Annotated in this window: 55 protein-coding genes (2 of these 55 running past the window's edge); 42 read left to right on the top strand and 13 right to left on the bottom strand. The window is 54.9% G+C overall.

Going from position 1 to position 56,689, the window contains the following annotated elements; all coding sequences use genetic code 11:
• From WB237_RS21260 to psiE, 3 genes are all read left to right on the top strand, one after another.
• Positions 1–489: the 3' portion of a capsule biosynthesis GfcC family protein gene (locus tag WB237_RS21260; protein ID WP_336216159.1), read on the top strand. It extends 249 nt beyond the left edge of the window; only the last 489 of its 738 coding nucleotides appear in the window; its start codon lies beyond the left edge, outside the window; its stop codon occupies positions 487–489.
• Positions 489–2,585 carry a YjbH domain-containing protein gene (locus WB237_RS21255; RefSeq protein WP_108089387.1) on the top strand — a complete coding sequence of 699 codons (2,097 nt, stop codon included), beginning with the start codon at positions 489–491 and terminating at the stop codon, positions 2,583–2,585. The genes WB237_RS21260 and WB237_RS21255 overlap by 1 nt, the downstream gene beginning before the upstream one ends.
• Before the next feature lie 122 nt (positions 2,586–2,707).
• The gene (gene psiE / locus WB237_RS21250) at positions 2,708–3,118 is read left to right on the top strand and encodes a phosphate-starvation-inducible protein PsiE (protein ID WP_000202963.1); all 411 of its coding nucleotides are present in this window, start codon (positions 2,708–2,710) and stop codon (positions 3,116–3,118) included.
• Positions 3,119–3,215: 97 nt separating this feature from the next.
• Here psiE and malG read toward each other — a convergent pair whose 3' ends face one another.
• From malG to malE, 3 genes are all read right to left on the bottom strand, one after another.
• Positions 3,216–4,106: a maltose ABC transporter permease MalG gene (gene malG, locus WB237_RS21245; protein WP_014830272.1), complete on the bottom strand. Its 891-nt coding sequence runs from the start codon at positions 4,104–4,106 to the stop codon at positions 3,216–3,218.
• A 14-nt stretch (positions 4,107–4,120) separates the two neighbouring features.
• A complete protein-coding gene (gene malF / locus WB237_RS21240) occupies positions 4,121–5,665 on the bottom strand; it encodes a maltose ABC transporter permease MalF (protein WP_336216155.1) in 1,545 nt (514 codons plus the stop codon).
• A 121-nt stretch (positions 5,666–5,786) separates the two neighbouring features.
• Positions 5,787–6,977, bottom strand: a complete 1,191-nt coding sequence (gene malE / locus WB237_RS21235; RefSeq protein WP_032666867.1) for a maltose/maltodextrin ABC transporter substrate-binding protein MalE — start codon at positions 6,975–6,977, stop codon at positions 5,787–5,789.
• Positions 6,978–7,349: 372 nt separating this feature from the next.
• Here malE and malK point away from each other — a divergent pair, with 372 nt between their 5' ends.
• The 5 genes from malK (at position 7,350) to ubiA (ending at position 12,474) form a co-directional block, all read left to right on the top strand.
• Positions 7,350–8,459, top strand: a complete 1,110-nt coding sequence (gene malK / locus WB237_RS21230; RefSeq protein WP_028017971.1) for a maltose/maltodextrin ABC transporter ATP-binding protein MalK — start codon at positions 7,350–7,352, stop codon at positions 8,457–8,459.
• A 71-nt stretch (positions 8,460–8,530) separates the two neighbouring features.
• Positions 8,531–9,844: a maltoporin gene (locus WB237_RS21225; protein ID WP_128348333.1), complete on the top strand. Its 1,314-nt coding sequence runs from the start codon at positions 8,531–8,533 to the stop codon at positions 9,842–9,844.
• Positions 9,845–9,957: 113 nt separating this feature from the next.
• On the top strand, positions 9,958–10,914 hold the full coding sequence (gene malM, locus WB237_RS21220) for a maltose operon protein MalM (protein WP_336216150.1): 957 nt from the start codon (positions 9,958–9,960) through the stop codon (positions 10,912–10,914).
• Between the two features lie 180 nt (positions 10,915–11,094).
• A complete protein-coding gene (gene ubiC / locus WB237_RS21215; RefSeq protein ID WP_336216147.1) occupies positions 11,095–11,592 on the top strand; it encodes a chorismate lyase in 498 nt (165 codons plus the stop codon).
• Positions 11,593–11,604: 12 nt separating this feature from the next.
• On the top strand, positions 11,605–12,474 hold the full coding sequence (ubiA, locus tag WB237_RS21210) for a 4-hydroxybenzoate octaprenyltransferase (protein ID WP_336216144.1): 870 nt from the start codon (positions 11,605–11,607) through the stop codon (positions 12,472–12,474).
• 87 nt (positions 12,475–12,561) lie between these two features.
• Here ubiA and zntA read toward each other — a convergent pair whose 3' ends face one another.
• Both zntA and WB237_RS21200 read right to left on the bottom strand, forming a co-directional pair.
• Positions 12,562–14,733, bottom strand: a complete 2,172-nt coding sequence (zntA, locus tag WB237_RS21205) for a Zn(II)/Cd(II)/Pb(II) translocating P-type ATPase ZntA (RefSeq protein ID WP_336216140.1) — start codon at positions 14,731–14,733, stop codon at positions 12,562–12,564.
• Between the two features lie 76 nt (positions 14,734–14,809).
• On the bottom strand, positions 14,810–15,436 hold the full coding sequence (locus WB237_RS21200) for a lysoplasmalogenase (RefSeq protein ID WP_114979566.1): 627 nt from the start codon (positions 15,434–15,436) through the stop codon (positions 14,810–14,812).
• A gap of 129 nt (positions 15,437–15,565) precedes the next feature.
• On the opposite strand from WB237_RS21200, the gene WB237_RS21195 reads away from it, so the two are divergent.
• Positions 15,566–15,922 (top strand): DUF2500 domain-containing protein, encoded by a 357-nt coding sequence (locus tag WB237_RS21195; RefSeq protein WP_049007748.1) that lies wholly within the window; start codon positions 15,566–15,568, stop codon positions 15,920–15,922.
• Between the two features lie 58 nt (positions 15,923–15,980).
• On the opposite strand, the gene WB237_RS21190 is transcribed toward WB237_RS21195, so the two are convergent.
• Positions 15,981–16,262, bottom strand: coding sequence for a DUF1145 family protein (locus tag WB237_RS21190; RefSeq protein ID WP_049007747.1), 282 nt, complete (start codon positions 16,260–16,262; stop codon positions 15,981–15,983).
• On the bottom strand, positions 16,246–16,848 hold the full coding sequence (gene rsmD / locus WB237_RS21185; protein ID WP_336216135.1) for a 16S rRNA (guanine(966)-N(2))-methyltransferase: 603 nt from the start codon (positions 16,846–16,848) through the stop codon (positions 16,246–16,248). The genes WB237_RS21190 and rsmD overlap by 17 nt, the downstream gene beginning before the upstream one ends.
• Before the next feature lie 127 nt (positions 16,849–16,975).
• Here rsmD and ftsY point away from each other — a divergent pair, with 127 nt between their 5' ends.
• From ftsY to livJ, 6 genes are all read left to right on the top strand, one after another.
• Positions 16,976–18,436, top strand: a complete 1,461-nt coding sequence (gene ftsY, locus WB237_RS21180) for a signal recognition particle-docking protein FtsY (protein WP_336216132.1) — start codon at positions 16,976–16,978, stop codon at positions 18,434–18,436.
• A gap of 2 nt (positions 18,437–18,438) precedes the next feature.
• Positions 18,439–19,104, top strand: coding sequence for a cell division ATP-binding protein FtsE (ftsE, locus tag WB237_RS21175; RefSeq protein WP_025758973.1), 666 nt, complete (start codon positions 18,439–18,441; stop codon positions 19,102–19,104).
• Complete coding sequence (ftsX, locus tag WB237_RS21170) at positions 19,097–20,152, top strand: permease-like cell division protein FtsX (protein ID WP_028017960.1); 1,056 nt, start codon at positions 19,097–19,099, stop codon at positions 20,150–20,152. Before ftsE ends, ftsX begins: the two co-directional genes overlap by 8 nt.
• A 251-nt stretch (positions 20,153–20,403) precedes the next feature.
• A complete protein-coding gene (rpoH, locus tag WB237_RS21165) occupies positions 20,404–21,261 on the top strand; it encodes an RNA polymerase sigma factor RpoH (RefSeq protein ID WP_028017959.1) in 858 nt (285 codons plus the stop codon).
• 136 nt (positions 21,262–21,397) lie between these two features.
• The gene (locus tag WB237_RS21160; RefSeq protein ID WP_336216124.1) at positions 21,398–22,663 is read left to right on the top strand and encodes a 4-aminobutyrate--2-oxoglutarate transaminase; all 1,266 of its coding nucleotides are present in this window, start codon (positions 21,398–21,400) and stop codon (positions 22,661–22,663) included.
• Positions 22,664–22,860: 197 nt separating this feature from the next.
• The gene (gene livJ, locus WB237_RS21155; protein WP_139156810.1) at positions 22,861–23,961 is read left to right on the top strand and encodes a branched chain amino acid ABC transporter substrate-binding protein LivJ; all 1,101 of its coding nucleotides are present in this window, start codon (positions 22,861–22,863) and stop codon (positions 23,959–23,961) included.
• Positions 23,962–24,049: 88 nt separating this feature from the next.
• On the opposite strand, the gene panM is transcribed toward livJ, so the two are convergent.
• Positions 24,050–24,439: an aspartate 1-decarboxylase autocleavage activator PanM gene (gene panM, locus WB237_RS21150; RefSeq protein WP_336216119.1), complete on the bottom strand. Its 390-nt coding sequence runs from the start codon at positions 24,437–24,439 to the stop codon at positions 24,050–24,052.
• Between the two features lie 424 nt (positions 24,440–24,863).
• Between panM and livK the strand changes: the two genes are divergently transcribed.
• The 10 genes from livK (at position 24,864) to ugpQ (ending at position 34,916) form a co-directional block, all read left to right on the top strand.
• A complete protein-coding gene (livK, locus tag WB237_RS21145; RefSeq protein ID WP_336216117.1) occupies positions 24,864–25,973 on the top strand; it encodes a high-affinity branched-chain amino acid ABC transporter substrate-binding protein LivK in 1,110 nt (369 codons plus the stop codon).
• A gap of 46 nt (positions 25,974–26,019) precedes the next feature.
• On the top strand, positions 26,020–26,946 hold the full coding sequence (livH, locus tag WB237_RS21140) for a high-affinity branched-chain amino acid ABC transporter permease LivH (protein WP_028017954.1): 927 nt from the start codon (positions 26,020–26,022) through the stop codon (positions 26,944–26,946).
• Entirely contained in the window at positions 26,943–28,220 is a 1,278-nt protein-coding gene (gene livM, locus WB237_RS21135) for a branched chain amino acid ABC transporter permease LivM (protein WP_336216114.1), read from the top strand. Before livH ends, livM begins: the two co-directional genes overlap by 4 nt.
• Positions 28,217–28,984: a high-affinity branched-chain amino acid ABC transporter ATP-binding protein LivG gene (gene livG, locus WB237_RS21130; protein ID WP_008500101.1), complete on the top strand. Its 768-nt coding sequence runs from the start codon at positions 28,217–28,219 to the stop codon at positions 28,982–28,984. The genes livM and livG overlap by 4 nt, the downstream gene beginning before the upstream one ends.
• A gap of 1 nt (position 28,985) precedes the next feature.
• Positions 28,986–29,699 carry a high-affinity branched-chain amino acid ABC transporter ATP-binding protein LivF gene (livF, locus tag WB237_RS21125; protein ID WP_336216110.1) on the top strand — a complete coding sequence of 238 codons (714 nt, stop codon included), beginning with the start codon at positions 28,986–28,988 and terminating at the stop codon, positions 29,697–29,699.
• Between the two features lie 248 nt (positions 29,700–29,947).
• Positions 29,948–31,264 (top strand): sn-glycerol-3-phosphate ABC transporter substrate-binding protein UgpB, encoded by a 1,317-nt coding sequence (gene ugpB / locus WB237_RS21120; RefSeq protein ID WP_336216108.1) that lies wholly within the window; start codon positions 29,948–29,950, stop codon positions 31,262–31,264.
• Between the two features lie 107 nt (positions 31,265–31,371).
• Entirely contained in the window at positions 31,372–32,259 is an 888-nt protein-coding gene (gene ugpA / locus WB237_RS21115; RefSeq protein WP_336216105.1) for a sn-glycerol-3-phosphate ABC transporter permease UgpA, read from the top strand.
• Positions 32,256–33,101 carry a sn-glycerol-3-phosphate ABC transporter permease UgpE gene (gene ugpE, locus WB237_RS21110; protein ID WP_336216102.1) on the top strand — a complete coding sequence of 282 codons (846 nt, stop codon included), beginning with the start codon at positions 32,256–32,258 and terminating at the stop codon, positions 33,099–33,101. The genes ugpA and ugpE overlap by 4 nt, the downstream gene beginning before the upstream one ends.
• Before the next feature lies 1 nt (position 33,102).
• Positions 33,103–34,173, top strand: coding sequence for a sn-glycerol-3-phosphate import ATP-binding protein UgpC (locus WB237_RS21105; protein WP_028017951.1), 1,071 nt, complete (start codon positions 33,103–33,105; stop codon positions 34,171–34,173).
• Positions 34,170–34,916, top strand: coding sequence for a glycerophosphodiester phosphodiesterase (gene ugpQ / locus WB237_RS21100; protein WP_271369649.1), 747 nt, complete (start codon positions 34,170–34,172; stop codon positions 34,914–34,916). Before WB237_RS21105 ends, ugpQ begins: the two co-directional genes overlap by 4 nt.
• On the opposite strand, the gene WB237_RS21095 is transcribed toward ugpQ, so the two are convergent.
• Entirely contained in the window at positions 34,900–35,277 is a 378-nt protein-coding gene (locus WB237_RS21095; protein ID WP_108089399.1) for a DUF2756 family protein, read from the bottom strand. The two genes, ugpQ and WB237_RS21095, sit on opposite strands and share 17 nt — an antisense overlap.
• Positions 35,278–35,400: 123 nt before the next feature.
• Between WB237_RS21095 and ggt the strand changes: the two genes are divergently transcribed.
• Complete coding sequence (gene ggt, locus WB237_RS21090) at positions 35,401–37,146, top strand: gamma-glutamyltransferase (RefSeq protein ID WP_336216098.1); 1,746 nt, start codon at positions 35,401–35,403, stop codon at positions 37,144–37,146.
• A gap of 86 nt (positions 37,147–37,232) precedes the next feature.
• Here the strand turns inward: ggt and yhhY are convergent, their stop codons facing one another.
• Positions 37,233–37,721, bottom strand: a complete 489-nt coding sequence (gene yhhY, locus WB237_RS21085; protein WP_336216096.1) for an N-acetyltransferase — start codon at positions 37,719–37,721, stop codon at positions 37,233–37,235.
• Between the two features lie 254 nt (positions 37,722–37,975).
• Between yhhY and WB237_RS21080 the strand changes: the two genes are divergently transcribed.
• From WB237_RS21080 to gntU, 5 genes are all read left to right on the top strand, one after another.
• A complete protein-coding gene (locus WB237_RS21080; RefSeq protein WP_336216094.1) occupies positions 37,976–39,013 on the top strand; it encodes an oxidoreductase in 1,038 nt (345 codons plus the stop codon).
• A 123-nt stretch (positions 39,014–39,136) separates the two neighbouring features.
• Positions 39,137–39,832: a pirin family protein gene (locus tag WB237_RS21075; RefSeq protein WP_028017945.1), complete on the top strand. Its 696-nt coding sequence runs from the start codon at positions 39,137–39,139 to the stop codon at positions 39,830–39,832.
• A gap of 101 nt (positions 39,833–39,933) precedes the next feature.
• Positions 39,934–40,929: a gluconate operon transcriptional repressor GntR gene (gene gntR, locus WB237_RS21070; protein WP_028017944.1), complete on the top strand. Its 996-nt coding sequence runs from the start codon at positions 39,934–39,936 to the stop codon at positions 40,927–40,929.
• 126 nt (positions 40,930–41,055) lie between these two features.
• Positions 41,056–41,583 (top strand): gluconokinase, encoded by a 528-nt coding sequence (gntK, locus tag WB237_RS21065; protein ID WP_008503362.1) that lies wholly within the window; start codon positions 41,056–41,058, stop codon positions 41,581–41,583.
• Positions 41,584–41,586: 3 nt separating this feature from the next.
• Entirely contained in the window at positions 41,587–42,927 is a 1,341-nt protein-coding gene (gene gntU, locus WB237_RS21060) for a gluconate transporter (protein WP_336216090.1), read from the top strand.
• Positions 42,928–43,044: 117 nt separating this feature from the next.
• Here the strand turns inward: gntU and plsB are convergent, their stop codons facing one another.
• Positions 43,045–45,465: a glycerol-3-phosphate 1-O-acyltransferase PlsB gene (gene plsB / locus WB237_RS21055; protein ID WP_108089402.1), complete on the bottom strand. Its 2,421-nt coding sequence runs from the start codon at positions 45,463–45,465 to the stop codon at positions 43,045–43,047.
• Positions 45,466–45,619: 154 nt separating this feature from the next.
• On the opposite strand from plsB, the gene WB237_RS21050 reads away from it, so the two are divergent.
• The 4 genes from WB237_RS21050 (at position 45,620) to WB237_RS21035 (ending at position 48,434) form a co-directional block, all read left to right on the top strand.
• Entirely contained in the window at positions 45,620–45,988 is a 369-nt protein-coding gene (locus tag WB237_RS21050) for a diacylglycerol kinase (RefSeq protein ID WP_023334158.1), read from the top strand.
• Between the two features lie 108 nt (positions 45,989–46,096).
• Entirely contained in the window at positions 46,097–46,705 is a 609-nt protein-coding gene (gene lexA, locus WB237_RS21045; RefSeq protein WP_025757830.1) for a transcriptional repressor LexA, read from the top strand.
• A 63-nt stretch (positions 46,706–46,768) separates the two neighbouring features.
• Entirely contained in the window at positions 46,769–48,106 is a 1,338-nt protein-coding gene (gene dinF, locus WB237_RS21040) for an MATE family efflux transporter DinF (protein ID WP_336216084.1), read from the top strand.
• A gap of 118 nt (positions 48,107–48,224) precedes the next feature.
• Positions 48,225–48,434, top strand: coding sequence for a CsbD family protein (locus tag WB237_RS21035; protein ID WP_028017939.1), 210 nt, complete (start codon positions 48,225–48,227; stop codon positions 48,432–48,434).
• A 66-nt stretch (positions 48,435–48,500) separates the two neighbouring features.
• Here WB237_RS21035 and zur read toward each other — a convergent pair whose 3' ends face one another.
• Entirely contained in the window at positions 48,501–49,013 is a 513-nt protein-coding gene (zur, locus tag WB237_RS21030; RefSeq protein ID WP_336216081.1) for a zinc uptake transcriptional repressor Zur, read from the bottom strand.
• Between the two features lie 115 nt (positions 49,014–49,128).
• Here zur and WB237_RS21025 point away from each other — a divergent pair, with 115 nt between their 5' ends.
• The 4 genes from WB237_RS21025 to pspG all read left to right on the top strand — a co-directional run bounded on the left by WB237_RS21025 (position 49,129) and on the right by pspG (position 52,491).
• A complete protein-coding gene (locus tag WB237_RS21025; protein WP_336216080.1) occupies positions 49,129–49,617 on the top strand; it encodes a cupin domain-containing protein in 489 nt (162 codons plus the stop codon).
• 170 nt (positions 49,618–49,787) lie between these two features.
• Complete coding sequence (locus WB237_RS21020; RefSeq protein WP_336216078.1) at positions 49,788–51,035, top strand: conjugal transfer protein TraF; 1,248 nt, start codon at positions 49,788–49,790, stop codon at positions 51,033–51,035.
• Between the two features lie 81 nt (positions 51,036–51,116).
• Complete coding sequence (gene dusA / locus WB237_RS21015) at positions 51,117–52,112, top strand: tRNA dihydrouridine(20/20a) synthase DusA (protein WP_336216076.1); 996 nt, start codon at positions 51,117–51,119, stop codon at positions 52,110–52,112.
• A gap of 136 nt (positions 52,113–52,248) precedes the next feature.
• Positions 52,249–52,491: an envelope stress response protein PspG gene (pspG, locus tag WB237_RS21010; RefSeq protein ID WP_028017934.1), complete on the top strand. Its 243-nt coding sequence runs from the start codon at positions 52,249–52,251 to the stop codon at positions 52,489–52,491.
• A 184-nt stretch (positions 52,492–52,675) separates the two neighbouring features.
• Here pspG and WB237_RS21005 read toward each other — a convergent pair whose 3' ends face one another.
• Positions 52,676–53,659 (bottom strand): quinone oxidoreductase, encoded by a 984-nt coding sequence (locus WB237_RS21005; protein WP_114979540.1) that lies wholly within the window; start codon positions 53,657–53,659, stop codon positions 52,676–52,678.
• Positions 53,660–53,725: 66 nt separating this feature from the next.
• On the opposite strand from WB237_RS21005, the gene dnaB reads away from it, so the two are divergent.
• The 3 genes from dnaB to tyrB form a co-directional block, all read left to right on the top strand.
• Entirely contained in the window at positions 53,726–55,138 is a 1,413-nt protein-coding gene (dnaB, locus tag WB237_RS21000; protein ID WP_025757838.1) for a replicative DNA helicase, read from the top strand.
• Between the two features lie 16 nt (positions 55,139–55,154).
• The gene (gene alr / locus WB237_RS20995; RefSeq protein ID WP_336216072.1) at positions 55,155–56,234 is read left to right on the top strand and encodes an alanine racemase; all 1,080 of its coding nucleotides are present in this window, start codon (positions 55,155–55,157) and stop codon (positions 56,232–56,234) included.
• A 119-nt stretch (positions 56,235–56,353) separates the two neighbouring features.
• A protein-coding gene (gene tyrB, locus WB237_RS20990; RefSeq protein ID WP_336216069.1) for an aromatic amino acid transaminase crosses the window boundary here: on the top strand, positions 56,354–56,689 show its beginning. The gene runs 858 nt beyond the window's last position; only the first 336 of its 1,194 coding nucleotides appear in the window; it begins with the start codon at positions 56,354–56,356; its stop codon lies off the right edge, out of view.

The following is a 56,689-nucleotide window of genomic DNA, read 5'->3' as shown; positions in this document are numbered from 1 at the left end:
GGGTTAGCGGAGCAGGAAGAGGGTGACGATGCGGCGGCGATTAACAGCGTTCGCCAGCAGCTTCAGGCACTGAAAATCACCGGTCGGTTACCAGTGAACCTCGATCCGGATGATGTGCGCGTGGCGGAGAACGGTAACCCGGCTCTGGAAGGGGAATATACGCTCTGGCTACCTGCACAACCCTCTACCATCACCGTCTTTGGTCTTATCAGCCACCCCGGTAAAAAACCCTTTACGCCAGGCCGCGATGTGGCGAGCTATCTCGATGAGCAGAGCCTGTTAAGCGGTGCGGATAACAGCTATGCCTGGGTGGTTTACCCTGACGGGCACACACAAAAAGCGCCAGTGGCCTACTGGAACAAACGCCATATCGAACCCGCTCCTGGCAGCATCATTTTTGTCGGTTTTGCCGACCATTTCTGGACGAAAGCGTATGACGGGCTTAACGCCGATATCCTTCGCTCCCTGATCCAGCGGATACCGGAATAATGAAAAGAACCTATCTCTACAGCATGCTGGCACTTTGTGTGAGTGCCGCCTGTCATGCAGAAACGTATCCGGCACCCATTGGTCCGTCTCAGTCAGACTTCGGTGGTGTCGGTTTACTGCAAACACCCACCGCGCGTATGGCGCGTGAGGGTGAGTTGAGCCTTAACTATCGCGATAACGATCAATACCGCTACTACTCGGCGTCGGTGCAACTGTTTCCGTGGCTCGAAACCACGCTGCGCTATACCGACGTGCGTACGAAACAGTACAGCAGCGTCGAGGCGTTCTCCGGCGATCAGACCTACAAAGATAAAGCCTTCGACCTCAAAGTTCGTCTGTGGGAAGAGAGTTACTGGATGCCGCAGGTCTCCGTCGGCGCAAAAGATATCGGCGGTACCGGTCTGTTTGATGCGGAATACATCGTTGCCAGTAAAGCCTGGGGACCATTTGATTTCTCACTCGGTCTGGGCTGGGGTTATCTCGGTACCAGCGGCAACGTCAAAAATCCGTTTTGCTCCTACAGCGATAAATATTGCTACCGCGATAATAGTTACCAGAAAGCGGGTTCGATCAACGGCGACCAGATGTTCCACGGACCGGCGTCGCTGTTTGGTGGCGTCGAATACCAGACACCCTGGCAGCCGTTGCGCCTGAAGCTGGAGTATGAAGGGAATGACTACTCGCAGGATTTCGCTGGCAAGATTGAACAGAAGAGCAAGTTTAACGTCGGCGCCATTTATCGCGTCACCGATTGGGCCGACGTTAACCTCAGCTACGAGCGTGGCAATACCTTCATGTTTGGCTTCACGCTGCGCACCAACTTTAACGACATGCGCCCGCACTACAATGATAACGCACGGCCTGCATACCAGCCGGAGCCGCAGGACGCCATCCTGCAGCACTCGGTGGTGGCAAACCAGCTGACGTTGCTGAAATATAATGCTGGCCTGGCGGATCCGAAAATTCAGGTAAAAGGCGATACGCTGTACGTTACTGGCGAGCAGGTGAAATACCGCGACTCGCGTGAAGGGATCGAACGCGCCAACCGGATCGTCATGAACGATCTCCCGGATGGGATCCGCACGATCCGCGTCACGGAGAACCGTCTCAACCTGCCGCAGGTGACGACGGAAACGGACGTCGCCAGCCTCAAGCGCCATCTGGAAGGTGAGCCGCTCGGGCATGAAACCGAGCTGGTGCAAAAACGCGTAGAGCCGATCGTGCCAGAAACCACCGAACAGGGCTGGTATATCGACAAATCCCGCTTCGATTTCCATATCGATCCGGTGCTGAATCAGTCCGTCGGTGGGCCAGAGAACTTCTACATGTATCAGCTGGGCGCGATGGCGACAGCGGATCTGTGGCTCACCGATCACCTGCTGACCACCGGTAGCCTGTTTGGCAACATTGCTAACAACTACGACAAGTTCAACTACACCAATCCGCCAAATGACTCGACGCTGCCGCGCGTGCGTACCCGCGTGCGTGAGTACGTGCAGAATAATGTCTATGTGAACAACCTGCAGGCCAACTACTTCCAGTACTTTGGCAACGGCTTCTACGGCCAGGTTTACGGTGGGTATCTGGAAACTATGTTCGGCGGGGCGGGGGCGGAAGTGCTGTACCGTCCGGTAGACAGCAACTGGGCATTCGGTATTGATGCCAACTACGTTAAACAGCGTGACTGGCGTAGCGCGCAGGACATGATGAAATTCACCGACTATAGCGTCAAAACGGGCCACCTGACCGCCTACTGGACACCGTCATTTGCCCCTGATGTGTTGGTGAAAGCCAGCGTCGGCCAGTACCTGGCGGGCGATAAGGGCGGCACGCTGGATATCTCTAAACACTTCGACAGTGGCGTCGTGGTGGGCGGTTACGCGACGATCACCAACGTCTCCCCGGACGAGTACGGGGAAGGGGACTTCACCAAAGGCGTATACGTGTCGATTCCGCTGGATCTGTTCTCGTCAGGCCCAACCCGCAGCCGTGCGGCAATTGGCTGGACGCCGCTGACGCGCGACGGGGGTCAGCAGTTGGGTCGTAAGTTCCAGCTGTATGATATGACCAGTGATAAAAACATTAACTTCCGTTGATACCTGGCCTACCCGGTGGCACTTCGCCACCGGGCGAATACGCCAAATATAAACAAAAAATATAGATCTCCGTCACATTTTTGCGTTATACAGGAACCTCGCCCTGGAGAATGAGGTGCTGTATGACATCCCTGACTCGCCCGCGCGTTGAGTTTATCTCAACTATCCTCCAGACCGTGCTGAACCTCGGTCTGTTGAGCCTTGGACTGATACTGGTCGTCTTTTTGGGTAAAGAGACGGTGCATCTGGCGGATGTGCTGTTCGCCCCCGAGCAAACCAGCAAATATGCGCTGGTGGAAGGACTGGTGGTCTACTTTCTCTACTTTGAATTTATCGCCCTGATTGTGAAGTACTTTCAGTCCGGCTTTCACTTCCCGCTGCGTTATTTCGTCTACATTGGGATCACCGCGATAGTGCGGCTGATCATCGTCGATCATAAATCCCCGCTCGACGTGCTGATCTACTCGGCGGCGATCCTGCTGCTGGTGATCACCCTCTGGCTGTGTAACTCGAAGCGGCTGAAACGCGAATAAAAAAATGGCGGCCCGGAGGCCGCCTAACAACAGTCACAAGTTGGGTCAATACAATACGTCTAAAGTTGAGGGTTGCAGTGGCATAACAAAATGAAACTTAACCTTTCACACCGCCCGCCGTCAGGCCATTCACCAGCCAGCGTTGTGCCAGCAGGAATACCACGGTAATCGGGATGGCGGAGAGCACCGCCGCCGCCGCAAAGTCGCCCCACAGGTAGTTTTGCGGGTTGAGGTATTGCTGCATACCGACGGCCAGGGTGTAGCTATTCACATCGCGCAGTAACAGAGAGGCGACGGGTACTTCGGTGATGGCAGCGATAAACGACAGGATAAACACCACTGCCAGGATAGGTACCGACAGCGGCAGCAGAACCAGCCGGAACGCCTGCCACGGAGTTGCACCATCCAGTGCCGCAGCTTCTTCCAGCGAGCCGTCGATGGTTTCGAAATACCCTTTGATAGTCCACACATGCAGTGCGATACCGCCAAGATAGGCGAAGATTACGCCACCGTGGGTGTTCAGGCCGATAAACGGCACATACTGGCCCAGACGGTCAAACAAGGCATACAACGCGACCAGCGACAGTACCGCCGGGAACATCTGGAAAATCAGCATCCCTTTCAGCAGTGAGGCCTTGCCCGGGAACTTCATACGGGCGAAAGCGTACGCACACGTGGTGGAGAGCGTCACGATACCTATCGCAGTGATCCCGGCAATTTTCACCGAGTTCCACAGCCATAACAGTACCGGGAACGGCGGCGGTGTGACGCGACCATCTGCGTGTTCCACGCTGAAGCCCAGCGCGAGCTTCCAGTGCTCCCAGGAGATTTCATCCGGGATCAGGCTCCCGGTGGCGAAGTTACCCGAACGCAGGGAGATGGCGATGACCATCAGCAGCGGGAACATGATCGCCGCAATAAAAATCAGCAGACCTAAATGCGTCGCCAGGAGGCGCAGTTTCTGAGATTTGGGTTGTACCATAGCCATGATCGATGCCCTCCTTAGTCAAATTTCATTCGTGTGGCTTTCAGGTTCACAATCGCCAGGGCGCCAACCAGCAGGAAGATCAGGGTGGCAATCGCCGCCGCCAGACCGAAGTCCTGACCGCCGCCGCCTTCAAAGGCGATACGGTAGGTGTAGCTTACGAGCAGGTCGGTATAGCCCGCTGGCGTGGTGGTGCCAAGACGGTCAGGGCCGCCGTTGGTCAACAGCTGAATCAGCACGAAGTTGTTAAAGTTGAAGGCGAAGCTGGCAATCATCAGCGGCGTAAGCGGCTTAATGAGCAGCGGCAGTGTAATCTTAAAGAAGTTCTGGAACGGACCCGCGCCGTCCATCGCCGAGGCTTCGTACAGATCGTCCGGGATAGCCTTCAGCAGCCCCATGCACAGGATCATCATGTATGGATAACCCAGCCAGGTATTGACGATGATAATCATGGAGCGGGCAGTCGTCGGGTCGCTGAACCAGGCCGGTTTGATACCAAACAGTGCGCTCAGCATCATGTTGATTTCACCGAAGCTCTGGTTAAACAGCCCTTTGAAAATCAGAATCGAGATAAACGATGGCACGGCGTACGGCAGAATCAGCAGCACGCGATAAATCGCTTTGCCTTTCAGGGCTTCCCACTGCACGAGACAGGCCAGAACCATGCCCACAGCCACTGTCAGGATCACGGTCAGAACCGAGAAGACCACCGTCCAGACGAAGATGGCGAAGAACGGTTTCTGAATGCCTTCGTCGGTAAACACGCGGGTAAAGTTGTCCCAGCCAATGGTGACGGTATAGCCAGGGCTGAGCTTATCATCACCCCATTTGCCATCGGCTGTAATGGACTGATAGAAACCAATGTCGTTGTTCGGACGATATTTCACGCCGCTCTGGTTGTTGGTCAGCGTGCCGTCATCCGCCAGCGTGTAGAGTGGCTGCGTGCCGGAGAACTGGCGCAGCGAGCTCATGGTCACTTTGCTTTCGTCTGGCAGTACGGCGGTGAGCTGGGTCAGTGCCTGACGGTTTTGGGTAATGACGCGCAGGTTGGCACGTTCGCCTTCCGGCAGCGCTGCGGCCTCTTTTAAGGCCAGCTTCTGCTCGCCGCCAAATTTGAACGCGTCGGAGACATAGTATTTGTTGCTTGCTTCGTCAGTAAGCGCTAACTTCCACTCGTTTCCCGCAGGATACAAGCCGAAGTTAAAGGTCTTGCCTGCCTGATACGAGCGATCCAGAAGCACCTGCGTTGCGCGTTCTTGCGCCAGCTGGTTGGTACTGCTGTAGTTGGTAAACGCAATGGCGATAGTACAAATCAGTGGGAAGAGAACAAACAGCCCCATCCCGGCGACACCCGGGTAGACATAACGCCAGGCATAGGCTTTACGGTTAGCGAAAATATACAGGCCAGCAGAGCTTAAAATCAGCGTCATGATGGCAAACAGATATTCCCCTTGTACGTACATTAAAACAACAAGGTAACCCACCAGCAGACACAGCAGACCCATCACTGACCATTTCAGCGCGTCGCTTTGCCACCAGTGTTTCTTTTTAATGACATCCATGGGGTTATTCCTCTACAACGGTGGAAACTTATCGTCAGGTGGCGCTGCGCTTACCTGACCTACGGATCGTGCCGTAGTCGTAGGGCGGGTAAGCGCATGCGCCACCCGCCGTTTTTCAGACTTACTTAGTAATACGACCCTGCGCATCTTTCAGCGCGGCATCAACAGTCTGACGACCGCTTGCCGCATTGATGACCGCAGTACGGGTGGCGTACCAGAACGCTGCCATTTGCGGGATGTTCGGCATGATTTCGCCTTTCTGGGCGTTATCCATTGTGGCCGCAATACGTGGGTCTTTTGCCAGATGATCCTGGAAGGATTTCAGCGCAACGGCACCCAGCGGTTTGTCCTTGTTCACTTCATCCAGACCCTGATCGGTCAGCAGGTAGTTTTCCAGGAACTCTTTCGCCAGCTCTTTGTTCGGGCTTGCCGCGTTGATACCCGCGCTCAGCACACCAACGAACGGTTTAGACGGCTTGCCTTTGAAGGTTGGCAGCAGCGTCACACCGTAGTTGATTTTGCTCTTGTCGATGTTGGTCCAGGCCCACGGACCGTTGATGGTCATCGCGGTTTCGCCTTTGTTGAACGCCGCTTCTGCGATGGAGTAATCGGTATCCGCGTTCATATGTTTGTTCTTGATGAGGTCAACCAGGAAGGTCAGACCCGCTTTCGCGCCAGCGTTGTCCACGCCCACGTCTTTCACGTCATATTTGCCGTTTTCAAACTTGAACGCATAACCACCATCGGCGGCAATCAGCGGCCAGGTGAAGTACGGTTCCTGTAGGTTGAACATCAGCGCGCTCTTACCTTTCGCTTTCAGCTCTTTATCCAGTTTCGGGATCTCTTCCCAGGTTTTCGGGGGGTTAGGTACCAGGTCTTTGTTGTAAATCAGAGACAAGGCTTCAACCGCGATTGGGTAAGCGATCAGCTTGCCGTTATAGCGAACGGCGTCCCAGGTGAACGGGAACAGTTTGTCCTGGAAGGCTTTATCCGGCGTGACTTCTGCCAGCAGACCAGACTGCGCGTAACCACCGAAACGGTCATGTGCCCAGAAGATGATGTCCGGGCCGTCACCGGTTGCTGCAACCTGTGGGAATTTCTCTTCCAGCTTATCCGGGTGTTCTACGGTCACTTTGATACCGGTGTCTTTCTCGAATTTTTTACCCACTTCGGCCAGGCCGTTGTAGCCTTTATCGCCGTTAATCCAGATTACCAGCTTACCTTCTTCAATTTTGGCGAGAGCCGGTGCGGAAATCATCATTGCTGCAAGGGCGGACAATGCGAAAACACGTGCGCCAGTCTTGATCTTCATATCTGCCATCCTTTTTTGGTGATGTGCTCGTGGATACAATGAGGTGGTTCAACGTGACTCAGTCTCCTTATTTGACATCCTCTTTCCATCCTCCCAACCCCTACGCCCCACCCCCGGTTTGTGTGATCTTCGTTGCATAAATTTAAGTTATGAGTGCTGGCGCACATAAAAACACACTGAATTTTGCAGGTAGCTTCACGAATTTTGCCTCAGCCCTCCAGCCGCGGTCGCAGAGCCTGCTCCCTCATCCTCCCGCCTCCTCCCCCATAAAAAAGCCGGGGGGTGGAGGATTCGGGAAAGTAATGGATACCCCATAGTGAACTTATCTTGAATGTTTCTGTCGGCGACAGGTTGTAACGAAGGGAGAAGGGTATGGCGAGCGTACAGCTGCGTAATGTAACGAAAGCCTGGGGTGACGTTGTGGTGTCGAAAGACATCAATCTGGACATCCACGAAGGTGAATTCGTGGTATTTGTCGGCCCATCAGGCTGCGGTAAATCTACTCTGCTGCGTATGATTGCCGGTCTTGAAACTATCACCAGTGGCGATTTGTTTATTGGTGACACCCGTATGAACGACATTCCGCCTGCCGAACGTGGCGTAGGCATGGTGTTCCAGTCTTATGCGCTTTATCCCCATCTGTCCGTTGCCGAAAACATGTCCTTTGGCCTGAAGCTAGCGGGTGCGAAGAAAGACGTGATTAACCAGCGCGTCACGCAGGTGGCGGAAGTGTTACAGCTGGCGCACCTGCTTGAGCGTAAACCGAAAGCGCTTTCAGGTGGTCAGCGTCAGCGTGTGGCGATTGGCCGTACCCTGGTGGCGGAACCGCGCGTGTTCCTGCTCGATGAACCCCTTTCTAACCTGGATGCCGCTCTGCGTGTCCAGATGCGTATTGAAATCTCCCGTCTGCACAAACGTCTTGGCCGCACGATGATTTACGTCACCCACGATCAGGTCGAAGCGATGACCCTCGCCGACAAAATTGTGGTGCTGGACGCCGGTCGCGTGGCGCAGGTGGGCAAACCGCTGGAGCTTTATCACTACCCGGCAGACCGCTTTGTTGCGGGCTTCATTGGCTCACCAAAGATGAACTTCCTGCCCGTCAAAGTGACGGCAACTGCGATCGAACAGGTACAGGTGGAGCTGCCAAACCGCCAGCAGGTCTGGCTGCCGGTCGACAGCGCCAACGTACAGGTCGGGGCAAACATGTCTCTCGGTATTCGTCCTGAGCACCTGCTGCCGAGCCACATCGCTGATGTGACGCTGGAAGGTGAAGTTCAGGTTGTCGAACAGCTTGGTCACGAAACACAGATTCATATCCAGATCCCCGCCATCCGTCAAAACCTGGTCTACCGCCAGAATGACGTGGTGTTGGTAGAAGAGGGTGCCACATTCGCTATCGGCTTGCCGCCAGAGCGTTGCCATCTGTTCCGTGAGGATGGCACTGCATGTCGTCGGTTGCACAAAGAGCCAGGCGTTTAAGCAATCCCAAAAGAAGACACGAAACCGACAGGTGAAGTGTTCAAAGAAAAGCAATGATCTCAGGAGATAGAATGATGATTACTCTGCGCAAACAAGTCCCTCTGGCAATCGCCATTGCGGCAGGCATCCTGTCTGCCCAGGCGGGTGCTGTGGACTTTAAAGGTTATGCTCGTTCCGGCATTGGCTGGACAGGGAGTGGCGGTGAGCAACAGTGTTTCCAGGCAACCGGTGCACAAAGTAAATACCGTCTCGGTAACGAATGTGAAACCTATGCGGAATTGAAACTGGGCCAGGAAGTGTGGAAAGAAGGCGATAAGAGCTTCTATTTCGACACCAACGTTGCGTATTCCGTCTCTCAGCAGAACGACTGGGAATCTACCAGCCCGGCCTTCCGTGAAGCTAACGTGCAGGGTAAAAACCTGATTGACGCACTGCCAGGTTCCACCATCTGGGCCGGTAAGCGCTTCTATCAGCGTCATGACGTTCACATGATTGACTTCTACTACTGGGATATTTCTGGTCCTGGTGCGGGTATCGAAAACATCGACCTGGGCTTCGGTAAGCTCTCTCTGGCTGCAACCCGTTCTTCCGAAGCGGGCGGTTCAGCGACCTTTGCCGATCGTGACGCGCTGGGTAACCGTATTTATGACAACCTGGTACCGAACGATGTCTTCGACGTCCGTTTAGCACAGATGCAGGTCAATGAAGGCGGTACGCTGGAGTTCGGTGTTGATTATGGTCACACCAATATTCCAGATGACTACTACCTGCAGCCTGGCGCATCTAAAGACGGTTGGATGTTCACCGCTGAACATACCCAGAGCATGCTGAAGGGCTTCAACAAGTTTGTGCTGCAGTACGCAACTGACTCTATGACCTCTAACGGCAAGGGCCGTCCGGAAGGTGGTAGCATCAACAACAACGGCGACATGTGGCGTGTTCTGGACCACGGTGCGATCTCTCTGGGCGACTCCTGGGATCTGATGTACGTAGGTATGTACCAGGACATCAACCTGGATAACAACAACGGCACCAAATGGTGGACCGTCGGTGTGCGTCCTATGTACAAATGGACGCCAATCATGAGCACCCTGTTAGAAGTGGGCTACGACAACGTTAAGTCTCAGAAAACCGACGACACCAACAGTCAGTACAAAATCACCCTGGCACAACAATGGCAGGCAGGCGACAGCATCTGGTCCCGTCCAGCTATCCGTGTCTTCGCAACTTACGCGAAGTGGGATGAAAAATGGGGCTACGCGAACGGCGACTCCGGTGCAGGCTATGACTCTGGTATTGCGTACAGCGACACGTCCGCAAAAACCTTCAGCCGCGGCGACTCTGATGAGTGGACCTTCGGTGCCCAGATGGAAATCTGGTGGTAATTCGTTAGACCTGACGTAATGACCTAAAAGAGGGGCGCAGGCCCCTCTATCCTTAGGGTGCTGCGCGCTATTGCCTGGCCACCGCAGTGCTCACGCTATCAGAGGTAATAACAATGAAAATGAAGAAAAGTCTCGTCGCGCTGTGCCTCTCTGCGGGGCTGATGGCCTGTGTTCCGGCGGTCTCCTTTGCAGACGTGAATTTCGTACCACAAAATACCAGCGCTGCGCCGGCTATCCCTGCGGCGGCGCTCCAGCAACTGACCTGGACGCCAGTTGATCAATCCAAAACGCAGTCGACACAGCTTTCTACGGGCGGCCAGCAACTGAACGTGCCGGGGATCACCGGGCCGGTTGCCGCCTACAGCGTGCCGGCCAACATTGGTGAGCTAACCCTGACGCTGACCAGCGAAGTGAACAAGCAAACCAGCGTCTTCGCGCCTAACGTACTGATTCTGGATCAGAACCTGACGCCATCTGCTTTCTTCCCAAGCGAATATTTTAGTTACCAGGAACCAGGCGTGATGAGCGCTGACCGTCTGGAAGGCAAAATGCGCCTGACGCCTGCCCTGGGCCAGCAGAAGATTTATGTTCTGGTTTTCACAACCGAAAAAGATCTGCAGCAGACCACTAAGCTTATCGATCCGGCAAAAGCCTATGCGAAAGGTACCGGCAACTCGGTTCCGGATATCCCGGATCCATTAGCGCGTCACGTCACCGACGGTTTGCTTAAGCTGAAAGTCTCAACAAACAATGCATCCAGCGTGCTGGTTGGCCCACTGTTTGGCTCTTCCGGTACTGGCCCTGTCACAGTAGGCAATACAGCCGCGCCTGTGTATGCCGCTCCAGCCGCCACAGCCGCTGCCGCACCGGTAGCCGCCGCTGCACCAGTCCCATCGAAGAAAGCTGAACCGGTACTGAACGACACCGAAGAATACTTCAACAACGCCATTAAGCAGGCGGTGAAGCGCGGCGATGTCGATAAAGCGCTGAAACTGCTTGATGAAGCCGAACGTTTAGGTTCAACCACTGCCCGTTCCACCTTTATCAGCAGTGTAAAAGGCAAGGGGTAACCGTTTCCCCACAGTGCTGATTTGTTAGTAGTTTGGTGCGCCTGAGTGGGCGCACTTTTTTTGGTATTCTCCGGGCTGTTGCGCTCTTGTTGCGATAGTGATCGTTAAATAACGTTTGGCCGCCCTCAATCTGCTTTTCTGCGATACAATGCCATCACGTTATGTATCGGAGAGTCTGGCATGTCACACCCTGCGCTAACGCAACTGCGTGCGCTGCGCTATTTCGACCAAATACCTGCGCTTGAACCGCAGCAACTGGACTGGTTGCTGCTGGAAGATTCCATGACGAAACGTTTTGAACAACAGGGTAAAACGGTCACGGTGACCCTGATTCAGGAAGGGTTTGTCTCTGGCGATGAGATTGCTGCCGAGCTGCCGCTATTGCCGCAAGAGCCACGTTACTGGCTGCGTGAAATTTTACTCTGCGCTGATGGCGAGCCATGGCTTGCCGGGCGGACGGTGGTGCCCGAATCCACCCTTTCCGGGCCCGAGCTGGCGCTGCAACGGCTGGGGAAAACGCCTCTGGGGCGTTACCTTTTCACCTCGTCTGAGCTTACCCGAGATTTTATTGAGATTGGTCGTGATGCCGAACTGTGGGGGCGTCGTTCCCGCCTTCGCCTGAGCGGTAAACCGTTAATACTGACGGAGCTTTTTTTACCGGCATCGCCGTTGTACTAAGAGGAAGAAAAAATGGAGTGGAGCCTGACGCAGAATAAGCTGTTGGCCTATCACCGCTTAATGCGTACCGATAAACCGATTGGCGCGTTACTGTTGCTGTGGCCGACCTTATGGGCGCTGTGGGTCGCGACGCCGGGCGTGCCGCCGCTGTGGATCCTGGGCGTATTCGTTGCCGGCGTCTGGCTGATGCGCGCGGCAGGCTGCGTGGTCAATGACTATGCCGATCGTAAATTCGACGGGCATGTAAAACGTACTGCCGGTCGTCCGTTACCCAGCGGGCAAGTCACCGGGAAAGAAGCCCGCGTGCTGTTCATTGTTCTGGTGCTGTTCTCTTTCCTGCTGGTGTTAACCCTTAACACCATGACCATTCTGCTTTCCGTTGCGGCGCTGGCCCTGGCCTGGGTGTATCCGTTTATGAAACGCTATACCCATCTGCCTCAGGTGGTGCTGGGGGCGGCATTTGGCTGGTCGATTCCGATGGCATTTGCGGCAGTTAGTGAGTCCTTACCACTCAGCTGCTGGCTGATGTTCCTGGCGAATATACTCTGGGCCGTGGCATATGACACGCAATACGCGATGGTAGACCGCGACGATGACCTGAAAATTGGCATCAAATCAACCGCTATCCTCTTTGGTCGTCAGGACAAGCTGATTATCGGTATCCTGCAGGTCGCGGTACTGGCACTGATGGTCGCGATTGGTCGCATGAACGGGCTGAACTGGGAGTTTTACTGGTCCGTGCTGGTGGCGGGCTTGCTGTTTGCGTACCAGCAAAAGCTGATTGCGAAGCGCGAGCGTGAAGCCTGTTTTAAGGCGTTTATGAATAATAACTACGTCGGTCTGGTGCTGTTTTTAGGCCTGGCGATGAGCTATTTCTTATAAAAAAGTCGGGTGGCGGCTTCGCCTTACCCGACCTACGAGTTAGCAGGACATGTAGGCCCGGTAAGCGTTAGCGCCACCGGGCTTTTTTTACCGGCGACGCAGCAGCCGAAGCGCGTTCGCCGTCACCAGCACCGTTGCGCCGGTATCCGCCAGCACCGCCAGCCACAGCCCGGTCATGCCGAGCAGGGTGGTCACCAGGAATATCCCTTTCAGCCCGAGCGCAATACCGATGTTCTGACGGATATTGGCACGCGTCGCTCGCGCAAGATCGATCATCTGCGCCAGCCCGGTCAGGCGGTTGTGGGTCAGCGCCGCGTCGGCCGTTTCCAGCGCCACGTCGGTACCGCTGCCCATCGCAATACCAATGGTGGACGCTTTCATCGCCGGGGCATCGTTAATTCCGTCTCCGACCATCGCCAGCGGGGCATGAGCGTTCAACTCTGTGACTGCGCTGACCTTATCTGCAGGCAACAATCCGGCTTTAAATTCCAGCCCCAGTTCACCGGCAATCGCTGCCGCCGCACGAGGGTTATCGCCTGTAAGAATAACGCCCTGTACGCCCAGTTGATGCAGCGCCGCCACGGCTTCTTTTGCGTCATCACGCAGGGTATCGCGCAATGCCAGCATTCCCCTCGCCACGCCGTCCTGCATGACGACTACGACCGTTTGCCCGGTCTGTTCTAACGCCTCAACCTCTGGAGTAGAAGACTTGCCAGCCGCGACAATCAGCACCTTTTTGCCGTCGACGACGGCCTCAATGCCTGAGCCCATCAGTGCCCGCTGGGCAGTTGCCGCAGGGATGGTGAGTTCACGCGCCTTCGCTTCACGCACAATTGCCTGCGCCAGCGGGTGGGTTGAACCTTGCTCTACGGCAGCGGCCAATGTCAGCAGTTCGTTTTCACTGATTTCCTGCGGATAAACACCGGTCACCTGCGGCTTACCTACGGTCAGCGTACCGGTTTTATCGAAGGCAATGTGCTGAACCTGGCTTAGCTGTTCCAGGGCGGCTCCGCCTTTGATCAGAGCACCTCGACGTGCTGCCGCCGCAAGCCCGGATGTGATGGCCGCCGGGGTGGAGATCACCAGCGCACACGGACAGCCAATCAACAGCAGCGTCAGACCTTTATAAATCCAGCCTTCCCACGGTGCGCCGAAGAACAGGGGTGGAACGACAGTGACCAGCAGAGCCACCAGCATGATGGCGGGGGTGTAAATCCTGCTGAAGCGATCGATAAACCGCTCAACTGGCGCACGACGCTCTTCGGCTTCTTCAATCAGCTTCAGGATACGGTCGATGGCGCTGTCACCGGGTTCGGAAAGCACCGTCAGTTGTACCAGACGATCGACACTGGTGGCACCCGCAGGCACTTTTTCACCGGTTGTGCGTTCAACCGGAATGGATTCTCCGGTGAGGGCGCTTTCGTCGAAGCTTGCTGTTGCGGTGAGTAACTCACCGTCTGCAGGCAGACGCCCGCCTGCAGCGACTTCAATCACATCGCCCGGGCGCAGCGTGTTGATGGCGACGGTTTCCCGGTTGTCGTTGATCACGCGTGTGGCGGTTTCAGGTTTCAGCGCCATTAGCGCGCTGACTCCTTTACGCGCGCGGCTGGCGGCCCAGCCCTCAAGACGTTCACCGATTAAGAACAGCAGCAGCACCATCGCCGCTTCAGCTGTCGCACCAATAAACAGTGCACCAATAGCGGCCACGCTCATCAGCGTTTCGATGGCAAACCAGCTTCCGCTTTTCATCAGCCGCAATGCCTGACGGGCAATCGGGAACAGCCCAACCAGCGTGGTGGCGATGAATGCCAGATTGCCGAACGGATGGTTAATCTGTTCCAGTCCCCAGCTCAGGGCCATCATGATGATGAGGGTAATAAGCGGTAGATTTTCTCGCAGGGAGGAGGTTTTTTCTGCCGGAGCATTTTCGCTATGCAGACTGTAACCTGCCTGATTTACGGCAGCTTCAACCTGTTTGCTAATGTCGTTATCCGCGCTGACCAGCAGCTTTTCAGTGGCAAACAGAACCTGGACATGACTCACACCCGGCACCTGTTTTACCGCGTTTTCAACTTTACGGGCGCAGGCGGCGCAGTCCATACCGTTGACGACCCAACTGTAGCGGTTGCCGTTTTCAGGGAGTATTTCGGTTTGTGTTTCGCACGCACCATCGCAGCAGCAGTCGTCCTTCGGCGGAACCGGACTGAGCTTAAATGCTGAGAATTGTGGGGCTTTTTTTGGTGTTTCTGGAGTCGACATGGCAGTCTCCGGCAATGATAATTTTCTCATTAACCGCAGCATACACTCTGGAGTCGACTCCAGAGTCAAGGCTTATTTAAATATACAGCGAGCGCACAATCAGGAAGTGTCCGGCAAAGTAGCAGGCGGCGGCAATCGCGTTATCCGCCCGGAAACGACGGCGATAGTGGCTGCCCAGCCACACGATATTCCCGAGTAACAACAGTGCTGCACCGAAGAACGCGGACATCGCCGGTGCCGTTGGACGGAAGAACCACAGTTCGCCTGCCAGCCATACCATCACCAGCGTCATGGCGATAAAGGTGCAGACCGGCAAACGCATCTCTTCCAGACGCGACCAGATCACTGCAATTAGCAGTGCGCCAATCACCAGCAGCACCAGCGGCAGCGGCCAGAAGAATGACAGCGTCATCTGGCTGGCAAAATAGATGGTATACAGCAGATGCGACAGGAAAAATGCCCCCACGGCATACAGCAGACGCTGACGTGGCAGCAGGGTTAAGGCATCGCCAATCAGGGAAGCACACAGCCCGGCGAGGACCAGATAGCTTATGGCGTTAAACATCGGCGCTTGCCAGGCCAGCAGCAGAAGCAGCAACAGCGTGACCGGTTTAAACAACCAGCGCTGCCAGGTGGGACCGCGGTACGACGCATCGACATAAAGCCATGCGGAAAAACAGACAGCGATAAATGACCAAAGCATATTAACTCCCTGTATCTGTTAAGGCTGAATAATCAGTTTCTGATCCAGTGTAGTGATGCGGGCGGGCGTTTGGCAATGGCGGGGAAGGCAGGGTATCCTGAATTCCGCATAATCTGATGGGATTTTAGAATGAGCAAGATGCCGCTGTTTTTCATTATCGTGGTGGCGATTATCGTCATTGCCGCCTCGTTCCGTTTCGTACAGCAGCGCCGCGAGAAGGCGGATAACGATGCTGCACCGCTGCTGCAAAAGCGCGTGGTAGTGACGAACAAACGCGAAAAACCGCTTAACGACCGCCGTTCACGCCAGCAGCAGGTGACGCCAGCAGGTACGACAATGCGCTATGAAGCGAGCTTTAAGCCGGAAACCGGCGGGCTGGAGATGACCTTCCGCCTGGAGGCGCAGCAGTACCATCAACTGACGGTGGGGGAGAAAGGGACGCTGAGTTATAAAGGGTCCCGATTCGAAGGTTTTACGCCTGAATAATACTCGATCGGTCCCCTCTCCCTGTGGGAGAGGGTTAGGGTGAGGGCAACCAGGCTGCTTACTTCTTCACCTGCGCCTTAAATTTCTTCATCCACACCAGCAGTTCAAACACGCCGAAAATAAACACGCGCAACTGTTGCCAGCCGGTCATCTGCGGGCCATCTTTTGGCAGACCATTTTTCAGCATCACCATCTGCAGGGCGTGCATAAACGATGTGAAAACCAGCGCGACGTTAACAAAAATATTCATCGGGCGCGGGAACGGGTGCACCAGGTTGAGAATTAAAAACGCCCAGACGCCCAGCATCAACAAACGTCCCAGATTAATCAGTACCGGCATCGGATCCTCCTAGTGACTGACGGTGATACAGACGATAAGCGACCTGACCTGCCACTTTTTCACGGTGCAGATCCCAGTGAGCGGGAACTGGCGGTAAACCGTTTTCCACTTCACTTTCCACGTAAATCAATGCGTCATCTGCCAGCCAGCCGTTTTGCTCCAGCAGGGATAACGTCTCTTCCAGCAGCCCCTTACGGAACGGTGGGTCGACAAACACCACGTTATGTGGCGTACCTTTCTGCTCGAGGAAACTCAGCGTGTTGGTGTTCACGACTTTAGCGTTGGTTGCCTTTAGCGTCGCCAGATTTTGCTGCAGCGTCTGCGCCACGCCGCGTTCCATCTCCAGCAGCGTGGCGCTGGCGGCATAGCGTGACAGCGCTTCCAGTCCGAGTGCGCCGCTTCCGGCGAAACAGTCGAGACAGTGGGCGTCTACCATTGACGGGGCCAGCCAGTTAAACAGCGTCTCGCGTACGCGGTCGGTAGTAGGGCGTAAACCGGGGCTGTCCGGCACCGGTAGTTTCCGGCCTCGCCACTGACCGCCGATAATACGAATTTGACCGGCCGGGGCGCGGTTGGGTTTCTTCATCTCAGGAAAGCTCTGTTAACAATTGGCCTGCGATTGCGGGCGGTGATGTCAATTAAGTAAAGTGTTAGACTATTTCATCATTTTTTTAGCTTCCATGTATATAGCGCCGCGAGGAGTGTAGTCGCAGATGGCAAAACAAAAAAAACGTGGCTTCTTTTCCTGGCTGGGCTTCGGTGAAAAAGAGCAAGAAACAGAACAGAAAACCGAAGAGCAACATGCCGTTGAAGAGCAGTCGCAGCCTGAAACGCCTGTAGAAACCGCCGCGGTTGTCGAAGCGGAAGAGACGGCACACAGCAAAGAAGAGATTGAATCTTTCGCTGAAGAGGTGGTTGAGGTCACTGAACAGGTTCAGGAAAGCGAGAAGCCAGAACCGGTTGTCGCCGAAGAGATTCCCGAAGCACCACAGGCCGTCATCGAACACGAAGAACTGCCGCTGCCGGAAGAGGTGAAAACCGAAGCCGTTTCTGCCGAAGAGTGGCAGGACGAAGCGGAAACCGTTGAAATTGTTGAGGCGGTGGAAGAAGAAGCCGAAAACGAACCTGAACTGACCGACGAAGAGCTGGAAGCGCAGGCGCTGGCAGCAGAAGCGGCTGAAGAAGCGGTTATCGTGGTGCCAGTGGAAGAACAGGCCGAAGAGGAGATCGTTCAGGAACAGGAAAAACCGACCAAAGAAGGTTTCTTCGCCCGCCTGAAACGCAGCCTGCTTAAAACCAAAGAAAACTTAGGTTCCGGATTTATCAGTCTTTTCCGCGGCAAGAAGATCGACGACGATCTGTTTGAAGAGCTGGAAGAGCAACTGCTGATCGCCGACGTCGGTGTGGAAACCACCCGTAAGATCATCACCAACCTGACCGAAGGGGCGAGCCGCAAACAGCTGCGTGACGCCGAAGCGCTGTACGGTCTGCTGAAAGACGAGATGGGTGAAATTCTCGCAAAAGTTGACGAACCGCTTAATATTGAAGGCAAAACGCCATTTGTTATTCTGATGGTTGGCGTGAACGGCGTGGGTAAAACCACCACCATCGGCAAGCTGGCGCGTCAGTTCGAGCAACAGGGTAAATCGGTAATGCTGGCGGCGGGCGATACCTTCCGTGCGGCAGCGGTTGAGCAGCTGCAGGTCTGGGGCCAGCGCAATAACATCCCGGTGATTGCCCAGCATACTGGCGCGGATTCCGCATCCGTTATCTTTGACGCCATCCAGGCGGCGAAGGCGCGCAACGTGGATGTACTGATTGCCGATACCGCAGGGCGTTTGCAGAACAAATCGCACCTGATGGAAGAGTTGAAGAAAATCGTCCGTGTGATGAAAAAACTGGACGAAGAAGCACCGCATGAAATTATGCTGACCATTGATGCCAGCACCGGACAGAATGCCATTAGTCAGGCAAAACTGTTCCATGAAGCGGTAGGACTGACGGGGATCACGCTGACCAAACTGGACGGCACCGCCAAAGGCGGGGTGATCTTCTCCGTGGCCGATCAGTTCGGCATTCCTATCCGTTACATCGGTGTGGGCGAGCGTATTGAAGATTTACGTCCGTTTAAAGCGGACGACTTTATTGAGGCACTATTTGCCCGAGAGGACTAACAATGATTCGCTTTGAACACGTCAGCAAGGCCTATCTCGGTGGGAGACAAGCGTTGCAGGGGGTGACATTCCACCTGCAACCGGGCGAGATGGCATTCCTGACCGGCCATTCCGGCGCGGGGAAAAGTACCCTGCTCAAGCTTATCTGTGGGATCGAACGGCCAAGTGCCGGGAAAATCTTTTTCGGCGGCCATGAGATAAGCCGCCTGAAAAATCGCGAAGTACCGTTTCTGCGTCGTCAGATCGGTATGATTTTCCAGGACCACCACCTGCTGATGGATCGCACCGTTTTCGATAACGTGGCTATTCCGCTGATTATTGCCGGTGCCAGCTATGATGATATCCGCCGTCGCGTCTCTGCGGCGCTGGATAAGGTCGGGCTGCTGGACAAAGCGAAGAACTTCCCGATCCAGCTCTCCGGCGGTGAGCAGCAGCGCGTGGGCATTGCCCGTGCGGTGGTGAACAAGCCTGCGGTGCTGCTGGCGGATGAACCGACCGGTAACCTGGACGACGCCCTGTCAGAAGGGATTTTGCGTCTGTTTGAGGAATTTAACCGCGTAGGGGTGACGGTTTTAATGGCGACGCACGATATCGGGCTTATTTCCCGTCGTTCGTACCGCATGCTGACCCTGAGCGACGGTCATTTGCACGGAGGCCATGGTGAATAAGCGTGATGCAATAAACCAGATTCGACAGTTCGGGAACCGGTTTGACCGTTTCCGTAAGTCGCAGGGCGGTGGTGATGGCAATCGTAATGCGCCAAAGCGCCAGAAAGCCGCGCCAAAGCCTGCCTCCCGCAAAACCAACGTGTTTAACGAGCAGGTGCGTTATGCCTTCCACGGCGCGCTGCAGGACCTGAAAAGCAAACCGCTGGCGACGTTCCTGACGGTGATGGTGATTGCCATCTCCCTGACGCTGCCAAGTGTCTGCTATATGGTCTATAAAAACGTCAACCAGGCGGCCTCGCAGTACTACCCGTCCCCACAGATCACGGTCTACCTGGATAAAGCGCTCGACGATAACGCCGCAGCACAGGTGGTCGGGCAAATTCAGGCCGAGCAGGGTGTGGAGAAGGTTAACTATCTCTCGCGTGAAGACGCGCTGGGTGAGTTTCGCAACTGGTCAGGCTTTGGCGGTGCGCTGGATATGCTCGAAGAGAACCCGCTGCCTGCCGTGGCGGTGGTGATCCCTAAGCTGGATTTCCAGGGGACCGATTCGCTTAACACTCTGCGCGATCGCATCACGCGCATTAAGGGCATTGATGAAGTGCGCATGGATGACAGCTGGTTTGCGCGTCTCTCTGCCCTGACCGGGCTGGTTGGCCGCGTGGCGGCGATGATTGGCGTGCTGATGGTGGCGGCGGTCTTCCTCGTCATCGGTAACAGCGTGCGTCTGAGCATCTTCGCTCGTCGCGATACCATCAACGTGCAGAAACTGATTGGTGCGACGGATGGTTTCATCCTTCGTCCGTTCCTCTATGGCGGCGCACTGCTCGGTTTTTCCGGCGCATTTCTTTCACTGATACTGTCAGAAATTTTGGTGATGCGACTGTCATCGGCAGTCACAGAAGTGGCACAGGTTTTTGGAACGAAGTTTGATATCAGTGGCTTAGGGTTCGATGAGTGCCTGTTGCTACTGCTGGTTTGCTCCATGATCGGCTGGGTTGCTGCATGGCTGGCGACGGTGCAACATTTACGTCACTTTACTCCCGATTAATAAAAGCGTGATATAATCTTTCCCTGCACCGAGATGTTCGCTCTGCAGGGAAAGCGTCCCTGTTGTCTCTTCCCCTGTTACCATCTTCATGTCACATTTTGTGCGTAATTTATTCACCGTTGCACCTGGAACTTGTGGATAAAATCACTGTCTGATACAAGAGTGAATGCTAATCTCGTTGCTCAAACGCTTTGGCATGGTTGTTGCCTGATGGGGATAACCTGGACCAGAAGAAACATTGAGAGGAATGAATGACCAAAGAAATGCAAACTTTAGCTTTAGCCCCTGTTGGTAACCTGGAGTCTTACATCCGGGCTGCGAACACCTGGCCGATGTTAACGGCCGAGGAAGAAAAGGAGCTTGCTGAAAAGCTGCATTACCAGGGCGATCTGGAAGCAGCTAAGACGCTGATCCTGTCTCACCTGCGCTTTGTTGTTCACGTTGCTCGTAATTATGCGGGCTACGGCCTGCCGCAGGCGGACTTGATTCAGGAAGGTAACATCGGTCTGATGAAGGCTGTGCGTCGCTTCAACCCGGAAGTGGGTGTGCGACTGGTCTCCTTCGCCGTGCACTGGATCAAAGCAGAGATTCACGAATACGTTCTGCGTAACTGGCGTATTGTGAAAGTCGCCACGACAAAAGCGCAACGCAAACTGTTCTTTAACCTGCGTAAAACCAAGCAGCGTCTGGGCTGGTTCAATCAGGATGAAGTTGAAATGGTGGCGCGCGAGCTGGGCGTATCCAGCAAAGATGTGCGTGAGATGGAATCCCGTATGGCCGCGCAGGACATGACCTTTGATATGTCCTCTGACGACGACGCATCTGACAGCCAGCCGATGGCACCGGTACTTTATCTGCAGGATAAAACCTCTAACTTTGCTGACGGCATTGAAGAGGATAACTGGGAAGATCAGGCCGCGAACAAGCTGACCCATGCGATGGAAGGCCTCGACGAACGTAGCCAGGATATTATCCGCGCCCGCTGGCTGGACGAAGACAACAAGTCCACGCTGCAAGAACTGGCCGACCGCTACGGCGTTTCCGCTGAACGTGTTCGTCAGCTTGAGAAGAACGCCATGAAAAAACTTCGCGCCGCTATCGAAGCGTAAGATAAGCGAAGTACACCGAGAACCCTCGAATGCAAATTCGGGGGTTTTGTTTTTTTAGCGCCCGCTCTGGCGAATTCCCTCCCCCTGGCAAACACTTACTGATGCGCTAAGCAGGCGACTTTCTCAGGGGGACAGGGTGAAAAATAACGAACTGAACGACCGGCGTTTACAGGCGACGCCGCGCGGCATCGGCGTGATGTGTAATTTTTATGCCGATAAAGCTGAAAACGCCACGGTGTGGGATGTTGAAGGCAACGAGTACATCGACTTCGCCGCGGGGATCGCGGTACTGAATACTGGCCATCGCCATCCAAAAGTCATTGCCGCCATCGAAAAGCAACTCCATGCCTTTACCCACACGGCCTACCAGATTGTGCCGTACGAAGGCTACGTGGCGCTTGCCGAACGTCTCAATGAACGCGTGCCCGTTGAGGGACCGGCTAAAACGGCGTTCTTCTCCACGGGGGCTGAGGCGGTCGAAAACGCCGTAAAAATTGCCCGCGCGTATACCAGGCGTCCTGGCCTTATCACCTTCGGTGGTGCATTCCACGGCCGCACTTTTATGACGATGGCTTTAACGGGGAAAGTGGCACCCTACAAACTGGGTTTTGGCCCGTTCCCCGGCTCGGTTTACCACGCGCAATATCCAAATGAACTGCACGGCATCAGCACGGCGGAAGCGTTGAAAAGCCTGGAACGCATCTTTAAAGCGGATATCGCACCCGACCAGGTCGCGGCTATTATTCTCGAGCCGGTTCAGGGGGAAGGTGGTTTCAACATTGCGCCTGCTGATTTTATGCAGGCCCTGCGCGCCCTGTGCGATACCCACGGCATTTTGCTGATTGCCGACGAGGTGCAAAGCGGCTTCGCCCGTACCGGCAAGCTGTTCTCGATGGAACACCACTGTGTGAAGCCTGATCTGATCACCATGGCGAAAAGCCTGGCGGGCGGGATGCCGCTCTCGGCGGTTTCTGGCCGTGCGGAGGTGATGGACGCACCTGCACCTGGTGGGTTGGGCGGAACCTACGCTGGTAACCCGCTGGCGATTGCGGCGGCGCATGCCGTGCTGGACGTGATTGATGAAGAGGATCTCTGCACGCGCTCGGCCCATCTTGGCCATCACCTGATAGAAGTGCTGAACAAAGCGAAGGAACACTGTCCGTATATCGCTGACATTCGTGCGCAAGGCTCGATGGTGGCGGTGGAGTTTAACGACCCGCAATCAGGGCTCCCGTCGCCGGAATTCACCCGTCAGGTACAAGAACGCGCGTTGCAGGAAGGGCTACTTCTTCTGAGCTGCGGCGTCTACGGCAACGTCATTCGTTTCCTGTATCCGCTGACTATCCCTGAAGTGCAGTTCCGTAAAGCGCTGGACATCATCTCCGCGTCGCTGACACGTTAAAGCCATATGCCCGGCGGAAATCTCTGCCGGGCTTATCATATATTCATTTCAAATTAGCTATTCCAAAATCATAAAAATGGGGTATGTTTTAGCAGAGTATGCTGAAAAAGCGCGAGTGGCATACCTATAACTGAAATAAAGCGCTACACAACAACATCACAATAATCGTAATAACCATAATAATGGGGAATCTCAGGATGAACATGAAGGGTAAAGCGTTACTGGCAGGATGTATCGCGTTGGCATTTAGCACGATGGCACAGGCAGATATTAAAGTGGCTGTCGTAGGAGCGATGTCCGGTCCGGTAGCACAGTATGGTGACCAGGAATTTACTGGCGCAGAACAGGCGGTTGCAGACATTAATGCCAAGGGCGGTATTAAGGGCGAAAAACTGCAGATCGTAAAATATGATGATGCCTGTGACCCGAAACAAGCGGTCGCGGTCGCGAACAAAGTGGTGAACGACGGGATCAAATACGTTATCGGTCACCTGTGCTCTTCCTCTACTCAGCCAGCGTCTGACATCTACGAAGACGAAGGCATTCTGATGATCACCCCGGCAGCGACGGCACCTGAGCTGACCTCTCGCGGCTACAAGCTGACCCTGCGCACCACCGGTCTGGACTCTGACCAGGGCCCAACTGCGGCGAAATACATCGTTGAAAAAGTGAAGCCGAAGCGCATCGCTATCGTTCATGACAAGCAGCAGTACGGTGAAGGTCTGGCGCGTTCCGTGCAGGACAACCTCAAGAAAGCGAATGCCGACGTGGTGTTCTTCGACGGTATCACCGCTGGTGAGAAAGATTTCTCCACCCTGGTGGCGCGTCTGAAGAAAGAGAATATTGATTTCGTTTACTACGGTGGCTACCACCCGGAAATGGGTCAGATCCTGCGCCAGGCACGTGCTGCGGGTCTGAAAACCCAGTTCATGGGTCCGGAAGGGGTGGCGAACGTATCCCTGTCTAACATCGCGGGTGAATCCGCTGAAGGCCTGCTGGTGACCAAACCGAAGAACTACGACCAGGTTCCGGCGAACAAACCAATCGTAGATGCCATCAAAGCGAAGAAACAGGATCCAAGCGGTGCGTTCGTGTGGACCACCTACGCTGCGCTGCAGTCTCTGCAAGCGGGTCTGAACCAGTCAGCCGATCCGGCTGAGATCGCGAAATACCTGAAAGCGAATTCCGTAAATACCGTTATGGGGCCGCTGTCATGGGATGAGAAGGGCGATCTGAAAGGCTTCGAGTTCGGCGTGTTTGACTGGCACGCGAACGGGACTGCTACTGACGCAAAATAAAAGCAAAAGGCAACGTAAGTTGCCTTTTTTATGTTTTCTCCCTCTCCCCGTGGGAGAGGGTCGGGGTGAGGGCATCAGGCCGCACAGGTCATCCCTGGCGCTTCTCCCACCCATTCTCCTGCGCCGTAAACCCTAACGCCTGCATAAATGCCGCCATCACGTCACGGTCTTCCACGCCCACGTCGGCCATCCACCAGGAGGTCACGCTCGGGTTTTCACGGATCACTTCTTCAATCAAATACTGCCCTACACCACGACGACGGGTGACGTCACGCACGCGCAGTGAGTCCAGCGCCCCTTCGGTGCCGCTCAGAGTCACGCGAACCGCAGCCAGTAAACGTTCATTAAATCGCGCAGCATAAATACGGTGGGTCTCGTCAACGCGTAGTGACGAAGGGGAATATTCCGGCCAGATCTTGCCCAGGTCGATATGATCCTGGTCGCTAAAGGTCACCAGACGAACGATTGTCAGTTTCATTAGCTTGTTGTCCAAATCAAATTGAGTAGGGGCAGTGTACTCAATTTATTCACTCAGCGGCTTCCTCTTTTTATTCTCATTAACCAGGTGATTAGTTTTTTAGCAACGCGATGGGCAGTTTGAAAACACATGGATCGAAAAATAAGCAGAATTTTAACCTGAATGGTAGTGATTTATTCGGCGCTTTGTGCCGTTATTTTATGCTGCAAACTGCACTTTTATTTGTTTATCTCTGCCTGATTTCAGAATATTATCTTTGCTTAATAGCCTGAAAAATAGAGATTTTAGTCTGGTTTTTGTGAAAAAACTGCGCTAAACCATTAAAGGCACTGGTAAAAATAGCGTTGTGCATTAAAAGTACAGAATGCTTTTTAACCAGAATAAAACAAAATATAAACACGACATCACGAATGGGGATTCAGAGATGAGAAGGAACGCGAAAACGTTACTCGCGGGGATGGTTGCATTGTCGATTTCGCATGCGGCCATGGCGGAAGAGATTAAAGTTGCTGTAGTCGGTGCGATGTCCGGTCCTGTTGCCCAGTGGGGGGATATGGAGTTCAACGGTGCGCGCCAGGCCATCAAAGACATCAACGCAAAAGGCGGCATCAAAGGCGATAAACTGGTTGGTGTGGAATATGACGATGCCTGCGATCCTAAACAGGCCGTTGCGGTCGCCAACAAAATCGTCAACGACGGTATTCAGTATGTGATCGGCCACCTGTGCTCATCCTCCACCCAGCCTGCGTCTGATATCTACGAAGACGAAGGCATTCTGATGATCACCCCGGGTGCGACCAACCCGGAGCTGACCCAACGCGGCTATCAACACATTATGCGTACCGCGGGTCTGGACTCCTCTCAGGGCCCAACCGCCGCCAAATACATCCTCGACACCGTTAAGCCACAGCGCATTGCCATTATTCATGACAAACAGCAGTACGGTGAAGGCCTGGCGCGTTCCGTTCAGGACGGCCTGAAAAAAGGCGGCGTGAATGTCGTCTTCTTCGATGGAATTACCGCCGGTGAGAAAGATTTCTCCGCCCTGATTGCCCGTCTGCAAAAAGAGAATATTGATTTCGTTTACTACGGTGGCTACTACCCGGAAATGGGCCAGATGCTGCGCCAGGCGCGTTCGGTAGGGCTGAAAACCCAGTTTATGGGGCCGGAAGGCGTGGGTAACGCCTCCCTGTCAAACATCGCGGGTGATGCTGCCGAAGGCATGCTGGTAACGATGCCAAAACGCTATGACCAGGATCCGGCCAACAAGGCTATCGTTGATGCGCTCAAGGCGCAGAAGAAGGATCCGAGTGGTCCGTACGTCTGGATTACCTACGCGGCTGTGCAGTCTCTGGCAACCGCACTGGATCGCTCCGGCAGCAAAGAACCGCTGGATCTGGTGAAAGATTTAAAAGCACACGGGGCGAACACCGTGATTGGGCCGCTGAACTGGGATGAGAAAGGCGATCTGAAGGGATTTGAGTTTGGTGTCTTTAAGTGGCACGCCGACGGTTCATCCTCGGCCGCCAAATAATTATCCCACCGCCCGGACTGACGGGCGGGTATAAAAAGGTTTGCATATGTCCGAGCAGTTTCTCTATTTCCTGCAGCAGATGTTTAACGGCGTCACGCTGGGAAGCACCTACGCGCTGATCGCCATCGGCTATACGATGGTTTACGGTATTATCGGCATGATCAACTTCGCCCACGGCGAGGTGTACATGATCGGTAGTTATGTCTCCTTTATGATCATCGCCGCGCTGATGATGATGGGTATCGACAGCAGCTGGCTGCTGGTCGCTGCCGGGTTTGTCGGCGCGATCGTGATTGCCAGTGCCTACGGCTGGAGCATCGAACGCGTGGCCTACCGGCCAGTGCGCAGCTCCAAGCGCCTGATTGCCCTGATCTCCGCCATCGGCATGTCAATCTTCCTGCAAAACTACGTCAGCCTGACCGAAGGCTCGCGCGACGTGGCGCTGCCAAGCTTGTTTAATGGCCAGTGGGTTGTCGGGGCGAGTGATAACTTCTCTGCGTCTATTACCACCATGCAGTTGGTTATCTGGATCGTGACCTTCATTGCGATGCTGGCGCTGACCTTGTTCATTCGTTATTCCCGCATGGGGCGCGCCTGTCGTGCCTGCGCGGAAGACCTGAAGATGGCGAGCCTGCTTGGCATTAACACGGACCGCGTGATTGCACTCACCTTCGTGATTGGCGCCGCAATGGCCGCTGTCGCAGGTGTGCTGCTCGGTCAGTTCTACGGTGTGATTAACCCGTACATCGGCTTTATGGCCGGGATGAAAGCCTTCACCGCCGCTGTGCTGGGCGGTATCGGCAGCATTCCGGGCGCGATGATTGGCGGTCTGATCCTCGGCGTGGCGGAAGCGCTCTCCTCGGCGTATCTGAGTACGGAATATAAAGATGTGGTGTCGTTTGCCCTGCTGATTCTGGTTCTGCTGGTAATGCCTACCGGTATTCTGGGTCGTCCGGAGGTAGAGAAAGTATGAAACCGATGCATTTTGCAATGGCGCTGCTCTCTGCCGCCATGTTCTTCGTGCTGGCGGGCGTCTTTATGGGCGTTCAGTTAGAGCTGAACGGTACTAAGCTGGTGGTGGACACCGCAGCAGACATCCGCTGGCAGTGGGTGTTTATCGGCACGGCAGTGGTGTTCCTGTTCCAGCTGCTGCGTCCGCTGTTTCAGAAGACGCTGAAAGGCGTTTCTGGCCCGAAATTCGTGCTGCCTGCGATTGATGGTTCAACCGTTAAACAGAAGCTGTTCCTCGTCGCCCTGCTGGTGGCGGCGGTGGCGTGGCCGTTCGTGGTGTCGCGCGGGACGGTAGACATTGCCACTCTGACCATGATCTACGTGATCCTCGGTCTCGGTCTGAACGTGGTAGTGGGTTTGTCTGGCCTGCTGGTGCTGGGCTACGGCGGCTTCTACGCCATCGGTGCTTACACCTTCGCGCTGCTGAACCACTATTACGGTCTCGGCTTCTGGACGTGTCTGCCGCTGGCGGGGTTGGTTTCTGCGGCTGCGGGCTTCCTGCTGGGCTTCCCGGTGCTGCGCCTGCGCGGTGACTACCTGGCGATTGTGACCTTAGGCTTTGGTGAAATCGTCCGTATCCTGCTGCTCAACAACACCGAAGTGACCGGTGGCCCGAACGGTATCAGCCAGATCCCGAAACCGACCTTCTTTGGTCTGGAATTCAGCCGTACCGCTCGTGAAGGCGGCTGGGATACCTTCAGCAACTTCTTTGGCGTGAAATACGACCCGTCTGACCGTGTCATCTGGCTCTACCTGGTGGCGCTGCTGCTGGTGGTGATTACCCTGTTCGTGATCAACCGTCTGCTGCGCATGCCGCTGGGTCGCGCGTGGGAAGCACTGCGTGAAGATGAGATCGCCTGCCGCTCCCTGGGCCTGAACCCGACCCGCATCAAGCTGACCGCGTTCACCATCAGTGCCGCGTTTGCCGGTTTTGCCGGGACGCTGTTTGCCGCACGCCAGGGCTTTGTCAGCCCGGAATCCTTCACTTTTGCCGAATCTGCCTTTGTGCTGGCGATTGTGGTGCTCGGCGGGATGGGTTCGCAGTTCGCCGTTATCCTGGCGGCCATCCTGCTGGTGGTCTCGCGTGAGCTGATGCGCGACTTTAACGAATACAGCATGCTGATGCTGGGTGGTTTAATGGTGCTGATGATGATCTGGCGTCCGCAGGGCTTGCTGCCGATGACCCGTCCACAGCTGAAGCTGAAGAACGGGCAAACGAAAGGAGAGCAGGCATGAGTCAGCCATTATTATCCGTTAACGGTCTGATGATGCGTTTTGGCGGCCTGCTGGCGGTCAACAACGTGAATCTGGATCTGCATAAGAAAGAGATTGTCTCCCTGATTGGCCCGAACGGCGCGGGTAAAACCACGGTCTTCAACTGCCTGACCGGTTTCTACAAGCCGACGGGCGGCACCATTATGCTGCGCGACCAGCACCTTGAAGGCCTGCCCGGGCAACAGATCGCCCGTATGGGCGTGGTGCGTACTTTCCAGCACGTGCGTCTGTTCCGTGAGATGACGGTCATTGAGAACCTGCTGGTGGCGCAACATCAGCAGCTGAAAACCGGGCTTTTCTCCGGCCTGCTGAAAACCCCGGCCTTCCGTCGCGCACAGGATGAAGCGCTGGATCGCGCTGCCACCTGGCTCGACCGCATCGGTCTGTTGCAGCACGCTAACCGTCAGGCTAGCAACCTGGCTTACGGCGACCAACGTCGTCTGGAGATTGTGCGTTGCATGGTGACGCAGCCGGAAATCCTGATGCTCGACGAGCCTGCTGCTGGCCTCAACCCGAAAGAGACCAAAGAGCTGGACGAGCTGATTGCCGAGCTGCGCGATCATCACGACACCACCATCCTGCTGATTGAGCACGATATGAAGCTGGTGATGGGCATTTCTGACCGTATCTACGTGGTAAACCAGGGCACGCCGCTGGCAAACGGCACGCCGGAAGAGATCCGCAACAACCCGGACGTGATCCGCGCATACCTTGGTGAGGCATAAGATGGAAAAAGCGATGTTAACGTTCGACAAGGTCAATGCGCACTACGGCAAGATCCAGGCGCTTCACGACGTCAGCCTGCATATCAATCAGGGTGAAATCGTCACCCTGATTGGCGCCAACGGCGCGGGCAAAACGACACTGCTCGGCACCCTGTGCGGTGACCCGCGCGCGACCAGCGGGCGAATTGTGTTTGATGGCAAAGACATTACCGACTGGCAGACCGCCAGAATCATGCGTGAAGCCGTGGCGATTGTGCCGGAAGGGCGTCGCGTGTTTTCCCGTATGACGGTGGAAGAGAACCTGGCGATGGGCGGCTTCTTTGCCGACCGCGACCAGTACCAGACCCGTATCAAGTGGGTCTATGAGCTCTTCCCGCGTCTGTGGGAACGCCGTATTCAGCGTGCGGGCACTATGTCCGGTGGTGAACAGCAGATGCTGGCGATTGGCCGTGCGCTGATGAGCCAGCCGCGATTGTTGCTGCTCGATGAACCGTCGCTGGGGCTTGCGCCAATCATCATCCAGCAGATTTTCGACACCATCGAACAGCTGCGTAAAGAGGGAATGACCATCTTCCTCGTTGAGCAGAATGCTAACCAGGCGCTGAAGCTCGCTGACCGTGGCTACGTGCTGGAGAACGGCCGCGTGGTGCTTTCTGATACCGGAGACGCGCTGCTCGCGAACGAGGCGGTGCGGAGCGCTTATTTAGGCGGCTGAGCCGTCTTCATCGCCCGGTGGCGCTTACGCTTACCGGGCCTGCGGGATCGAGTAGGCCGGGTAAGGCGTAGCCGCCACCCGGCTTTTTTTCACCCCCAACCCCCTTCACACAACCATCATCCCCCTGACGCCTGGCTGTCACTTATCTGTAAACAAACAGTTATTTTTCTGTCATTCGAGCATGTCATGTTACCTCGCGAGCATAAAACGCGTGATATCGCGCATCCGGCACAATAAGAGAGATGACAATGACATCGTTACGACACACAGCTTTGGGTCTGGCAATTGGTCTGGCTTTTGCGACGAACGCAATGGCTGTCACCACCATTCCGTTCTGGCATTCCATGGAAGGGGAGTTGGGTAAAGAAGTTGACTCCCTGGCGCAGCGTTTCAACGACACCCATCCGGATTACAAAATTGTGCCGGTGTATAAAGGTAACTACGAGCAGAGCCTGAGCGCAGGTATCGCTGCTTTCCGTACCGGTAACGCGCCTGCGCTGTTACAGGTTTATGAAGTGGGTACCGCCACCATGATGGCCTCTAAAGCCATCAAACCGGTGTACGAAGTCTTTAAAGACGCGGGTATCAACTTCGACGAATCCCAGTTCGTGCCAACCGTTTCCGGTTACTACACCGATTCCAAAACCGGCCATCTGTTGTCCCAGCCGTTTAACAGCTCCACCCCTGTGCTGTACTACAACAAAGACGCCTTTAAAAAAGCCGGTTTAGATCCAGAGCAGCCGCCAAAAACCTGGCAGGATCTGGCCGAGTACACCGCGAAGCTGAAAGCGGCAGGGATGAAGTGCGGTTATGCGAGCGGCTGGCAGGGCTGGATCCAGATTGAAAACTTCAGCGCCTGGCATGGCCTGCCGGTGGCGACCAAAAACAACGGTTTCGACGGCACTGACGCGGTCCTGGAGTTCAATAAGCCAGAGCAGGTGAAACACATTGCGCTGCTGGAAGAACTCAACAAGAAGGGCGATTTCAGCTACTACGGCCGTAAAGACGAATCCACCGAGAAGTTCTACAACGGTGATTGCGCTATTACTACCGCCTCTTCCGGCTCGCTGGCAGACATCCGTCATTACGCCAAATTCAACTACGGCGTGGGCATGATGCCTTACGACGCTGATGTGAAAGGTGCGCCACAGAACGCCATCATCGGCGGGGCAAGCCTGTGGGTGATGCAGGGCAAAGACAAAGGGACCTACAAAGGCGTAGCCGAGTTCCTCGACTTCCTGGCGAAACCAGAAAATGCCGCCGAATGGCACCAGAAAACCGGCTATCTGCCGATCACCAAAGCTGCGTATGACCTGACCCGCGAGCAGGGTTTCTACAGCAAGAACCCGGGCGCGGACATCCCGACGCGTCAGATGCTGAACAAGCCGCCGTTGCCGTACACCAAAGGTCTGCGTCTGGGCAATATGCCGCAGATCCGCACCATCGTCGATGAAGAGCTGGAAAGCGTGTGGACCGGGAAGAAAACGCCACAGCAGGCGCTGGATTCAGCGGTAGAGCGCGGGAATCAGCTGCTGCGTCGTTTTGAGCAGTCGACGAAGTCTTAATCTTTTTACCCTCACCCTAACCCTCTCCCCACAGGGAGAGGGAATGTATACCTCCCTCTCCCTTTGGGAGAGGGCCGGGGTGAGGGGAAACCAACTAGAGCTAACCTATGTCCTCATCCCGTCCGGTGTTTCGTTCCCGCTGGCTGCCTTATCTGCTGGTCGCGCCACAGCTGGTCATCACCGTTATCTTCTTTATCTGGCCTGCGGGCGAAGCGCTATGGTACTCAGTGCAAAGCGTCGATCCCTTCGGGCTTTCCAGCCAGTTTGTTGGCCTGAACAACTTCATCGCGCTGTTCCATGACAGCTACTACCTGGACTCCTTCTGGACGACGATGAAGTTCAGCGCGCTGGTGACCGTCAGTGGTCTGGTTGCCTCGCTGTTTTTCGCCGCGCTGGTGGATTACGTGGTGCGCGGCAGCCGTCTGTATCAAACGCTGATGCTGCTGCCTTACGCCGTAGCGCCCGCCGTCGCTGCCGTGCTGTGGATCTTCCTGTTTAACCCTGGCCGCGGGCTGATTACCCACTTCCTGGCAGAGTTCGGCTACGACTGGAACCACGCCCAGAACAGCGGTCAGGCGATGTTCCTGGTGGTATTCGCCTCGGTGTGGAAGCAGATCAGCTATAACTTCCTGTTCTTCTTTGCCGCGCTGCAGTCCATTCCGCGTTCGCTGGTGGAAGCCGCGGCGATTGATGGCGCAGGCCCTATCCGCCGCTTCTTTAAACTGGCGCTGCCGCTGATCGCCCCGGTGAGTTTCTTCCTGCTGGTGGTCAACCTGGTGTACGCCTTCTTCGATACCTTCCCGGTGATCGACGCAGCGACCGCAGGCGGCCCGGTGCAGGCGACAACGACGCTTATCTATAAGATCTACCGCGAAGGTTTTGCTGGCCTGGATCTCTCTGCCTCTGCCGCGCAGTCCGTCGTGCTGATGTTCCTTGTCATCATCCTCACGGTGGTGCAGTTCCGTTATGTCGAAAGTAAGGTGCGCTACCAATGATTGAGAACCGTCGCGGGCTGACGATTTTCAGCCATACCATGCTGATTTTAGGGATTATTGTCATCCTGTTCCCGCTGTACGTGGCCTTTGTCGCCGCCACGCTGGACACCAAAGCGGTGTTTGATACGCCGATGACGCTGATCCCGGGCGGTCATCTTTTCGAGAATATGTCGACCATCTGGACGCAGGGCGTGGGCGTTAACAACGCGCCGTTCTGGTTGATGATGCTCAACAGCTTCATCATGGCGTTCGGTATCACGGTGGGCAAAATTACGGTGTCGATGCTCTCGGCCTTTGCCATCGTCTGGTTCCGCTTTCCGCTGCGCAACCTGTTCTTCTGGATGATCTTCATCACCCTGATGTTGCCGGTGGAGGTGCGTATCTTCCCGACGGTGGAGGTCATCGCCAATCTTGGGATGCTCGACAGCTATGCGGGCTTAACCCTGCCGTTGATGGCCTCGGCGACCGCCACCTTCCTGTTCCGCCAGTTCTTTATGACCCTGCCGGACGAGCTGATTGAAGCCGCGCGTATCGACGGCGCTTCACCAATGCGCTTCTTCCGCGACATCGTGCTGCCGCTGTCGAAAACCAACCTCGCGGCGCTGTTTGTGATCACCTTTATCTACGGCTGGAATCAGTACCTGTGGCCGCTGCTGATTATTCAGGACGTCAACCTCGGCACTGCCGTGGCGGGCATCAAAGGCATGATCGCCACTGGTGAAGGCACCACCCTCTGGAACCAGGTGATGGCGGCGATGCTGCTCACCCTTATCCCTCCGGTCGTTATCGTTTTAGCCATGCAGCGTGCGTTTGTGCGTGGTTTAGTGGACAGTGAGAAATAAGATGGCAGGTTTAAAACTTCAGGCAGTGACTAAAAGCTGGGATGGCAAAACCCAGGTTATTCAGCCGTTAACGCTCGACGTGGCGGACGGCGAATTTATCGTGATGGTCGGGCCGTCCGGCTGCGGTAAATCCACCCTGCTGCGCATGGTGGCGGGACTTGAGCGCGTGACCTCCGGGGATATCTGGATTGACCGTCAGCGCGTCACCGAAATGGAGCCGAAAGACAGAGGCATCGCGATGGTGTTCCAGAACTACGCGCTCTATCCGCACATGAGTGTGGAAGAGAACATGGCCTGGGGGCTGAAAATCCGCGGAATGGGCAAAGGGCATATTGAGGAGCGCGTGAGAGAAGCGGCTCGCATTCTGGAGCTGGATGGCCTGCTGAAGCGCCGACCGCGTGAGCTTTCCGGCGGTCAGCGTCAGCGTGTGGCGATGGGGCGCGCGATTGTGCGTGACCCGGCGGTGTTCCTGTTTGATGAACCGCTCTCCAACCTCGACGCCAAGCTGCGCGTGCAGATGCGCCTGGAGCTACAGCAGCTGCATCGCCGCCTGAAAACCACCTCTTTGTACGTGACCCACGATCAGGTCGAAGCGATGACGCTCGCCCAGCGCGTGATGGTGATGAACAAGGGGATAGCTGAGCAAATCGGCACCCCGGTTGAAGTGTATGAAAAACCGGCCACCCGCTTTGTGGCGAGCTTTATCGGCAGCCCGGCAATGAACCTGCTGGAAGGGCGTATCAGCAGTGCGGGAACCCATTTTGAGCTGGAAAGCGGGATGGCATTGCCAATCAACTGGTACTATCGTGGCTACGCCGGGCGTAAAATGACGCTCGGTATCCGCCCGGAGCATATTGGTTTAACCTCTCAGGCGGAAGGCGGCGTACCGCTGGTGATGGATACGCTGGAGATGCTGGGGGCTGATAACCTGGCGCACGGACGTTGGGGCGAGCAAAAAATGGTGGTGCGTCTGGCACATCAGGAACGCCCTAAAGCCGGCAGCACGCTGTGGCTGCATCTGCCGGAAAATCACCTGCACTTATTTGACGGTGAAACAGGACAACGAGTATGAGCAACTGGCCTTATCCCCACATCGTCGCCCACCGTGGCGGCGGTAAACTGGCGCCGGAAAACACCCTGGCGGCAATTGATGTTGGCGCACGTTACGGTCACACAATGATTGAATTCGACGCCAAGCTGTCGAAAGACGGCGAAATTTTCCTGCTGCATGATGACAACCTCGAACGCACCAGCAACGGCTGGGGCGTGGCGGGTGAATTGCCGTGGCGCGATCTGCTGAAAGTGGATGCCGGAAGCTGGTACAGCGGTGAATTCAAAGGCGAGCCGCTGCCGCTGCTGGCGGAAGTGGCGGACCGCTGCCGTCAGCACGGGATGATGGCCAACATTGAAATCAAACCGACAACCGGCACCGGGCCACTAACAGGCAAGGTCATCGCGCTGGCAGCACGTGAGTTGTGGGAAGGAATGACCGCGCCGTTGCTTTCCTCGTTCGAAATTGACGCGCTGGAAGCGGCACAGGCGGCCGTACCGGAGCTGCCGCGTGGGCTGCTGCTGGACGAGTGGCGCGAGGACTGGCGCGAGCTGACGACACGCTTAGCGTGTGTCTCTATCCATCTCAATCACAAGTTGCTGGATGAGACGCGTGTGAAGATGTTGAAAGACGCGGGTCTGCATATTCTGGTCTACACCGTCAATAAACCCCAGCGTGCAGCCGAACTGCTGCGCTGGGGCGTGGACAGCATCTGTACCGATGCGATTGACCTGATCGGCCCGGACTTTAGTTCTGCGGATTAAGCATACTGCCGTTCGACTGCTGCGGTAGCATATGCTGCTGGCCGCTGCTCTGCATTGTTCCGTTGCCTAACATGCCACCGTTATGGTTGGGCAGCGGCTGTTCCCGCACCTGGCCCTGCTGCACGCGCTGAGTGTTGGCGTTCATCTGATTTTGCAGGCTCTGCTGTTGCATCTGGGTCTGCGTTTTCAACTGCTGGTTAAGCATCCCTTTTTGCTGTTGCTGCTGGCTCATCATCTCCGTCTGCATACGCTGCTGGCTTGGAATGACATAACCCTGCTGGTTCGGATTGTTCATGGTATTCAGTGGCTGTGCGAGCGCGGTAAACGGTAACAGCGCGGTAAGAATCAGTAAGCGTTTCATTGTCATTTCCTCCTTTTGAGGCCTCTCTTAAGTTTACCCTGATTTCACCATGACGATGATTTTTTAGGAGTTGTGAACCAGGCTTAAGCGGGGAATATGGATCCCTTCACCTGGAGAACAATAATGATGAAACCAACATTTTTACGCTGGGTAGCGATCGCCGCGCTGATGGCTGGCGGCACATTTAGCGTGGCGGCCAACCCGCCAGCGGCACCGCCAGTCTCTTACGGCGTGGAGGAAGATGTTTTCCATCCCGTGCGGGCGACACATGGCATGGTGGCTTCGGTGGATGCGCTGGCAACAAAAGTGGGCGTCGATATTCTTAAGCAGGGCGGTAACGCGGTGGATGCGGCTGTTGCCGTCGGGTACGCGCTGGCGGTGACGCATCCGCAGGCGGGTAACCTGGGGGGCGGGGGTTTTATGATGCTGCGCACCAAAGACGGGAAAACCACGGCCATCGACTTCCGTGAAATGGCTCCCGGCAAGGCTTCCCGAGATATGTTCCTTGACGATCAGGGCAATCCGGACAGCAAAAAATCGCTGACCTCGCATCTCGCGTCCGGCACGCCGGGCACCGTGGCGGGTTTCTCGCTGGCGCTGGAAAAATACGGCACTCTGCCGCTGAACAAGGTCGTCCAGCCTGCCATTAAGCTGGCGCGGGATGGCTTTATTGTGAATGACGCCCTGGCCGACGATCTCAAAACCTACGGCAGTGAAGTCATTCCGAACCATGAAAACAGCAAGGCGATCTTCTGGAAAAACGGTGAGCCGCTGAAGAAGGGCGACAAGCTGGTGCAGAAGAACCTTGCCAAAAGCCTGGAGCTGATTGCGGAGCACGGCCCGGACGCCTTCTACAAAGGCGCGATTGCAGACCAGATTGCTGAAGAGATGCAAAAGAACGGCGGGCTCATCACCAAAGCGGATCTGGCAGAATACAAGGCGGTGGAGCGTGCGCCGATCAGTGGAACCTATCGCGGCTACGAAGTCTTCTCCATGCCACCACCGTCCTCTGGTGGCATTCACATCGTGCAAATCCTCAACATTCTTGAAAACTTCGATATGCACAAATTCGGCTTCGGCAGTGCCGATGCCATGCAGGTGATGGCGGAAGCGGAAAAACGCGCCTACGCTGACCGTTCGGAATATCTCGGCGATCCGGACTTCGTGAAGGTGCCGTGGCAGGCGCTGACCAATAAGGCTTATGCCAAATCGATTGCTGAACAGATCGACATCAACAAGGCTAAGCCTTCGAGCGAGATCCGCCCGGGCAAGCTGGCACCGTACGAAAGCAACCAGACCACCCATTTCTCGGTGGTGGATAAAGACGGTAACGCGGTGGCAGTGACCTATACACTCAATACCACTTTCGGTACCGGGATTGTGGCGGGCAGTAGCGGCATTCTGCTGAATAACGAGATGGATGACTTCTCTGCCAAACCGGGCGTGCCGAACGTCTACGGGCTGGTCGGTGGTGATGCGAATGCGGTGGGGCCGAAGAAACGTCCGTTGTCGTCCATGTCGCCTACCATCGTGGTGAAAGACGGTAAAACCTGGCTGGTGACCGGTAGCCCGGGCGGCAGCCGCATTATCACGACTGTGCTGCAAATGGTCGTGAACAGTATCGACTTTGGGATGAACGTTGCCGAAGCGACCAATGCCCCGCGTTTCCACCATCAGTGGCTGCCGGATGAGCTGCGTGTCGAGAAGGGCTTTAGCCCGGATACGATCAAACTACTGGAGCAGCGCGGACAGAAGGTGGCGGTGAAAGAGGCGATGGGCAGCACCCAGAGCATTATGGTCGGGCCGGATGGCGCACTGTTTGGGGCATCGGACCCGCGTTCGGTGGATGATTTAACGGCGGGGTATTAACGTATTGCCCGGTGGCGCTGCGCTTACCGGGCCTACAACTGCACGAACGTAGGCCGGGTAAGGCGAAGCCGCCACCCGGCAACACACTACTTCATTCTCGCCATATAATATGCATCCACATACTCACCGTTGCGCAGCCCGTAACGTTTGCCGGTGCCTTCAATTTCGAATCCGTGCTTCTTGTAGACCGCAATGGCCGGTTCGTTGTCGACAAACACCGTCAGCTCAATACGATCAACCCGCAGCCAGTTGTCGCACATATCAATCATGGTGCGAAGCAGCGCACTGGCAACGCCGCGGTTGTGCCACTGCGACCCTACACAAATACCGAAATCAGCGACGTGGCTGCGGCGCGGCCGCTGTGCGACATCGATCGTGAGATGCCCGACGACGATATCATCGATGCAGGCAACTAACTGCTTAATCCCGGGCTGATCGCTTAGCCGCATCTGCCACATTTCCATAGAAGGATGAGGGACTTGTAGCGTGTTGTGGTACACCTCCGGCTGGGCGTGAATCTGACGAATGGCGTCATAATCTTTCGGTTCAGCGTGGCGTATCACTATCTCACTCATACCTTCGTCCTCTGTGGGTTAATGTCCTCTTTAACATCAGTGACTTTAAAATTTGAGTCAACCGCTATTTTTTGCAAAAAGTATTGGACAACTGCGAATGAGAATGATTATTATTGTCCTGCATTCAGGAAGACCGCTACGGGAACCTGAAAGCACGACATTGCTCACATTGCTTCCAGTATTACTTTAGCCAGCTTTTAGCTGGCTTTTTTTTGTTATGGTAGGTCTCAGTAACCTTCCAAAAGGACTGAGCCATGACACTACATTGCGCATTTATTGGATTTGGTAAAAGTACGACCCGCTATCACCTTCCGTATATCCTTCACCGTAAAGATTCCTGGCATGTGGCCCATATCTACCGCCGCCGCGCGAAGCCAGAGGAGCAGTCTCCGCAGTATTCCCACATCCATTTCACCAGCGATCTGGACGAAATCCTTAACGATCCGCAGGTGAAACTGGTTGTTGTCTGTACTCATGCTGACAGCCATTTTGACTACGCGAAACGCGCCCTGGAAGCAGGTAAAAACGTACTGGTGGAAAAGCCGTTTACGCCGACTATCGCCGAAGCGAAGGCGTTGTTCGCACTGGCGAAAAGCAAAGGACTGACCGTTACGCCATATCAAAACCGTCGCTTTGACAGTTGTTTCCTGACGGCGAAAAAAGTGATTGAGAGCGGTAAGCTCGGTGACATCGTGGAAGTCGAAAGTCACTTCGACTACTACCGCCCGGTAGCAGAAACTCAACCAGGCCTGCCGCAGGATGGCGCGTTCTATGGGCTGGGCGTACACACCATGGATCAGGTCATCTCCCTGTTTGGTCGCCCGGACCACGTGGCATATGACATCCGCAGTCTGCGTAACAAAGCCAACCCGGACGATACGTTTGAAGCGCAGCTGTTCTACGGTGACCTGAAAGCCATTGTCAAAACTAGCCATCTGGTGAAAATCGACTATCCGAAATTTATCGTTCACGGTACGAAAGGCTCGTTTATCAAATACGGTATTGACCAGCAGGAGACCAGCCTGAAGGCCAATATCATGCCAGGTGAACCTGGCTTTGCGGCGGATGATTCGGTTGGCGTGCTGGAATATGTGAAGGCGGATGGCACGACAGCCAGAGAACAGCTGAAGCCCGAGGTGGGTGATTATGGCCGCGTGTACGATGCACTGTTTGCGACTATCAATAGCGGTGCGGCGAATTACGTCAAGGAATCTGACGTTCTGACTAACCTTGAAATCCTTGAACGGGCCTTTGAACAGGCTTCTCCTGCCACGGTAGCCCTCGTGAAATAAGCAAAAATGGCTCCTCTGCGCTTGTTCATAATTTTTGAACAGAGGAGTCAATTTTCACCCTCTATGATCCCAGGCTATTTGCGTCCACACTTACTCCATCGAAACGAACTGAGGGTGAAAACAATGATCTACTTACGCAAAGCAAACGAACGTGGTCACGCGAATCATGGCTGGCTGGACTCATGGCATTCATTCTCGTTTGCCGACTACTACGACCCAAACTTCATGGGCTTCTCCGCACTGCGCGTGATTAACGACGACGTGATTGATGCAGGACAGGGCTTCGGCACTCACCCGCACAAAGACATGGAAATTCTGACCTATGTGCTGGAAGGCGCGGTTGAGCACCAGGACAGCATGGGCAACAAAGAGCAGGTTCCTGCGGGCGAATTCCAGATTATGAGCGCGGGTACCGGGGTGCGTCACTCCGAGTACAACCCGAGCAAAACGGAAAAACTGCACCTGTATCAAATCTGGATTATTCCAGAAGAAACCGGCATCACGCCACGCTATGAGCAGCGCCGCTTCGACGCGAAACAGGGTAAACAGCTGGTGCTGTCCCCGGATGCGCGAGAAGGCTCCCTGAAAGTGCATCAGGATATGGAACTGTATCGCTGGGCGCTGGCGAAAGACGAACAGTCTGTTCATCAGATTGCTGCTAACCGCCGCATCTGGATCCAGGTGGTGAAAGGTGAAGTCACCATCAACGGTACTAAAGCGACAACGGCTGATGGTCTGGCCATCTGGGACGAGCAGGCGATCTCCGTACATGCTGACAGCGAGAGTGAAATTCTGCTGTTTGACCTGCCTCCGGTGTAATAAATCATAAATAAATGCCCAACCTTCCCTCTGACAGGGGAAGGTTGGGCTTTGTCCGTGATAAACTGAGCAAATCTCTCACTTCAAGATTTCTCAGGACGATGAAAAAGAAACGCCCCGTACTTCAGGATGTCGCCGACCGCGTTGGTGTGACCAAAATGACGGTCAGCCGCTTTTTACGTAACCCGGAGCAGGTTTCCGTGGCGCTGCGTGGCAAGATTGCCGCGGCTCTTGATGAACTGGGGTATATCCCTAACCGCGCACCCGATATTCTCTCCAATGCGACCAGTCGTGCGGTGGGCGTCCTGCTTCCCTCTTTAACCAACCAGGTTTTCGCCGAAGTGTTGCGCGGAATTGAAAGTGTGACCGATGCGTTTGGTTATCAGACCATGCTTGCGCACTACGGGTACAAGCCGGAGCTGGAAGAGGAACGTCTTGAGTCCATGCTTTCCTGGAACATCGACGGCCTGATCTTAACGGAACGTACCCACACGCCGCGCACGCTGAAGATGATTGAAGTGGCGGGCATTCCGGTGGTGGAGCTGATGGACAGCCAGTCCCCATGCCTCGATATCGCCGTGGGTTTTGATAACTTCGAAGCGGCACGTCAGATGACGGCGGCGATTATCGCGCGCGGTCATCGTCACATTGCCTATCTGGGAGCGCGTCTTGATGAACGTACTATCATCAAACAGAAGGGATATGAGCAGGCGATGCTCGACGCGAACTTAATCCCGTATAGCGTGATGGTGGAGCAGTCCTCTTCCTATACGTCGGGTATTGAGCTGATGCGTCAGGCGCGGCGCGAGTATCCGCAACTGGACGGTATTTTCTGTACCAACGATGACCTTGCCGTCGGTGCAGCGTTCGAATGTCAACGTCTGGGACTTTCCATCCCGCGTGATATGGCGATTGCCGGTTTCCACGGCCACGATATCGGCCAGGTCATGGAGCCTCGTCTGGCGAGCGTTCTGACACCGCGTGAACGTATGGGGCGTATTGGCGCAGAACGCCTGCTGGCGCGCATTCGTGGCGAGACGGTTACCCCTAAAATGTTAGATTTAGGTTTCACCTTGTCACCGGGTGGATCTATTTGAGCTGACAAATTTGAACTAGCTCACACTTATTCACTTCTCGCACGTTTGGATATTGCTTCTCTTTTGCCCCGGCAGGACAATGTTACCGATAACTGTTACCCGTAACAATTGACTGAGGGACACCCTTTGAGCACGACTAATCATGATCACCACGTCTACGTCCTGATGGGCGTTTCCGGTAGCGGGAAATCAGCCGTGGCCAGCGAAGTGGCGCATCAACTCCAGGCTGCGTTTCTTGATGGTGACTTCCTCCATCCGCGCAGCAACATCATGAAAATGGCCTCCGGCGAGCCGCTGAACGACGACGACCGCAAACCGTGGTTGCAGGCGCTGAATGACGCCGCGTTCGCGATGCAGCGCACCAACAAAGTTTCCCTTATCGTTTGCTCCGCGCTGAAAAAAACCTACCGTGACCTGCTGCGTGACGGCAACCCGAACCTCTCTTTCATCTACCTGAAAGGGGATTTTGAGGTGATTGAAAGCCGTCTTAAGGCGCGCAAAGGTCACTTCTTCAAGACTCAGATGCTGGTGACGCAGTTCGAAGCGCTGCAGGAACCGGGTGAAGATGAGAAAGATGTCTTAGTGGTTGATATCGATCAGTCACTGGAAGGTGTTGTTGCCAGCACCATCGAGGTCATTAATAAAAGGCAGTAAGTTTTGAGTACATTAACGCTTGTTTTGACAGCAGTGGGTTCCGTGTTGCTGCTGCTGTTTTTAGTGATGAAGGCGCGTATGCACGCTTTCGTTGCTTTGATGGTGGTTTCTATTGGTGCAGGTCTCTTTTCTGGTATGCCGCTCGACAAAATCGCAGCGACCATGGAAAAAGGGATGGGCGGTACGCTGGGCTTCCTGGCGATTGTCGTCGCGCTTGGGGCGATGTTTGGCAAGATTTTACATGAGACAGGCGCTGTTGATCAGATAGCCGTCAAGATGCTGAAATCCTTCGGACATAACCGTGCGCATTATGCGATTGGCCTGGCCGGTCTGATTTGTGCCCTGCCGCTGTTCTTTGAAGTGGCGGTTGTGTTGCTGATTAGCGTGGCGTTCTCTATGGCGCGTCACACCGGGACTAACCTCGTGAAGCTGGTTATCCCGCTGTTTGCGGGCGTGGCAGCGGCCGCAGCGTTCCTGCTGCCTGGGCCAGCACCGATGCTGCTGGCATCTCAGATGCACGCTGATTTCGGCTGGATGATTCTGATTGGCCTGTGTGCGGCAATCCCGGGGATGATTATTGCCGGTCCGCTGTGGGGCAACTTCATCAGCCGTTACGTTGAACTGCACATTCCGGATGACATCACTGAGCCGCACCTCGGCGAAGGTAAAATGCCCTCCTTCGGCTTCAGTCTGTCACTGATCCTGCTGCCGTTGGTGCTGGTTGGGCTGAAAACCATTGCCGCGCGCTTTGTGCCGGTGGGTTCCAGCGCGTACGAATGGTTTGAGTTTATTGGCCATCCGTTCACGGCGATCCTGGTGGCGTGTCTGGTGGCGATTTATGGCCTGGCGATGCGTCAGGGCATGCCAAAAGACAAAGTAATGGAAATCTGCGGTCATGCGCTGCAACCTGCGGGCATTATTCTGCTGGTTATCGGTGCGGGTGGGGTGTTCAAGCAGGTTCTGGTTGATTCCGGCGTGGGTCCCGCTCTGGGTGAAGCGCTGACCGGAATGGGCTTGCCGATAGCCGTGACCTGCTTCGTGCTGGCGGCTGCGGTGCGTATCATTCAGGGTTCTGCGACCGTCGCGTGTTTAACCGCAGTGGGTCTGGTGATGCCGGTGATTGAACAGCTGAATTACTCCGGTGCGCAAATGGCTGCGCTGTCTATCTGTATTGCGGGCGGGTCTATCGTGGTTTCTCACGTGAATGACGCAGGCTTCTGGCTGTTCGGTAAATTTACCGGTGCCACCGAAGCGCAGACGCTGAAAACCTGGACGCTGATGGAAACCATCCTCGGTACGACAGGCGCAATTGTCGGGATGATTGCCTTTACGCTGCTGAGCTAAATGCGGCGATTTGCCAAGGCTAAAAATAAGGCCCGGCAGCGTTAGCGCTTACCGGGCCTTAATCATTCTGCGAATAACAGGCCGGGAAGAGTGAAAACTCCGCCCGGCTTTTTATTATCACTCGCCCTGCGTTGAACTCTCAATCGTCAGACGCACATCAGATGTAATCAGTTCAGCCAGCATCTGGTAGACCTTCAGCGTCTCTTCCGGCTCGGCATCGCCCGTATCACTGATAAAGCCTTCATCACGCAGCGTCAGAACCAGTGAACTGAAGACCGCTTTGTCGAAGAATTCAGGAGCGTTAATACCGTGCAGAACGGACAGGCGCTGTGCCAGCGTCCGGCTCTCTTTCTCCAGCGTTCCACGGTTGATAGACGGGTTCGCACTGAGCAACCAGAATGTAATGGCATAACGCTGCAGCGTTTCACGCGCACCGGCCGCCAGCAGTTGCAGGGTACGGGAACGTGACGGATTGATGTGCAGCTCGTCGTTCACAACGGTGATCAGCCCCTGACGACGCAGTTCTTCCGTCAGTTTATCCAGCTCGCCAGCCAGCTCATCCTTGCTCCAGCGCAGGAACAGCTCCGCTTTCAGCATCGGGTAGAGCGTGTCAACGTGACGCAACAGCTCCTGACGTGAAATGCGACGATGCTGGGTGATGATAGCTGCCATGAGTGACGGTAGCATCAGCATATGGGCGATATTGTTGCGATAGTACGTCATCAGCACGGCCTGCTCGCGCGGCAGAATGATGATGTCGCCGATCGTGTCCTTTTCGACTTCGAACTTATTCATCTGCAAAGCGTGATCGATAAGCTCACTGGCGCTCGCAGAAGGTACCGTCGAGTCAACCGAGTACGGGACGTTACGCATCATATCGAGATAACAATCCAGCTGCTCTGTCAGTTGTTCGCGAGTCAGTGAGCGCTGACGAGACGCCAGAAGCGCGGTACAACACAGGTTCATAGCGTTAGCCGCACCAGCGTTGTTAATGCGCACCATCAGCTCAGACGCGATGCCGTTGACCGTTGGCGTCAGCCAGGCCGGACGAACCGCTTCGATAGGGTCGATAGACTCGCGCCACTCCGGAACGTGATGGTTCAAGTACGTCATCAGCGGCATCGGCTCGCCAAAGTTCACGTAGCCCTGGCCCAGGTTACGTAACTTGCTCAAACCGCGCAGCATTTGCGGCAGGCTCTCTTTCTCTTTAGTCGCGCCACGCAGCTCTTTAGCGTAAGTCCCCACCTCCATTACGTGCTCATAGCCGATGTAGATTGGCACCAGCGTGATTGGACGAGTTCCTCCGCGCAGCATGGCCTGAATGGTCATGGACAGCGTGCCGGTTTTCGGATCGAGCAGACGGCCGGTACGGGAGCGACCACCTTCCACAAAGTACTCAACGGAATATCCGCGGCTGAACAACTCACCCAGATACTCGCGGAACACCGTGGAGTAGAGCTTATTGCCCTTGAAGGTACGGCGAATAAAGAAGGCCCCCAGACGGCGGAAAATCGGGCCAGCTGGCCAGAAATTCAGGTTAATACCGGCCGCGATATGCGGCGGTACCAGCCCCTGGTGATAGAGCACATAGGAGAGAAGCAGGTAGTCCATGTGGCTGCGGTGGCAGGGGACATAGACAATTTCATGGCCATCGTGCGCCAGCTGGCGTACACGCTCGGCGTTATGGACGTTGATGCCCTGATAGAGACGGTTCCAGGTAAAGCTGAGAATACGATCAGACAGGCGAATCATCTCGTAAGAGAAGTTCGCTGCAATCTCTTCCATCAGTGCAATGGCGTTCTGCTGGGCTTTCTCATGCGAAATCTTCTTGCTGCGCGCTTCGTCTTCAACGGCACGGGCAATCGCTTTGGAGGCCAACAGCTTGTTGAACAGATCCTGACGCGCCGGGAGACGCGGCCCGACGGCAGCGAGGCGCTGACGGGCGAAGTGCATTCGCGCTACGCGCGCCAGTTTTTGCGCGATGATCTTGTCGGTGCCATGCTCGTCCGCCATTCGACGCAGCGAAACGGAAGGGGAGAAACGTACAAAACTGTCGCGTCCCAGCCAGGAGACCGCGAAGAACTTCTGGATGCCGTTAAGCATGCGCAGCGGTGGATTCTCTTCACCTTTTTCACGACCCGGGCGACGACCAAACATCACCGATACTGGCACCATCTGCACATCCAGATCAGGATTGCTGCGGTGCAGGTCGAGATAGTCATGGAACAGCTTGATGGACTCTTCTTTTGGCGTGTAATAGGTAAACACGCGCGGTCCACCGTGAATGAACACGTAGCGCGGCAGCAGTGTACCGTCAACTTCAAGCGGTTCAAGCGGGTCAGGTAAGTCATGCGCCAGGCATTGGGCGCGAAGCGTCAGTAAGTCTGCCTTCGAGTTATAAGGCAAAACGTACATAATGGGGCGCGACGTATCGAGCCCTAATTCCAGCGCGGGTTCTGCTGGGATAGACTTGCTTTTTACCAGGATGCTTAATGGTAAATTAAGTAATTTGTAGTAAATTCGTGGCCAGCCGGACATAAACGATGTAAAGCCTCTGGTTAATAATGCAATTGCGGCGCAAGGATAACAGAAAGCGCGCAAAATTTCTGTTGTTACCCGTCATACTTCAGGCGGCAGCGAAACGCGCTGCCACTCTGGTTACTGACGCTATTTCCAATAAAAGGTTCTTTTAATGGCCAATAATACCACTGGGTTAACCCGAATCATCAAAGCCGCCGGCTATTCCTGGAAAGGTTTCCGTGCCGCGTGGATCAATGAAGCCGCCTTTCGCCAGGAGGGCGTCGCCGCTATCATCGCGGTGATTATCGCCTGTTTCCTTGATGTTGATGCAATAACACGCGTTCTTCTAATCGGCTCCGTACTGTTGGTGATGATAGTGGAAATTCTCAATAGCGCTATTGAGGCTGTTGTTGACCGGATTGGCTCAGATTTCCATGAGCTCTCTGGCCGGGCAAAAGACATGGGCTCCGCTGCCGTGTTGCTGGCGATTATTACTGCGGTGATTACTTGGGTCACGCTGCTTTGGTCACATTTCCGATGAGCCTCGAGGAATAATTAAGTCCCTGGTTTTTTGTGCAGTTTTTGGTTCCAAAATCGCCTTTGACTGTATATACTCACAGCATAACTGTATATACACCCAGGGGGCGGAATGAAAGCGTTAACGACCAGGCAGCAAGAGGTGTTTGATCTCATCCGGGATCATATCGGCCAGACGGGTATGCCACCCACGCGTGCGGAAATCGCTCAGCGTCTGGGCTTCCGTTCTCCGAATGCTGCTGAAGAACACCTGAAAGCGCTGGCGCGTAAGGGCGTGATTGAGATTGTTTCGGGCGCGTCACGCGGTATCCGTCTGCTGGTGGAAGAAGAGACGGGCATTCCGCTGGTGGGGCGTGTTGCTGCCGGTGAGCCTTTACTGGCACAGCAGCATATTGAAGGTCACTACCAGGTTGATCCGGGCATGTTTAAACCGAGCGCTGATTTCCTGCTGCGCGTAAGCGGCATGTCGATGAAAGACATCGGTATTCTTGACGGTGATCTGCTTGCGGTTCACAAAACGCAGGATGTGCGAAACGGTCAGGTTGTGGTCGCGCGTATTGATGACGAAGTGACCGTTAAGCGTCTGAAAAAACAGGGTAATACCGTACAGCTGCTGCCTGAGAACAGCGAATTCTCCCCGATTGTGGTGGATCTTCGCGAACAGAATTTCTCTATCGAAGGGCTGGCAGTAGGGGTGATTCGCAACGGCGAATGGCTGTAATCTCTTCCTGACAGGCTACGGCGTTGCTGTAGCCTGATTCCTTTACCTCTCCCGGTATTTTTCATGTCACTGCTGACGGCATCAGATAAGGCATTGTGGCGTCTTGCACTGCCGATGATTTTTTCCAATATCACCGTGCCCCTGCTGGGTCTGGTCGATACTGCTGTTATTGGTCATCTGGATTCACCTGTTTATCTTGGCGGTGTGGCGATTGGCGCGACGGCAACCAGCTTCCTGTTTATGCTGCTGCTCTTTTTGCGCATGAGTACTACCGGACTCACGGCACAGGCGTATGGTGCAAAAGATCCGTTGCGTCTGGCGCGCGCGCTGGTGCAGCCACTCATTCTGGCGCTTGGTGCGGGGGCATTAATCGTTGTATTGCGCTCGCCCCTGATTGACCTCGCGCTTCATATCGTTGGCGGTAACGAGGCGGTGCTGGAGCAGGCGAGACGTTTCCTTGAAATCCGCTGGCTCAGTGCGCCCGCATCGCTGGCTAACCTGGTTCTGCTGGGATGGTTACTGGGCGTGCAGTATGCCCGCGCGCCCGTCATTTTGCTGGTAGTGGGAAACCTTCTCAACATTGTGCTTGATGTCTGGCTGGTAATGGGTCTGCATATGAACGTGCAGGGGGCTGCACTGGCGACGGCAATTGCCGAATACGGGACTTTTATCATCGGCCTGTGGATGGTCTGGCGTGTGCTGGCGATGCGCGGGATCTCTCTTGCGCTACTCAAAACCGCATGGCGCGGCAATATCCGTAAGCTGCTGGCACTCAACCGTGACATCATGCTGCGCTCACTTCTCCTCCAGCTCTGTTTTGGCGCGCTGACGGTTTTCGGGGCTCGGCTGGGGCCAGACATCGTCGCGGTCAATGCCGTATTGATGACGCTACTGACCTTTACCGCCTACGCGCTGGACGGTTTTGCCTATGCTGTGGAAGCACATTCCGGCCAGGCATATGGTGCGCGCGAAAGCGGGCAGCTTCAGGATGTCTGGCGGGCAGCCTGTCGTCAGTCGGGGTTGGTGGCGCTGGCATTTGGTCTGGTTTATGCCGTTTTTGGCGAGCAGATCATTGCATTACTCACCTCACTTCCCACACTGCGTGAACTGGCGAGCCACTATCTCATCTGGCAGGTGATCTTACCGGTAGTCGGTGTCTGGTGTTATCTGCTGGACGGCATGTTTATTGGTGCGACGCGCGGAGCCGAAATGCGTAACAGTATGGCGGTGGCAGCAGCAGGGTTTGGTCTGACGTTGCTGACGCTCCCCTGGCTTGGCAATCACGGTTTGTGGCTGGCGTTGGCCGTTTTCCTCTCGTTGCGGGGGCTGTCTCTGGCCTTTATCTGGCACCGTCACTGGCGAAACAACACCTGGTTTCCCTCGCGCCCCGATATATCATGACGGTTAAAGATTCCGAATATGAAATTAACCACAGAATCCTTAACTACAATAATTATCACGTCCAGCAGAAAAAACGTAACGGACGTTACGACCTAACGCTTAACATGAGGACACGATGATGAATAAAGACGAAATCAGCGGCAACTGGAAGCAGTTCAAAGGTAAAGCGAAAGAACAGTGGGGTAAGCTGACAGATGACGATATGACAGTCATTGAAGGTAAACGCGATCAGCTTGTCGGTAAAATCCAGGAGCGGTACGGCTACGCAAAAGACCAGGCGGAAAAGGAAGTCGGCGACTGGGAAAAACGCAACGACTACCGCTGGTAACCGGGTTATACCCGAAAGTACAAGGAAGTACACCCTGAGGGCGGCCATGAGCCGCCTTTTTGGTTGCTAGCGAGGTTTTTTCTTCACAAGAATTGTGTGGTCGTGCTGGCACTTATCGTGATGGCTGCATGATTCCACTTCGACACAGGCAGAGCACAGGCCGTGTGCTTCAATAACGTTATGACGCAAGGCAAAGCCCATTTTGGCCGCCAGCGTATGCATAATGTCTTCGACACCTTCAGCCCCTTCTTCTTTTACCACGCCGCAGCGGTCGCAGATAAACATGGCTGATGTATGGGTTGGCTGGTCAAACAGGTGGCACAGCACATAGCTGTTTGTGGATTCAACCTTATGCACGAACCCTTGTTCCAGCAGGAAATCCAGCGCGCGATAAACCGTAGGCGGTTTGGCCTGCGGCTCGCTTTCGCGGAGCAGGTCGAGCAGATCGTACGCGCTGATGGCTCCCTGTTGCAGGCTCATCAGGCGTAATACCTCAAGGCGCTGCGGAGTCAGGCGCACATTGCGTTGCGCGCAGAGCTTTTCGGCCTGCGCTAACAGCTCTTTTGTGGACTTATCCATTTAGCACCCCGGATGTTATAGGACGGAAAACCCTCACTTTATCATGTTCTGCTAAAAACACCGAGATCCGCCTGTCTGTGCTATACCTGACGCATTGCAAACCGGGAAACGAACAATGAAAAGACCTGACTGTATTCGACACTGGCGCGATGTGGAAGACGCTGATAACTCAACTTATCCCGACAGTGACGAGCGTTTTTCCATAGGTGCGCCGTTGGCTCGCAAGCTCGGGCTTGGGCGTATTGGCATCCATCATGAGCGTTTACCCCCCGGACGTCGGACATCCTATCCCCATGCGGAAAGCGACGAAGAAGAGTTCATTTACGTGCTTGAAGGATATCCTGAAGCCTGGATTAATGGCTATTTGTGGAAGCTTGAACCTGGCGATAGCGTAGGGTTTCCCGCCGGAACCGGCGTCTGCCACACCTTTATCAACAACACAGACGAAGAGGTTCGACTCCTGGTAGTTGGCGAAGCCAACAAGAAGCACAACCGCATCTACTATCCGCTCAACCCAGTGTATGCCGCCACGCGAGAAGATCGCTGGGTCGATCACCCGCCCCAGTTTTTCGGGCCGCATGATGGAAAACCTGGGAAAAAATAATTTCCTCTTCTATAAATATTGAGGACCGTCACAAATTACAACAGGTCTGGTTAGAATTTAACTTAAGGAAATGGCGGGTCTTTTTGTACTTATTCACAGCAATAGTTCGTACCTGTTTGGGTGATAACAGACAGGGGTTATTTCATAACAGACTATAAGACGAGCATACTGTGAAAAAACATTTTAAATTTTTGGTGGTTAGCATCGCCGTCTCCTTGTTTATGGCAAATCAGGCTGGAGCAGCCAATACCTGGACAGAAGCACGTAGCGATGCGATGGGGGGAACTGGGGTCGCGGCTGGGAGCTATGGCAGCGGGGTGTTAATCAACCCGGCGTTGCTTGCAAAGGCGAAACCTGACGATGGTATTACAGTGATCCTGCCATCTATCGGTGCGCAAATTTCAGATAAAGACAATCTGCGCGATAAGATTGATGACATCAGCGATGATGTCAGCAACTATCGCAGTACCCTGGATAATATCAATCTTATCGATCTCCTTAATCCTTCAAGCGCTGCATCGCGACAGGTCTCTGCCGCCGCAGGCGACCTTGCCGATCAACTGGATTCACTGAAAGGGAAAACCGCCAGCGGTAAAGCGGGAGGTGGGATCGCTGTAAGTATTCCTAATGACGTGCTCTCAGTGGCTTTCGTGGCCAAAGCCAATGCACGCGCGCGCGTGAGTTCTTACATCGATCAGGGCGATATTGAAAAGTTACGCCTGGTAGAAGATGTTCCTGCTGCAGCGCTTCGCATTAATCCGAATGATTTGAAGTCAAAAGGTTTTGGTCGTGCGGCAATCGTTTCAGACTATGGCGTTGCAGTGGCGCGTCAGTTTGATATCAGCGGCGTGCCTGTTTCCGTGGGTATCACTCCTAAGCTGCAACAGACCTGGCTCTACAACTACACGGTCTCGATCTACAACTTTGACAGTGGCGATATCAACAGCAGTCGCTATCGCAACGACGATACCGGGTTTAACGTTGATGCCGGCCTTGCTGCTGATTTCGGCGAAAACTGGACGGTGGGTTTGACCGGTAAAAACCTGTTCTCGCGTGATATCGACACCAAAGAGGTGGATGGCGTGCGCGATACTTACCAAATCAGCCCTGTCGTTACGGCGGGTGCGGCCTGGCATACCGATCTCCTGACACTGACGGCGGATGGTGACCTGACCGAAACCAAAGGTTTTAAAAGCGAAGAGAACTCCCAATATGTTGGCGTGGGTGCGGAAGTGACGCCATTGAGCTGGCTGGCGGTTCGCGCAGGTTATCGTGCTGATGTGAAAGACAATGACAGCAATGTCTTTACCGCAGGTGTGGGCTTTGCACCGCTTAACACGGTTCATATCGACCTGATGGGTCTGTATGGTGAAGACGAAACCTGGGGTGCGGGGGCGCAACTGAGCATGACGTTCTAAAGTCCACCGGAGGCGCTGCGCCTCCGGCTTTTCTTTGTGCTATAGTAGCGCCCCTTTTCACCAGATGCTTAAAACTTCGCCATGTCGTCAGAATTACAGACTGCTTTCCCTGCACACCGTTTCTCCATTGCGCCAATGCTCGACTGGACGGACAGACACTGCCGCTACTTCCTGCGTCAGCTCTCCCGCCATACGCTGCTGTACACCGAAATGGTGACCACCGGGGCAATTATTCACGGTAAGGGCGACTATCTGGCCTATAGCGAAGAAGAGCATCCGGTTGCCCTGCAGCTGGGCGGCAGCGATCCGGCCGCGCTGGCGCAGTGCGCGAAGCTGGCAGAAGCGCGTGGCTACGACGAGATCAACCTCAACGTTGGCTGCCCGTCTGACCGCGTGCAAAACGGTATGTTTGGCGCGTGCCTGATGGGGAATGCACAACTGGTGGCGGATTGCATTAAGGCGATGCGCGATGTCGTCTCCATTCCGGTCACGGTCAAAACCCGTATCGGCATTGACGACCAGGACAGCTACGAATTCCTGTGTGATTTCATTAATACGGTATCCGGAAAAGGTGAGTGTGAGATGTTCATCATCCATGCACGTAAAGCCTGGCTCTCTGGCCTCAGCCCGAAAGAGAACCGTGAAATCCCGCCACTGGACTACCCGCGCGTGTATCAACTAAAGCGTGACTTCCCGCACCTGACGATGTCGATCAACGGCGGCATCAAGTCGCTGGAAGAGGCCAAAGCGCATCTGGAACATATGGATGGCGTGATGGTCGGTCGCGAGGCGTATCAAAACCCGGGCATTCTGGCGACGGTCGATTGCGAAATCTACGGTGTAGAAGGCGCAGATACCGATCCGGTTGCGGTGGTTCGTGCCATGTATCCGTACATCGAACGCGAGCTGAGCAATGGCACATATCTCGGCCATATTACCCGCCACATGCTTGGCCTGTTCCAGGGCATTCCGGGCGCGCGTCAGTGGCGTCGTTACCTGAGCGAGAACGCGCATAAAGCCGGTGCCGACATCGAGGTGCTGGAACATGCGCTGAGACTGGTGGCTGATAAGCGATAAATTTCGCTAAAAGATCGTCAAATTCACCACGCCCTGCAAATTTTTGCGGGGCGTTTTGCTTTTAGAACAATGGGTTAGTTTTGGCATGCTTTTTGTAATGCTTACTGCATTACTCAGGAGCGTGTGGGAGAAAAACATGCTGGAACTACTTTTTGTGATTGGCTTTTTCGTCATGCTATTAGCCACGGGCGTTTCGCTGCTCGGCATTCTGGCCGCTATCGTTGTCGCCACGGTGGTGATGTTTATCGGTGGATTATTTGCCCTGACGATCAAGCTGTTGCCGTGGCTGCTGCTGGCTATTGTGGTGGTGTGGGTGATACGGGCGATTAAAACGCCAAAAGTGTCCACTTATCAGCGCAATAACCGCTTTCGTTACTAAGGTATTGAGGGGTTCGTCACATACTTGTAACTTTTCTGGTGGCATTGCTTAGAACAGAATAGGATTTACTTATCGAATCTGTCACTATGACTGCCGCTAAAGAATTCATCGAGCTGTACCCTACATACAGCCGAACTAAAAAAAGAAAGGGCTTCCTCAGGGAAGCCCCATTTCTTTTCTGGATTCAGGGAATTAACAGACTTGAACCCTGCGTCACCCTGCTCTCAAGTACCTCATGCGCGCGCTGTGCATCGGCAAGCGGATATTTCTGTGCATCTGCCACATCCACTTTAATTACCCCACTGGCGATCAGCGAGAACAGCTCGTTACTGGCTTCCTCAAGCTCTTCCCGGTTAGTGATGTAACCTTGCAGGGAAGGGCGAGTCACATACAGTGAGCCTTTCTGGTTCAGAATGCCAAGGTTAACCCCGGTCACAGCACCTGACGCATTCCCGAAGCTCACCATTAGCCCGCGGCGCTGCAGGCAATCGAGAGACGCTTCCCATGTGTCTTTCCCCACCGAGTCATATACCACTCGCACTTTTTTGCCGTTGGTGATTTCTTTCAGCCGCTCGACAATGTTTTCTTCACGATAGTTAATTACCTGCCAGGCTCCCGCCTGCAAGGCGCGCTGCGCTTTTTGCGCATTGCCCACGGTACCGATCAGTTTCGCCCCCAGCGCTTTTGCCCACTGGCACGCGATCAGCCCCACACCACCCGCAGCGGCATGAAACAGGAACTGCTCGTCAGGTTTAATTTCGTAGGTTTTACGCAGCAGGTAATAGACCGTAAGCCCTTTCAGAAATGAGGCGGCAGCTTGCTCAAAGGAGATGGCGTTGGGCAGCAGGGCGGCTTTATCCGCCGGGACGTTGTGGACGGAACTGTATGCCCCCAGAGCAGATTGGGCGTACACCACGCGATCGCCCTCTTTAAGGTGCTTAACGGCATGGCCAGTTTTGATAACCACTCCTGCCGCTTCGGTACCCAGGCCGCTCGGCAGTGACGGAGGCGGGTAGAGGCCTCCGCGAATATAGGTATCAATGTAGTTGATACCTATGGCCTTGTTTTCAACCTGAACTTCGTTTTCGCCTGGTGCTACAGGGGTAAATTCCACCGCTTTCAGCACTTCTGGCCCACCGTGTTTCTGGAATTCAATGCGCGTTGCCATGCTCCCTCCGTAAGAAAAATATGGTAATCTTTCGACCCACTCTTTATCTCGGTAACTCCATTCACTATGGCAGGAAACAAACCCTTCAACAAACAGACTGAACCTCGCGAGCGTGATTACCAGGTCGCAGGCTTAAAAGTCCCGCCGCACTCGATTGAAGCGGAACAGTCGGTGTTGGGCGGTTTAATGCTGGATAACGAACGCTGGGACGACGTCGCTGAGCGCGTGGTGTCTGAGGATTTCTACACCCGACCGCATCGTCATATCTTTACCGAAATGGCGCGTCTGCAGGAGTCGGGCAGCCCGATTGACCTGATCACACTTGCGGAATCGCTGGAGCGACAGGGACAACTGGACAGCGTCGGTGGGTTTGCCTACCTGGCAGAATTATCGAAAAATACACCAAGTGCGGCGAATATCAGTGCATACGCCGATATCGTGCGTGAACGTGCTGTAGTGCGTGAGATGATCTCGGTGGCGAATGAGATCGCCGAGGCTGGTTTTGATCCGCAGGGGCGCACCAGTGAAGATCTGCTCGATCTCGCCGAATCCCGGGTCTTTAAAATCGCGGAAAGCCGTGCAAATAAAGATGAAGGCCCGAAAAACATTGCTGATGTGCTCGACGCCACCGTCGCCCGTATCGAACAACTGTTCCAGCAGCCACATGACGGTGTGACCGGTGTGAACACCGGTTATGATGATCTCAATAAGAAAACTGCTGGCCTGCAGCCGTCGGATCTGATTATCGTCGCGGCGCGTCCGTCGATGGGTAAAACGACATTTGCGATGAACCTCGTCGAAAATGCGGCGATGTTGCAGGATAAGCCGGTGCTGATTTTCAGTCTTGAGATGCCCTCCGAGCAGATTATGATGCGTTCCCTGGCGTCACTCTCGCGCGTGGATCAGACCCGCATTCGTACCGGTCAGCTGGATGACGAAGATTGGGCGCGGATCTCCGGTACCATGGGCATACTGCTGGAAAAACGGAATATCTATATTGATGACTCCTCCGGTCTGACGCCGACGGAAGTCCGCTCCCGCGCGCGTCGTATCGCCCGTGAACACGGCGGTATCGGCCTTATCATGATCGACTACCTTCAGCTGATGCGCGTCCCGTCGCTCTCCGACAACCGTACGCTGGAAATTGCAGAGATTTCCCGCTCACTCAAGGCGTTAGCCAAAGAGCTGCACGTGCCCGTGGTGGCACTCTCACAGCTTAACCGCTCCCTGGAACAACGCGCCGACAAACGCCCGGTCAACTCCGACCTGCGTGAGTCTGGCTCCATCGAGCAGGATGCTGACTTAATCATGTTTATTTACCGTGATGAGGTTTATCACGAGAACAGCGACCTGAAAGGGATCGCCGAAATTATTATAGGTAAGCAACGTAACGGCCCAATCGGTACGGTACGTTTGACCTTTAACGGACAGTGGTCGCGTTTCGACAACTATGCCGGTCCTCAATATGATGATGAGTAATTTCTAAGGAATTCAAATGCAAGCGGCAACAGTAGTCATTAACCGCCGCGCTCTGCGACACAACCTGCAACGTCTGCGTGAACTGGCTCCCGCCAGTAAGCTCGTTGCAGTCGTGAAAGCGAACGCTTACGGACACGGTCTTCTTGAGACCGCGCGAACGCTCCCCGATGCCGACGCCTTTGGCGTCGCCCGTCTTGAAGAAGCCATCCGACTGCGTGCGGGTGGGATCACACAACCCATTTTGTTGCTGGAAGGCTTTTTCGAAGCCACTGATTTGCCCACTATTGCCGATCAGCACCTGCACACCGCCGTTCACAACGAAGAACAGCTGGCTGCGCTGGAAACCGCCGAGTTAAGCGAGCCGGTAACCGTGTGGATGAAGCTCGATACGGGCATGCACCGACTGGGCGTCCGTCCGGAAAACGCACAAGCGTTTTATCAGCGTTTATGCCAGTGCAAAAATGTGCGCCAGCCAGTGAACATCGTCAGTCACTTTGCTCGTGCTGATGAGCCTGAATGTGGTGCGACCGAACAACAGCTCGATATCTTTAATACCTTCTGTGAAGGTAAGCCGGGAATGCGCTCGATTGCCGCGTCTGGTGGTATTTTGCTGTGGCCGCAATCCCACTTCGACTGGGCGCGTCCGGGCATTATTCTTTACGGCGTATCGCCGCTGGAGAACAAACCCTGGGGACCGGATTTTGGCTTCCAGCCGGTGATGTCATTGGTGTCTAACCTGATTGCCGTGCGTGAGCACAAAGCGGGTGAACCCGTAGGCTACGGTGGAACCTGGATCAGCGAGCGTGATACCCGGTTAGGCGTTGTGGCGATGGGCTATGGTGATGGCTATCCACGTGCCGCACCGTCGGGTACGCCAGTGTTGGTTAATGGTCGCGAAGTGAAGATTGTTGGTCGCGTGGCGATGGACATGATTTGCGTCGATCTGGGGCCGGAAGCGCAGGAGAAAGCGGGTGACGCAGTGGTGATGTGGGGTGATGGCCTGCCCGTTGAACGCATTGCTGAAATCACGAAAGTGAGTGCTTACGAACTTATTACACGCCTGACGTCGCGGGTGGCGATGAAGTACGTAGATTAACTTATTGCTGGAGTGAGAGTGTTACTCTCACTCCACGTTTATTAACATCCCCTCGATCTTCTGCCATATCCGGTTTATTGTTGAAATCCCTGCCTCATCGAATTCCGGAGAATCATCGCGTGTTTCAGAAAGTTGACGCCTATGCCGGCGACCCCATTCTCTCCTTAATGGAGCGTTTCAAAGAAGATCCTCGCAGCGACAAAGTGAACCTCAGTATCGGTCTGTATTACAACGAGGATGGCATTATTCCTCAATTAAAAGCCGTTGCCGAAGCTGAAGCACGCCTTAACGCTGTACCGCATGGCGCATCGCTTTATCTGCCGATGGAAGGGTTAAATACTTACCGTAACACTATCGCACCGCTGCTGTTTGGTGCCGATCATCCGGTGCTCGCGCAAAAACGTGTCGCCACCATCCAGACGCTTGGCGGATCGGGTGCGCTAAAAGTCGGCGCA

It is taken from the genome of Enterobacter sp. P82, from assembly GCF_037053385.1.
Taxonomy (GTDB): domain Bacteria; phylum Pseudomonadota; class Gammaproteobacteria; order Enterobacterales; family Enterobacteriaceae; genus Enterobacter.
This window is presented reverse-complemented; position numbering and strand designations above follow the sequence as displayed.

Excerpts from the sequence above, each read along its gene's own strand:
- WB237_RS21225 (WP_128348333.1), top strand. The coding sequence starts at position 8,531 with ATGATGATTACTCTGCGCAAACAAGTCCCTCTGGCAATCGCCATTGCG.
- WB237_RS21255 (WP_108089387.1), top strand. The coding sequence starts at position 489 with ATGAAAAGAACCTATCTCTACAGCATGCTGGCACTTTGTGTGAGTGCC.
- ugpA (WP_336216105.1), top strand. The coding sequence starts at position 31,372 with ATGTCCTCATCCCGTCCGGTGTTTCGTTCCCGCTGGCTGCCTTATCTG.
- ugpB (WP_336216108.1), top strand. The coding sequence starts at position 29,948 with ATGACATCGTTACGACACACAGCTTTGGGTCTGGCAATTGGTCTGGCT.
- livH (WP_028017954.1), top strand. The coding sequence starts at position 26,020 with ATGTCCGAGCAGTTTCTCTATTTCCTGCAGCAGATGTTTAACGGCGTC.
- dnaB (WP_025757838.1), top strand. The coding sequence starts at position 53,726 with ATGGCAGGAAACAAACCCTTCAACAAACAGACTGAACCTCGCGAGCGT.
- zur (WP_336216081.1), bottom strand. The coding sequence starts at position 49,013 with ATGGATAAGTCCACAAAAGAGCTGTTAGCGCAGGCCGAAAAGCTCTGC.
- WB237_RS21050 (WP_023334158.1), top strand. The coding sequence starts at position 45,620 with ATGGCCAATAATACCACTGGGTTAACCCGAATCATCAAAGCCGCCGGC.
- lexA (WP_025757830.1), top strand. The coding sequence starts at position 46,097 with ATGAAAGCGTTAACGACCAGGCAGCAAGAGGTGTTTGATCTCATCCGG.
- ftsY (WP_336216132.1), top strand. The coding sequence starts at position 16,976 with ATGGCAAAACAAAAAAAACGTGGCTTCTTTTCCTGGCTGGGCTTCGGT.
- dinF (WP_336216084.1), top strand. The coding sequence starts at position 46,769 with ATGTCACTGCTGACGGCATCAGATAAGGCATTGTGGCGTCTTGCACTG.
- WB237_RS21105 (WP_028017951.1), top strand. The coding sequence starts at position 33,103 with ATGGCAGGTTTAAAACTTCAGGCAGTGACTAAAAGCTGGGATGGCAAA.
- WB237_RS21005 (WP_114979540.1), bottom strand. The coding sequence starts at position 53,659 with ATGGCAACGCGCATTGAATTCCAGAAACACGGTGGGCCAGAAGTGCTG.
- plsB (WP_108089402.1), bottom strand. The coding sequence starts at position 45,465 with ATGTCCGGCTGGCCACGAATTTACTACAAATTACTTAATTTACCATTA.
- ftsE (WP_025758973.1), top strand. The coding sequence starts at position 18,439 with ATGATTCGCTTTGAACACGTCAGCAAGGCCTATCTCGGTGGGAGACAA.
- panM (WP_336216119.1), bottom strand. The coding sequence starts at position 24,439 with ATGAAACTGACAATCGTTCGTCTGGTGACCTTTAGCGACCAGGATCAT.
- malE (WP_032666867.1), bottom strand. The coding sequence starts at position 6,977 with ATGAAGATCAAGACTGGCGCACGTGTTTTCGCATTGTCCGCCCTTGCA.
- livM (WP_336216114.1), top strand. The coding sequence starts at position 26,943 with ATGAAACCGATGCATTTTGCAATGGCGCTGCTCTCTGCCGCCATGTTC.
- ubiC (WP_336216147.1), top strand. The coding sequence starts at position 11,095 with ATGTCACACCCTGCGCTAACGCAACTGCGTGCGCTGCGCTATTTCGAC.
- rpoH (WP_028017959.1), top strand. The coding sequence starts at position 20,404 with ATGACCAAAGAAATGCAAACTTTAGCTTTAGCCCCTGTTGGTAACCTG.
- WB237_RS21190 (WP_049007747.1), bottom strand. The coding sequence starts at position 16,262 with ATGCCGGTACTGATTAATCTGGGACGTTTGTTGATGCTGGGCGTCTGG.
- gntR (WP_028017944.1), top strand. The coding sequence starts at position 39,934 with ATGAAAAAGAAACGCCCCGTACTTCAGGATGTCGCCGACCGCGTTGGT.
- malG (WP_014830272.1), bottom strand. The coding sequence starts at position 4,106 with ATGGCTATGGTACAACCCAAATCTCAGAAACTGCGCCTCCTGGCGACG.
- livK (WP_336216117.1), top strand. The coding sequence starts at position 24,864 with ATGAGAAGGAACGCGAAAACGTTACTCGCGGGGATGGTTGCATTGTCG.
- dusA (WP_336216076.1), top strand. The coding sequence starts at position 51,117 with ATGTCGTCAGAATTACAGACTGCTTTCCCTGCACACCGTTTCTCCATT.
- zntA (WP_336216140.1), bottom strand. The coding sequence starts at position 14,733 with ATGTCGACTCCAGAAACACCAAAAAAAGCCCCACAATTCTCAGCATTT.
- malF (WP_336216155.1), bottom strand. The coding sequence starts at position 5,665 with ATGGATGTCATTAAAAAGAAACACTGGTGGCAAAGCGACGCGCTGAAA.
- ggt (WP_336216098.1), top strand. The coding sequence starts at position 35,401 with ATGATGAAACCAACATTTTTACGCTGGGTAGCGATCGCCGCGCTGATG.
- ugpE (WP_336216102.1), top strand. The coding sequence starts at position 32,256 with ATGATTGAGAACCGTCGCGGGCTGACGATTTTCAGCCATACCATGCTG.
- WB237_RS21035 (WP_028017939.1), top strand. The coding sequence starts at position 48,225 with ATGAATAAAGACGAAATCAGCGGCAACTGGAAGCAGTTCAAAGGTAAA.
- alr (WP_336216072.1), top strand. The coding sequence starts at position 55,155 with ATGCAAGCGGCAACAGTAGTCATTAACCGCCGCGCTCTGCGACACAAC.
- ubiA (WP_336216144.1), top strand. The coding sequence starts at position 11,605 with ATGGAGTGGAGCCTGACGCAGAATAAGCTGTTGGCCTATCACCGCTTA.
- WB237_RS21095 (WP_108089399.1), bottom strand. The coding sequence starts at position 35,277 with ATGAAACGCTTACTGATTCTTACCGCGCTGTTACCGTTTACCGCGCTC.
- WB237_RS21080 (WP_336216094.1), top strand. The coding sequence starts at position 37,976 with ATGACACTACATTGCGCATTTATTGGATTTGGTAAAAGTACGACCCGC.
- malK (WP_028017971.1), top strand. The coding sequence starts at position 7,350 with ATGGCGAGCGTACAGCTGCGTAATGTAACGAAAGCCTGGGGTGACGTT.
- yhhY (WP_336216096.1), bottom strand. The coding sequence starts at position 37,721 with ATGAGTGAGATAGTGATACGCCACGCTGAACCGAAAGATTATGACGCC.
- livF (WP_336216110.1), top strand. The coding sequence starts at position 28,986 with ATGGAAAAAGCGATGTTAACGTTCGACAAGGTCAATGCGCACTACGGC.
- malM (WP_336216150.1), top strand. The coding sequence starts at position 9,958 with ATGAAAATGAAGAAAAGTCTCGTCGCGCTGTGCCTCTCTGCGGGGCTG.
- rsmD (WP_336216135.1), bottom strand. The coding sequence starts at position 16,848 with ATGAAGAAACCCAACCGCGCCCCGGCCGGTCAAATTCGTATTATCGGC.
- WB237_RS21025 (WP_336216080.1), top strand. The coding sequence starts at position 49,129 with ATGAAAAGACCTGACTGTATTCGACACTGGCGCGATGTGGAAGACGCT.
- WB237_RS21200 (WP_114979566.1), bottom strand. The coding sequence starts at position 15,436 with ATGCTTTGGTCATTTATCGCTGTCTGTTTTTCCGCATGGCTTTATGTC.
- WB237_RS21195 (WP_049007748.1), top strand. The coding sequence starts at position 15,566 with ATGAGCAAGATGCCGCTGTTTTTCATTATCGTGGTGGCGATTATCGTC.
- livJ (WP_139156810.1), top strand. The coding sequence starts at position 22,861 with ATGAACATGAAGGGTAAAGCGTTACTGGCAGGATGTATCGCGTTGGCA.
- pspG (WP_028017934.1), top strand. The coding sequence starts at position 52,249 with ATGCTGGAACTACTTTTTGTGATTGGCTTTTTCGTCATGCTATTAGCC.
- psiE (WP_000202963.1), top strand. The coding sequence starts at position 2,708 with ATGACATCCCTGACTCGCCCGCGCGTTGAGTTTATCTCAACTATCCTC.
- WB237_RS21075 (WP_028017945.1), top strand. The coding sequence starts at position 39,137 with ATGATCTACTTACGCAAAGCAAACGAACGTGGTCACGCGAATCATGGC.
- ugpQ (WP_271369649.1), top strand. The coding sequence starts at position 34,170 with ATGAGCAACTGGCCTTATCCCCACATCGTCGCCCACCGTGGCGGCGGT.
- livG (WP_008500101.1), top strand. The coding sequence starts at position 28,217 with ATGAGTCAGCCATTATTATCCGTTAACGGTCTGATGATGCGTTTTGGC.